This is a genomic window from Micromonospora parastrephiae, assembly GCF_016802865.1.
Taxonomy (GTDB): domain Bacteria; phylum Actinomycetota; class Actinomycetes; order Mycobacteriales; family Micromonosporaceae; genus Micromonospora; species Micromonospora parastrephiae.
The window spans coordinates 1-53,565 of record NZ_JAEVHM010000020.1 but is presented as its reverse complement, the minus strand read 5'-3'; the positions used below and the strand labels follow the sequence as shown (position 1 = coordinate 53,565).

Genomic DNA, 53,565 nt, shown 5'->3' with positions numbered 1-53,565 from the left:
GTAGCCGCCGGGCGCCGGCTCGTCGCCGTAGCCCGTGCCGCCCCAGCCCTGCCCGCCCGCTGCGCCGTACGGCTGCGCGGGCGCGGCGTACGGGTCCGGTGGGACGTCGTCGACCACCGGGCGGTGCATCATCGTCGGCGCCTCGCTCAGCGCCGCACCGCCCACCATGGTCGGGTCCGGTCCGCCGCCGGCCCGGTTGACCACCCGGGTCTGGTCGTCGCCGCCACGGAACGCGCCACGGGCCGCCGGCACCGCGCCGGCGCCCTCCGGGGCGTCCTCGTCGTCGCCGTTCTCCTTGCGCCTCATCCAGAGCAGCACGATCGTGCCGACGCCCGCGGCCACCAGCAGGCCGCCGAGCAGAATGATCAGGTACGAGTTGAAGCCGCCGCCCTCGTCCTCGTTCGCGGCGTTCGCCGCGGCGCCCGGGCTGGCCTCCTCGGACGGCTGCTCCTCGGCGCCTTCCTCGGTGGGCTCCTCGGTGGGAAGTGCCTCGGCGGTGGCGGACGGGGTGGCGCTGGGCGTCACCTCGACCTTGATCTCCAAGCTGATCCGCTGCCCGGTGACGGACTGCCCCGCGTTCGCGTTGAAGCTCTTGGTGGAAGTGATGTTGTCGAAGCTGGCACCGAGGTCGATCCGGCCCGGAGCGATCGGGTTCTGGGTGGAGCCGGCGAAGCGGAAGTCGCCGCTGCCGTTGCTGATGGTGTCGAACCGCTTGCCGGTGCTGTCCTGAAGGATCACGATCGCGTTCGGCACGGCCTTGCCGTCGGCCTTCTTGACCACCTTGCCCGAGACCGACCGCACGGTCTGGTTCTGCGGCGGCGGGGCCGCGGCCTTGCCCGTGAGGTTGACCGTGGTCGAGCCCTGCCCGTTCCCGAGCCCAGCGCTGGCCTTGACGGTGACGCGGGCGGACCCGCTCGAAGCGTCGTCCGCCAACTTGAACTTGGCCGTGTAGGTCTTGGCCTCGGTTACGTTCCCCTGCGAGCAGCCCTCGATGCACTGGAGCTTGGAGTTGTCGGAGCTGACAGTCACGTCGGCGGGAACTACCGAGTCGTCAAAGCTGAGCGTGTAGCTCACCGTCGTCTCGCCGCCCGCTTGGACGGTGCCTGGGGAGGCGGAGACGTTTGTGACCTTGGGAGCGGCCATTGCTGGTGTGGCGGGGACGGCGAGCAGAGCGCCGGCAACCAGCGCTACGACCACACCGGCCCGCTGCTTCCAGGCACGTCGGTGTGTTGACACGTCCACCGCCTTCCGGGCTGACTTCCCTCTGACCGGCGGGGCGCCGGGCCGGGGATCATCACGGTACGAATACGCCGTCGGCAACTATGCCTTGTCTCACTGGATCGGCGCGACCCAGGGCCAGCGTCGAGTGCTCCGCCTGCGGGTCGTATCGTCCCGTCGTGTCCTCTCCGTACAGTAAGTCCGCCGCCGTTGCGGCGGCGTTGTCGGCGCTCGACGAGGGGCGTACGCCCGAACGGCTGGTGTTCCGGAAGGCGGTCCGGACGTTGTTGGCCGTCCTCGCGGAGCGTGCCCCCGGCCGATCGGTCGAGGTACGCGTTCCACCATACGGGGCGATCCAGTGCGTCCCCGGCCCTCGACACACCAGGGGAAACCCGCCAAATGTAGTCGAGATGTCGCCGGAGACCTGGCTCGCGCTGGCTCTCGGCCGGATCGACTGGGCCGAGGCGGTCACCGACGGTCGCGTCCAGGTGAGTGGCGTGCGGGCGGACCTGTCGGCGTTTCTGCCCCTCTAGCTGCTCCGATGTCCGAGTGTCGGTAACTGTGAGCGGGGGAATCGTGACTATCTGTATCGACGGCTATTCGCGTACACTGTCAGGCGACGACAATGGTCCCGGCCGGGGAGTGTGGATCCGCCCCGTGATCCCCGCCAGGCCGGTCCAGACCAGCGTGAGGGAGCGGTAGGTGCCCCGAGGCGACGGCCGGCTGAGCCACGACCTTGACCCCCAACGACCCGGCCCACAGGACGCCTGTGGCGTCTTCGGCGTCTGGGCCCCCGGCGAAGAGGTTGCCAACCTGACCTACTTCGGCCTCTACGCCCTCCAGCACCGTGGCCAGGAGGCGGCGGGCATCGCGGTGAGCGATGGCTCCGGCGTGGTGGTCTACAAGGATCTCGGGCTGGTGGCCCAGGTCTTCGACGAGCCCACCCTGGCCAGCCTGCGCGGCCACCTGGCGATCGGGCACGCCCGCTACTCCACGACCGGCGCGTCGAACTGGGAGAACGCCCAGCCGACGATCCGGTCGACCAGCTCCGGCACGACCATCGCGTTGGCGCACAACGGCAACCTGGTCAACGCCGCCGAGCTGGAGAAGGAGGTCGCCGAGCTCGGCCTCGTCGCGGACGGTTCGACCAACGACACCTCGTTGGTGACGATGCTGCTGGCCGGCCGACCCGACCTGTCGGTCGAGGCGGCCGCCCTGGAGGTGCTGCCGCAGCTGCGGGGCGCGTTCAGCTTCGTCTTCATGGACGAGTCGACGCTCTACGCGGCCCGTGACCCGCACGGCGTACGCCCGCTGGTGCTGGGCCGGCTCGAACGCGGCTGGGTGGTGGCCAGCGAGACGGCCGCGCTGGACATCGTCGGCGCGAGCGTGGTGCGCGAGGTCGAGCCGGGCGAGCTGATCGCCATCGACGAGGACGGGCTGCGCTCCACCCGGTTCGCCGCGCCGGAGCCGAAGGGCTGCCTCTTCGAGTACGTGTACATCGCGCGTCCCGACGCCACGATCGCCGGTCGCAACGTGCACGCGGCGCGGGTGCAGATCGGTCGGCAGCTGGCCAAGGAGCACCCGGTCGAGGCCGACCTGGTGATCCCGGTGCCCGAGTCGGGCACCCCGGCCGCGATCGGTTACGCGGAGGCGTCCGGCATCACCTACGGCGCCGGGCTCATGAAGAACCCGTACGTGGGGCGCACCTTCATCCAGCCGTCGCAGACCCTGCGTCAGCTCGGCATCCGGCTCAAGCTCAACCCACTGCGGGAGAACGTCCGCGGCAAGCGGCTCGTGGTGGTGGACGACTCGATCGTCCGCGGTAACACCCAGCGGGCCATCGTGCGGATGCTGCGCGAGGCGGGCGCGCTGGAGGTGCACGTCCGGATCTCCTCCCCGCCGGTCAGGTGGCCCTGCTTCTACGGCATCGACTTCGCCACCCGGGCGGAGCTGCTGGCCAACGGGTTGGACAACGACGGCATCCGGCGCTCGATCGGCGCCGACACGCTGGGTTACGTTTCACTTCCCGGCCTGATCGCCGCGACCGAGCAGCCGAAGACCCGGCTGTGTCGGGCGTGTTTCGATGGTGAGTACCCGATCGAGCTGCCGGCCGGCAACCTGATCGGCAAGCACCTGCTCGAAGGGGTGGGTCGACGGGTCGCCGGTTCGGCGCCGGAGGCCCCGCACACCAACGGCTCGCTCGTCGCCACTCCGGGTGGCGTGACCGCAAACCGCCCGTAGCACCAACCGGCGCGGCCCGGCCACCGCCGGCGCGGCACCGAGAACCACAAAGGGGAGAACCGTGACGCACGTGTCCGAGCGCAGCGGCGCAGGAAGCAGCCCGACCGGCGCCGGCGGCGACCGCCAGCCCTGGACGGCCGGCGCCGGCCGCCAGGGGCGCAAACGCTCGGTCTCGTACGCCGACGCCGGCGTCTCCATCGACGCGGGCGACCGCGCGGTGGAGCTGCTCAAGTCGAAGGTGCGTCAGACCCGCCGCCCCGAGGTGCTGGGTGACCTGGGTGGCTTCGCCGGCCTGTTCCGGTTGGACACGAAGAAGTACAAGAGCCCGATCCTGGCGTCCTCCACCGACGGGGTGGGCACCAAGCTGGTGATCGCCCAGCAGATGGACATCCACGACACGGTCGGCATCGACCTGGTCGCGATGGTCGTCGACGACCTGGTGGCCTGCGGCGCCGAGCCGCTGTTCCTGCTCGACTACATCGCCACCGGCGAGGTCGTCCCGGACAAGGTCGCCGAGATCGGCGCGGGCATCGCCGACGGCTGCCGGTACGCGGGCTGCGCGCTGCTGGGCGGGGAGACCGCCGAGCACCCCGGTGTCCTGCGTCCGGACGAGTACGACATCTCCGCGACCGGCGTCGGTGTGGTCGAGGAGGCCGACATCCTCAGCCCCGACCGGGTCGAGGTGGGCGACGTGGTGATCGCCATGCGCTCGTCCGGCCTGCACTCGAACGGGTACTCCCTGGTCCGGCACGTACTGCTCGGCGCGGCCCGGATGCGACTGGACATCGTCATCGACGACTTCGGCCGGCAGCGGACCCTCGGTGAGGAGCTGCTCACCCCGACCAAGATCTACGCCAAGGACTGCCTCAAGCTGATCGCCGAGGCCGAGGTGCGGGCGCTGTCCCACATCACCGGCGGCGGCATCCCGGGCAACCTGGTCCGGGTGCTGCCGGAGCACGTCGACGCGGTGGTCAACCGGTCCACGTGGAAGCCGCAGCCGATCTTCGACCTGATCCAGTCGAAGGGCCGGATCGACGACCAGGACATGGAGTCGACCTTCAACATGGGCGTCGGCATGTTCGCGATCGTCTCGGCCGAGGACGCCGACCGTGCGCTTGCCACGCTGACCGGCCGTGGGGTCGAGGCCTGGCAGGCCGGCGAGATCATCGAGGGCACCGGCAACGTGCAGATGGTTGGCCAGCACACCCGCGGATGATCAAGCTCTGGTGATCGTACGGGCACCTGATCAGGGCTTCACCCGAGTGGCCAATGCCGCCTAGCCTGAAGGGCACCCTTCAGAGACGCTTGGGAGGTCGCCTCGCGGCTTCCCGACCGCCTCTCAGGCTAGGCGGAGGAGGGCGATGGCTGCTCGGGGACAGTCGTTCAGCGGGATGCGCGGCCTCGCCGCGGTTCCGTCGTACGTCGTCATGCAGCCCACCACCCTCTGCAACCTGGACTGCGCGTACTGCTATCTGCCGTTCCGGGCCGTCGACCGGCAGATGTCGGTGCCGGTGGCCGAAGCGGTGGCTTCGGCGGTCAATCCGTGGGCGGCGGTGGATCGGTTCTCGGTGGTGTGGCACGGCGGGGAGCCGTTGGCTGCCGGCCGGGAGCATCTGGCGGCCCTGATCGCGCCGTTCGGGCCCCAGGTCGAACACCATGTGCAGACCAACGCCACGCTGATCGACGACGAGTGGTGCGACTTTTTCGCCCGGCACGAGGTGCGGGTCAGCGTGAGCGTGGACGGGCCGCGGGAACGCAACGGCGACCGGGTCAACCGGGGCGGCCAGCCGGCGTACGACCGGATCCTGCGCGGTGTCGCCGCGCTGCGCCGGCACGGGCTGCCCTTCTCCGCGCTGGCCGTGGTGTCCCGCCCGGAGCCGGGGCTCGCCACCGAGCTGTACGCCTACTTCCTCGATCTGGGCTGCGACGTGCTGGGTATCAACATCGAGGAGACCGAGGGCGTCAACACCCGCGACAACCGACATGATCCGACGACGGTGACGGCGTTCTGGGCGGAGTTGGTGTCGGCGTGGCGTCGGGAGCCCCGGATCCACCTGCGCGAGGTGGAGTGGTCGCTGCGGTACGCCGCGGCGGTGCTCGACGACTCGGCGGACGGGGTGCTGCCCCGCCGACTGGACCCGATCCCGACGATCGGGCACGACGGTTCGGTGACGGTGCTCTCCCCGGAGTTGGCCGGCTTCACGGACCCCCGCTACGGCGATTTCAGCAGCGGCAACGTGCTGGCCACCCCGCTGGCCGAGATCCTCGCCGGCGCGTCGGCCACACCCTGGGTGGGCGAGTTCCTGGCGGGTGTGGAGGCGTGCCGGGCGTCCTGCCCGTACTTCGGCTTCTGTGGCGGTGGCCATGCCGCCAACCGTTACTTCGAGCTGGGGCGTTTTGACGGTACGGAGACCGAGCACTGCCGCAACAGCAAGATCCGCCTATTGGAGGGAGTGTTGGAGCATGCCCGAGACCACCAGTCACCGGCGGCCTGAGCGCGAAGCGGACGAGGCTCCGGACGGAGTCACCGAGCGGGTGCGGGAGGCGGCCCCCGGGCTCGTGACGCTCCTCCGAGAGGCCGAGGAGGCGCGGCGGCTCCGGGCGGAGGTGTCGGGCTCCGACGGCGCCAGCGCGGTCTGCGCCTGGAACCACTTCGAGAACATCCCGACCTTCTACAACTGGAACAACCGGCCGCGCTGAGGGTCGCCGCGATCAGGGGCCTGTCGGTCGGCCGGATGAGTTCCCGGCCAGGGCAGGCCCCTGAACGTCGGCACCGGTGCCGTTCCCGACGGGCACATGCGTGAGCACGCGGGGGTCACCGCGTGCTCAGCTGCGTCGAGAGGTCAGCGGGTCGGACGGACCCAGGGATCCGGATCGTCGTCCGCGTGATTCTCATCATCATCGTCGACGAACTCTTTTGAGTCGTCGTCGAAGTGGTGCTCAGACTTACCAGCACCCGCCAGTTCGCGCTGCAAGGCGGTGAGGTCGGTGTTCGGGGAGTGGTACTTCAACTCCCGGGCCACCTTCGTCTGCTTGGCCTTAGCACGGCCGCGCCCCATGGCTCGACCCCCTCGCACAGAATGCGGGGCAGCCCGAAGGCGGGCCCCGATGACGTCAGGCATCTCTCGTGGCTCTTACGGTACATGGGGATGCCATCGTTCGGCACCTCGGGTTACCGTCGCCGGCTCTGCGCGTCGCGTCGATCCGGCCGTCACCCAGTGTACCCGGTAAGGGGTGGAACGGAGAGCACCCGTGACACGGGACAAACCACGCCAAACTTGACCCGGCCTCAGCTTACCCAGACGGGCCGGCAGAGGGGCCCGGAGGCGGATACCGATCGATCCGCCTCCGGGGAACGCTCAGCGCAGGTGGATCGAGCGCAGCCGGCCGACCTCGGCCATCCGCCGCTCCGCCAGCCGGTCCGCGGCCACCGCAGGCGGCACACCCTCGGCGTCGGCCAGGTGCAGGATCTCCCGGGTGGTGTCGAAGATCCGGGTCGCCCGCAGCTTCGCCCGATCGAAGTTGAAGCCCTCGATCTCGTCCGCCACCTGGATCACGCCGCCGGCGTTGACCACGTAGTCCGGGGTGTACAGGATGCCCCGGTCGGCCAGCAGCTTCTCGATGCCCGGGTGGGCGAGCTGGTTGTTCGCCGCACCGGTCACCACCTTGGCCCGCAGAGCCGGCACGGTGTCGTCGTTCAGGGCGCCCCCCAGCGCGCACGGGGCGTACACGTCGATGTCGGCGGCGACCAACGCGGCGGCGTCGTCGACCAGGGTGACCTGCGGGTGGTTGGTGCGCACCCAGGCCAGCGCCTTCGGGTTGACGTCGGTGGCGACCACCTCGGCGCCGTCCTCCAGCAGGTGCCCGGTCAGGTACTTGCCGACCTTGCCCAGACCGGCCACGCCGACCCTGCGGCCCCGCAGGCTCGACACACCCCAGACGTGCTCGGCTGCGGCCCGCATGCCCTGGAAGACGCCCCAGGCGGTGAGGATCGACGAGTCGCCGGCGCCACCGTGCTCCACGCTGCGCCCGGTCACGTAGCGGGTCTCCCGGGCGATGATGTCCATGTCCGCCACGTACGTGCCGACGTCGCAGGCGGTGTAGTACCGGCCGGCCAGCGACTCCACGAAGCGGCCGTACGCGCGCAGCAGCGCCTCGCTCTTGATCTGCTCCGGGTCGCCCCAGATCACGGCCTTGCCGCCGCCCAGGTCGAGTCCGGCGAGCGCGTTCTTGTAGGCCATCCCGCGGGACAGGTCGAGTACGTCGGCGAGCGCGTCGTCCTCGCTGGCGTACGGGTAGAAGCGGGTGCCGCCGAGCGCGGGCCCCAGCGCGGTGGAGTAGATCCCGATGATCGCCTTCAGGCCGCTCTGTTTGTCCTGGCAGAAGACGACCTGTTCGTGACCTGTCGATACCGGGTCGTCGGTGCTCGCGAATACGCCCATGACTGGCTCCTGGAGTGGTGTGCGTCCTTGTGGGACGCGGACCTGGTGGACCCCGGCGGGGATGCTGCCGGTGTGATCGAGCCTAGTATCGGCCGCCGTGCGGGTGCTCGACGCGCCGCCGCCGTCCCACGTTGCGGCGCGCGTGGTCCGGCCGCTGACCGCGCTCGCGTGCGGTTCGTGGGAGGATCGCGCCGTGCCGTCGCTCTTCGCTTCTTACCTGCGCGTGTACGAACCGCTGACCGCCTTCGACCGGGACCGTCAGAGTTACTGGCGTCGCTACGTCTCCGAGGGGCGGGCGGTGGCGCCCGTGGAGGGGCCCGTCCGGCAGCGGACGGCGGTGATCGAGGCGCTGGGCGCGGGCTGGACCCGGTTGCCCGACCTGCCGGAGGAGGCGTACGTCCTGGAGACGGACGACAGCCTGCTGGTCTGCCCGTGGAACCTGCGGATCCGGGTCGCTGAGGCGGCGCTCAGCGCCCGGGACGGGGTGCCCTCGGTACTCGCCGACGCCTTCGTGCCGCCGGTACTCGCCGGACAGGCCAGGGCGGTGGTGGACGACTGGCGCAGTGGCGCCCGGGTGCTGGAGCACGGGGTGCCGCGGGTGCACGAGCAGATCGCGACCTGGGGCGTACCGCTGCGGTGGTTCGTGCTCTTCGACGCGGCGGAACGTGACCTGGTCACGGAGCCGGGCCGGCGGGCGTTGCGCTACCGCACCGAGATCTCCAAGGCTCGGCGGCGCTCGTCGCGGGCGCTGTCGGTGCTGCGCAAGTCGGTGGGCGAGGCCCCGATCACCGACGCGGTGGAGGAGGCGGCCCGCTGGCTGGAGGAGTTCCATCCGCGTTCGGTGGTGGAGCTTGACTACGGCGGCCTGGTCGACCTGCTCTCCGACGAGACTCTCGTCGCGGACGACTCGCCGGAGCTGGTCGCCGGCGGTCTCGCCGGGCTGGCCCGAGGTGAGGCCGAGGAGGCGTCGGCCGCGTACGACACGTTGGTGGCCCGGTGGCGCGCGGTGCAGCTGCTGGAGCGGTGCAACTAACGCAAATCGCCCGCAAATCGCTTCCAAGATGAGGCGCGCTCGTAGTTGACGCATCACGAACCGTGATCATGAGTCCGAATAAGGTAGTTTCTGCCGTGTAAAAGTCGTAAAAATCGGGCATGGTTCATCCGTCCGTCTAGGGACCTTCATCCGTTCGGCCCATGTCGGACATCGGGGACTAGCCGGACCATGGGAGACGCGTCGCCGGCGGGACCCCGGCCGATGTCTATACATGTGGAGGAGTGACCGATGGCATCGCGAACGCACGAACCAGAGCCGCTACTCACACCGGCCGAGGTGGCGTCGATGTTCCGTGTCGACCCGAAGACGGTGACCCGGTGGGCCAAGGCCGGCAAGCTCAGCGCCATCCGCACCCTGGGTGGTCACCGTCGGTACCGCGAGTCGGAGGTCAGGGCGCTTTTGCAGGGCCAGATCCCGCAGCAGCGGCAGGGCGACTGACCCGGTAGGGGTTTTTCCGAAAAGGGGCGGTGGATCTCGATCCGCCGCCCCTTTTCGTGCCCGGCCTCAGCGCCGGTCCTCGGTCAACGTGACCCGGATGCCGACCGTGCCGCCCTCACCGCGACGCAGCCGGCTGCCGAGCAGGCTCAACCGACCGATCAGCCGGTACTTGTGTTTGAGCAGGTCGCGGATGCGACCCGTGTCGCCGCCACCGTAGATCGTCGCGTGGGCGGGCACCTCCGCCCCGTGCGGCCGACCCCGCACGTCGCACGGCGCCAGCGTCACGTCGCCGTTGTGGCGGATCCGCTTCACCTTGCCCGAGTCGGCCCGGGTCCAGATTGCCAACGCCTCGCCGTCGCGTACCGCCCAGACCGGCGTCGGCACCGCCCGGCCGTCCTTGCGGAAGGTCGTGAGCAGGATGTACTTCTCGGCCGACAGCCGGTCCAGCGTGGTCACGCCGCCAGGATACGGCCGCGGTGGGCCACTGGAAGGCCGGATAGCGTGAACGTCGTGACGGGCGAGCCTCAGATCGGTGACGTGATCGGTGAACTGCTGCGGGACACTCTTGCCGTGGCCACCGGGGTGGGCCCTCGACCGCTGGTCGGCGGCCGACTGCCCCGGCCGGTCATCGAGATCATCGAGCGCGACGACGGGTTGATCAATGGCGCGCCGGCCGCGCACTACCTGGACGGGCCGGCGGACTGGCAGCCGTACGACCACCGGGCCGTGGACCGGGTCCGAGGCGAGACGCTGGACATCGGCACCGGCGCCGGCCGGATCGCCCTGCTGCTCCAGGAGCGCGGCGTACCGGTCACCGGGCTGGACACCTCCGCCGGCGCGCTGGAGGTGAGCCGGCGTCGCGGTGTCCGGCGGCTGGTGCACGGCACGGTGGACACCCACGTGGCCGACGGCCAGCGGTACGACACGTTCCTGCTGCTCGGCAACAACCTCGGGCTGTTCGAGGGCCGGCAGCGGGCGCCGGGGTTCCTGGCCGCGCTCGCCGCCCTGGCCCGGCCGGGAGCGCAGATCATCGCCCACGGCACCGACCCGTACGGCACCCGCGACCCGCTGCACACCGCCTACCACGAGCGCAACCGACGGCGCGGTCGACTCGGCGGCCAGTTGAGGCTGCGGCTGCGCTACCGCGAGCTGGGCACCGAGTGGTTCGACTACCTGGTCTGCTCGGCCGACGAATTCGCCGGACTGGTGCACGGCAGCGGCTGGCGGCTGATCGATGTGGACGACCGCGACGCCCCCTACTACCTCGCCACCCTGCGCCTCGCCGACTGAGCGACGGCCCCCGCCCTCCGTCGGGCGGAGGCGGGGGCCGTCGTACGTCTCAGACCTGGACGGTCGGGGGGAGCTGCTCGGGCGGAAGGCCGCCGTCGCCGTCGACCACCTCGTCCGGCTGACCGTCCTCGTCGATGTCGACCATGGTGATGTCCACCTTGCCGTCACCGTCGGTGTCGAACTGGAACAGGTCGGCCTTGCCGTCGCCGTCGGTGTCCACCACCCACACGTCGGTCTTGCCGTCGTTGTTGGTGTCGGCGCGCAGCAACTCCACCCGCTCGTCGCCCCGGGTCTCCACGATCTCGGAGTCGGTGACGCTCTCCGGTGCCTGGCTCATGTCGATGCGGTCCTTCCCTCGGTTGACGGATGGTCAGTACCCGAACCCGCGCTCCCCCACGCATCTCCCAGGCCCGAGCTGTCTAGGGTCGCACCATGAGCGAGCGCAGCGGGCGGATCACCCGGGCCGGCGTGGCGGGGACCCCGCGCGCGCCGGGCGGGACAGGGAGGCGTGATGAGCGAACGTTTCGTGGTCGTCGGTGCCGGAACGATGGGGCTGGGCATCGCGTACGTGGCGGCCGGTTCGGGGCACGCCGTGGAGCTGGTCGAGGTGGATCCCGGCCGGGGCGCGACGGCACTGAACCGACTCGCCGACCTCTGGGAGCGGGCCGTGCAACGCGGGAAGTTGAGCGCCGACGAGGCCGCCGCGAACCGGCTGCGGGTGACCCTGCGTCCGACCCTCGCCGACGTGGTCCCCGCCCCGGAGGTGATCGTCGAGGCGGTGCCGGAGCGGCTCGACCTGAAGCGCGCGGTGCTGCGTGAGGCCGCCGCGCTGGGCCCGGCGCTGCTGGGCAGCAACACGTCCAGCATCGCCATCGGCGAGCTGGCCGCCGGGCTGGACGCGCCCGAGCGCTTCCTCGGCCTGCACTTCTTCAACCCGGTCTGGGCGATGGCGCTGCTGGAGATCGTGGTCGGCCCGGCCACCGCCGAGGAGACCACCGCCGCGGCCGTCGCGCTCGCCGGCCGGTTGGGCAAGGACCCCGTCGTGGTACGCGACATGCCCGGCTTCGCGACCTCCCGGCTCGGCGTCACACTCGGACTCGAGGCGATCCGGATGGTCGCCGACGAGGTGGCCAGCCCGGCCGACATCGACAAGGCCATGGTGCTGGGCTACCGGCACCCGATCGGCCCGCTGGAACTCACCGACCTGGTCGCCTGGACGTGCGGCTGGACATCGCCCGCACCCTCCAGGCCGCGTACGGGGCCCGCTTCGCGCCGCCGCCCCTGCTGGAGGAGATGGTGTCCGCCGGGCGCCTGGGCAAGAAGTCCGGGCACGGCTTCTACCGCTGGAGCGGCGGGGTGAAGCAGTGAGCGCGAGGAGTGAGCTTGCGAGCCCCGCAGTCGTGAACGGAAGGTGGGCACAGTGAGCGCGAGGAGTGAGCTTGCGAGCCCCGCAGTCGCGAACGGAAGGTGGGCACAGTGAGCGGCCTGCGGATCGAGGAACGGTCGGACCGGCTGGTGGTCACCCTGGACCGTCCGGAGAAGCGCAACGCCATCGACGCCGACCTGATCGCCGAGCTGCATGAGGTCTGCGCCGAGTTGGAGGCCCGTCCCCGGCTACTGCTGCTCACCGGTGGGGTGGCCGGCATCTTCGCTGGCGGCGCGGACATCGGCCAGCTCCGGGAGCGGGGCCGCACCGACGCCCTGGCCGCGATCAACTCGGCTGCGTTCGCCCGGATCCGGGCACTGCCGATGCCGACCGTGGCCGCCGTGGACGGCCCGGCGTTGGGCGGCGGCGCCGAGCTGGCGTACGCCTGCGATCTGCGGGTGTGCACGGCGCGCGCGGTCTTCGGTCAGCCTGAGGTGCGGTTGGGCATCCTGGCCGGTGCCGGCGCGACCCACCGGCTGCCCGCCCTCGTCGGCGAGGGCCGGGCGAAGGAGCTGCTCTTCACCGGCCGGCGTGTGGACGCCGACGAGGCGCTGCGGATCGGCCTGGTGAACCGGGTGGTGGACGAGCCCGGTGAGCTGCTGAAGGTGGCGCACGGGCTGCTGGACGAGATGGCCCTCGGCTCGCCGCTGGCGCTGCGCCTGACCAAGCTGGCGGTGGACGCGCCGGCCGCCGCGCACCCGCAACTCGACCTGGTCAGCCAGGCGGTGCTCTTCGAGGACGACGAGAAGCACCGCCGGATGACCGAGTTCCTGGAGCGACGCCGCAACCGGTGACCCGTGAACGGCGACGCCGCACCGGCGAGCTGCCGGTGCGGCCGTCCGTGGTCCGTGGGGACGTGCTCAGTGCCGGATCGGCACCCCGTTGTCGGCGAGCGCCCGGATCACCTGTGCGGACTCACCGAAGCCGATGAGCAGCACGGCGTCCGCGCCGAACTCCTTGATCTCCTTCGCGCCGGCGGTGAAGTCCACCGGTGGGGCCTTCGCGTCGGCCGGCGGCTCGTACGTCATCAGCTTGAGTCGGTCCTCGGCGATGCCGGCCTTCTCCAGCTCGTCGCGGACGGTGGCCTGAAGGCCCTCGCCGTAGGAGTCCTTGCGGGCGACGATGACGATCTTCTGCGATCCGTCGCGGAGGATCACGTCGGCCAGCGCCCGACCCTGCAGGCTGTCCGGCGGGGCGGTACGGAAGTAGAGGCCCTTGTCCTCGACGTCGGTGAGGCTGCTGTCGGTGTTGCACGGCGAAAAGAGGATCTTCCCGGCCTTCACCACGTCCGGCAGCACCTCGCGGGAAATGCCCGAGGCGCCCGCGCCGATGATCAGACTGGCCCCGTCCGTCACGTGCTTGGCCACGGTCGCCCTGGCCACCGTGAGGCTCGTGCCGTCGTCGCCATCGATCCAGGTGACCGGCTTGCCGAGCGCGCCGCCGGCGGCGTTGATCTCCTTGATCGCCAGCGCCGCGCCGGCGGCCATCGGCGGGTAGGCGATCGCCAGGTCACCGGTCTTCGGCAGCAGGCCACCCACGATCAGTGGCTCCTGGTCCGGCTTGGCGCCCGGACGCTCCTTCTTCGGCTTCGGCGGCGTCTTGGTGCTCGCCGCCGACTCGGTGCCGGCCCCGACGAACTCGGTCTTGCCGTCGTTGATCTGCTGCCCGTCGAAGGTCAGCGTCGCGTAGCTCGCGGTGGCCGGCTCACCCTTCTCGGTGAAGCCCGCCCGGGTCAGCGACACGCTGCGGTACTCGATGTCCTGCCCGCTGCGGGCCAACGAGAGGCAACTGGCCGGATCTTCGCAGCGCTGGCCGTTGTTGGTCACGCCGACGATCTGCTTGGCGATGGCCGCCGGGTCGGTGCTCCCGGCCAACTGGGCGGCGAGCACCCCGATCACCACCGCGTCGTACGTCTCGGCGGAGTACAGGTAGTCCGTCAGCGCCGGATTGACGGACCGTAGCCGGCCCTTGAAGTCCTCGGGCAGAGGAGTGAGGGGCGTGGTTCCCTTCATCCCGTCGACCAGGTTGGCCCGTTCCTTCAACTCCGCTGGATAGGAGTTGAGCATGTTGCCGTCCGTGCCGTAGAGGCGCACCTGTTGGGCGCTTCCCTCCTCGGCCTTGTCATCCCCGCAAGCGCTTGTGGCGAGCAGGATCGTCGCGCAGGCGGCCAGTGTGGCAACCCGCGAGCGGCGTGATACGAGCATGGTCGTCCTTCCTCCGGCGAAGGTCCGCTGCGCACATTAGCGTGCCGAGGCCGGCGGCGGGACCGTGGAGGTGGCCTAATGCGCAGGTCGCCCGCCCTGAACACGGAGAGTGACGATCGCTGGCGGCCTTGACCGGCCCTCGTACTGTGCGCTGCGTGACCGACCTACCACAGCAGACGTTCGACGATGCGGCCGCCGTGCTCAGCTCGGCGTTGGACGGGGACCAGGACGCGGTGGTGGGAGCGTTCGACGCGGTCGTCGACCGGGCCGGCCTGAGCGGCGCGTACGGGGTCGCCTGGTGCCTGGCCGCGACGATGATCGGTGATGCACCGCCGGAGAGCGGAGCCGCGCTGGACTTCCCGGGGATCGACCAGGCGGAGTACGACACCCGCTGGGTGGCCCGCTTCGTCAGCGCGTACGCCAACCGGGACGTACCCACCGGGGAGGCGCTGTTCGGCGCGGCCGTCGCCGACGGGCTGCTGCCCGACTGCCTGCTCACGCTCGCCGGCTCGACGATCGCGACCCTGCGCAGCCGCGCGGGGTGACGTGCCGCGGGCGCGGATCGGTCAGAACGCGTGGTACGCCACCAGCGGCTCGTACTCGTAGCGCAGGTTCTCGAAGCGGACCCGGAAATTGACCCCGTCGCGGACGTTCGTCGCGACGGTTGTCCAGCCCGAGTTGGCCGGTAGGTAGGTCCAGTAGTTGCAGGCGCTCGTCTTGTCGACGAAGATCACGCACGCCTCGGTGCCGTACGCGCTGGCGTTCCGTACGTTGATGTCGCGGCAGCGGGTCGTGGTGCGGTAGGTGCCGGCCTGGCCCCCGTAGCCGCCGGTCTGGAAGAACGACCGGACGGCGCCGCCGTAGCAGGTGGCCAGAGGGGCGAAGAGGTTCTCGCCGGGGGCGGCGGGCGTGACCGGGGTGGTCTGCGCGGCCCGCGCCGGCGTGCCGGCGGCGAGGAGCGCGGCGGCCGTGGCGACGGCGAGCAGGCGAGCGGTCGGAGATGACATGCGGGCCTCCGGAAACAGTAGACTGACCGTCCTTATTGGACGGTCGAGCGGACCGTGACGATGATACTGATCGATCAATAGCGGTGCGGCCCGGTCCTGTCCGGCCCGTGTGATAGCTCTGGAACATGTCCGAGGCCATGCTCAGCAAGGTGCGCAAGCTGCTCGCCCAGGCGGAGGACCCGGCCTGCACACCCGCCGAGTCGGCCGCGTTCACCGCCAAGGCCACCGAGCTGATCGCGCGCTACGGGGTGGACCGGGCGCTGCTCGCCGCCCGCGACCCGGCCACCGACCCGGTCGGCGACCGGGTGCTGGACATCGTCGCCCCGTACGCCCGGGACAAGGTGGGGCTGCTCGCCGCGGTCGCCGAGCCGCTGCGCTGTCGATGCGTACGCCGCCGGCAGAGCAACGGGTTCGCGCTGCACCTGTTCGGCTTCGCCAGCGACCTGGAACGCGTCGACCTGCTCTTCACCTCGCTGCTCGTGCAGGCGGCGCACGGCCTGGCCGCCACACCGGTGCCCGCCGACGACCATCCCGCCGCTTTCCGCCGGTCCTGGCTGGCCGGCTTCGCGGAGGTCATCGGCGGTCGGCTCTGGGCGGCGGAGACGGCGGCCGCCAGCGAATCGGGCACCCCGTCGGTGGCGCTGGTGCTCGCCGACCGCTCGGATCGGGTACAGCGACGGCTCGCCGAGCAGTACCCGCGGCTGCGCACCGCACCGCGGCGCCGGCTGGGCGGGACCGGGTTCGGCTCCGGGGCCGAGGCCGGGAGCCGCGCCGACCTGGGTGGCCGGAACCTCAGCGGCAGCTCCGCCGCCGATCGGCGCCTCGGCCGCTGAAACCGTACCGGTCGGTCAGGCGGAAGCGTCGGGGCGGCGGCGCGACACCGTGGCGAGATAGCGGCTCAGCAACTCGTGCCAACCGGCGGTGAGCGCCTTGCGGTACCCCTCGGCGGCCTCCCCGTGCCGGTCGAAGTGCCGGTGCTCCAGTTCGACTCGTGTGCGCTCGGCCCCCTCGGGGAGGAACAGCACCTCGACCTCGCTCGCCCGAGCCGGATCCGGGACGGGCACCCGGTCCGGGCCGATCTGCCAGGCGAAGACCAACCGGCGAGGCGGATCCCAGGTGAGCACCCGGCCCCAGTCGGCGCGGAAGCCGTACGGTCCGATTTCGTAGAGCATGCCGCCGGCCCGTGGCTCCATGCCCAGCTCGGCGAGGGCCTCCGGCCCCGACCAGGTGTACTCGGTGACCCACCAGTCGGTCAGCTCGTCGGTGAAGACGGCGAACGCGTGCTCGGGGCTGCCGGGGACGAGGAGGCTGCACCGTAAGGAGAACCGTTCCGCGTCCTGCCGGATGTCGGCCGGATCAGTCATCTCCTGTCCCATAGGCCCGGACCATACCGGCTGATGCCCGGCTGTGCAGCTGTCCATGTGCCCGGATCTCGACAGTCGGTCGCCGGCCCGTCACTGACGGGATGTCCCGCCGGAAAGCGGGTAACCGCGCCGGACGACCCGGACGACCGGGTGGATGTGCGGCGGGGCGGGAGAGCATGAGCGAGAGCGCGCAGCAGCGGAAGCCTGACCGGCACGCCGACGGGGCGGATCCGGACGTCCTGCTCGACATTCCGAGGGTGTCGGTCGACTCGATCCGGCTGGCGGTGGACGGGCTGGACGCCGACCTCTCACTGCGGGCCCGGCTGGCCAACCTGCTCCAGCTCGACGCGGGCGTACGGGTGCACCTGCGCGGTGTCGAGCTGGACATCAACGGGGTGCATGCCGAGGCGCAACTGCGGGTGCGGTTGGAGCAGTTGGTGGAGGTCCTGGGCCGGGCGCTCGACACGATCGACAACAACCCGCAGATCATCGAGGCGCTCGCCCGGTCGGCCGGCACGGCCATCGACGACGTGAACCGCAGCGCGCAACAGTTGGCCGGGGCCGCCGAGGTCGCCGCGTCGGCCCGGCACAGCCGTTCCGTACTCGACGAACCCGGCCAGCGGGGGCCTGCGGTCGGCGACCAGGCCCGGCCGGCTCCCGGGCGACCAGGGCCGGCTGCCGGTGGCCCCGGCCCGCGCGCAGGCGGCCCCGGACCAGCCGAACAGGCGCAACCGGGGTCCGGTGGTGACCAGGGCTTGCGACCGGGGGCCGGCGGTCCGGAGGGTCGTGGCCCGGGGGCCGGCGGTGAGAAGGCGCCGGGACCAGGGCCTGGCGGTTCGGAGGGTCGTGGCCCGGGGGCCGGGTGGTGACCAGGGGCCGCGACCGGGGGCCGGTGGTGACCAGGGGCCGCGACCGGGGGCTGGCGGTTCGGAGGGTCGTGGCCCGGGACCCGGGGGTGCCCAGGCGCCGCGACCTGAGGGGCGTCATCCCGAGGGCCGACCCGAGGGTGCGGGCCGGGGGAGCGCCGAGGGGTCTGCGGGTCCGCGGACCGGGCAATCGCGCAACCAACCCGGGGGGACGTCCACGCCCGGTACGGGTCCGTCCGGTAGTGGTGACGGTGGTCAGGGCGGTGTGTCCGGCGGGGCGCAGGCGGCTGCCCAGAGCGCGGCGCAGCTCGCCGAGCAGGCGGGCGAGACCCTGTGGCAGGCCGGGCGCAGTGTGTGGGAGGCGATCCAGGGCGGCGTGGCGCAGCACCGCCAGCAGGGGCGCCGCAATCAGTGATCAACTCGGGTTCGGTGATATCGCGGCATCCGGGGCGTACGGACACCCCGATATCCAGGAAGCCGAGTGGATCAAGCTGGGGTCGGCAGGGCGGAGCCGCCCCGGCGGAGTCGGGGAGGCGGCGCGCCAGCGGGGCGTGGATACTCAGGACCCATGGGCAGTCCCAGATATTTGTTCTGTTGGTGTAGCCGACATCTTCCCCCGCCCGGACCGGGGCAGGAACCAAGCGGTCGACGCTACCTGAGGACCGCGGAGTGTCCCCGCTGTGGACGTTTGTGGCAGGTGCCGGAGGACGGGTTCTATTGGCAGCGGGTGAGGGACAGCACGGGCGGTGCCTCCAGTTCGTGAGGTCGCCCCACAGCACTCGCGGACAAAGCAAGATCCCCACCTGCGTTTCCGCTGGTGGGGATCTCTGTAGCCCGGCGAAAGGCTATGTGGCCAGGGGCGGGGTCGAACCGCCGACCTTCCGATTTTCAGTCGGACGCTCGTACCAACTGAGCTACCTGGCCGTGCCGCTCGGCTCATGCTACCCGCCGACCGGACGAACCGTTGGCAGGGTCACACGCTCCGATACGCAGAACGCCGCGCGAGGCGCGGCGTCAGCGCTGCGGTCCTGACGGGACTTGAACCCGCGACCTCCGCCTTGACAGGGCGGCGAGCACTCCAACTGCTCCACAGGACCTAGCTTGTGTTGCTCCGGCTTGCGCCGGTCGTGCCCCCAACGGGATTCGAACCCGTGCTACCGCCTTGAAAGGGCGGCGTCCTGGGCCGCTAGACGATGAGGGCGGCCCCGCCATCATTGCACACTCGCAACTTCAAGCGGACTTGCTCCCATCCGGCCCCGCCGGAGGCTTGGAAAGCATACGTGATGCCCGGTCGGTCGACAAAATCGGTATCGGCAGGGCCTCTGAGCGGCGCATTTGCGCAGCTCAGAGGCGGTTCAGTGGAGTCGGGCGATGCCGAAGCGGTGCTTCAGGTCGGCGATCATGCGCGGGCAGGCGGCCAGCGTCGCAGCCCGGTCGCCACCGCCGTCGTGCAACAGCACGATGGAACCGGGACGTGCGGCGTTGTGGACCCGCTTGGCGATCGTGGCGGCGGTCGGCTTGTCCCAGTCCTGCGGGTCGACGGCCCAGTGCAGCGGGCGCATGCCCAACTCCTTCGCCACGCCCAGCACCTCCGACGTCCACCGGCCGCCCGGCTGGCGGTAGAAGGGCACCGGAGCGCCCGGGGCCGCCGCCTGGATGGCCTTGTTGGTGCGGACCAGGTCGGCCCGGATCTCGGCGACCGGCCGCCGGGCCAGGTCCAGGTCGTGCCGCCAGCTGTGGTTGCAGAGCTGGTGACCCTCCCGGACGATCCGCCGGATCAGCTCCGGGTGACGCTGCGCCTCTCGGCCGACGACGCAGAAGGTGGCCGTGACCCGGGCGGCCCGCAGCTGATCGAGCACCTTCGGCGTCCACGCCGGGTTCGGCCCGTCGTCAAAGGTCAGGGCCACCGGGCGTACGCCGGTGTTGCGTCGCAGCCCGGCGGGGAGCTTGGCCGGCAGCGGACGCAGCTGAGGCTTCGGCGGCTTGGTGTGCGTCGGACGCGGCGACGGCCTCGGTGCGGGTGGGGGCGGCGTGCTCGATTCCACCGGCAGCCGTGCGCCGGCGGGTGCGATGGTGCCGTCCGGCTGGGCGCAGCCGGACAAGACCAGCGCGATGGCGAGGACGGACGCCAGGACAGCGCGGGCTTGCATCTGCTCGCTCCCGGGGGGTGCGGGGTAGGCGGACTCCCCGACGCTAGTGGACGCCGCGCGAGGCGGACAGGGCGGTCAGCCCTCGACTGACTGGTCCAGCGAGTCACGGACCGCCACGGAGAGGGACACCGCCTCGGCCAGGTCGACCGGTCGCACCACCCCGGCGGGCAGGGTGTCGGGTCGCCAGCCGGGTCCGGCGGCGAGCACGAGCAGGGGGCGGCGGGGTGCGGCGAGCAGTGCGCTGAGTTGGGCCGGGTCGGCGGTGGCCCGGGTGTGCGACCAGAGCACCACGGCGGCGGGCCCGGTCCTGGTGACCGCCTCGACGAGGGCGGCGACCGGCACCCGGGCACCGAGCATGCGGTAGCTCACCCCGGCCTCGGCCAGCGCGGCGGCCAACGCTTCGAGCGGAAGGGTGTGCTGCTCCTCGTCCGCGCAGGAGAGCAGGATGCGGGCCGGCCCGGTGGGCACCTTGGCCCGGCTGGCCGCCGCGAACGCCTCCGACACGCAGCGGGAGACCAGGTGTTCCACCTCGATCAGGCCCGCCGTGGCGGCGTGCCGTTCGCCGATGCCGGCGAGCACGGGTCGCAGCAGGCCCTCCCAGGTGGCGACGACCCCGCTGGCGGCCACGGTGTGTGCGATCGTCTCGCTGATCGCCGCCGCGTCCAGCCGCATGGCGGCGCGGGCCAACCCGCGGGCGGCCGGGCCGGCGCGACCCACCGGGATGGTCCCTCCGCCGTCCCGGGAGGGCGGGCGGATCCGGTTGTGTCCGATGGTGTCGGTGGACGCCGGATCGGGTGCCTGTCGGGCCCAGCGGGCCGCCTCGGCGGGGCTGACCCCCTCGGCGGTGAGCCGACGCATGATTTCGAGGCGGGCCAGGTCGGCCGGCGTGTACCGGCGGTGGTGGCCCGGGATGTGCTGGCTGGGCCCGAGCCCGTAGCGCTGGTGCCAGGTGCGCAGCGTGGTGACCGCCACCCCCAGCCGGCGCGCGACGGCGCCCGCGCTCAGAGCCTCATCGGCCACCCGACCGCTCCGCCGCGTCATCCGCCGACGATCCGGACGGGGTCACGGCCGGGCCGGATGCGCCGGACGTCGGCACCGAGGGGCGCAGCAGGCGGCTCACCACCCCGCCCAGCCAGGGCGCGTACGACCGGGGGTCCCGGTCGAGATCGGCCTCCAGGGCGGCGGGATCGGCCCAGCGCAGCTCGGCCACCTCGTCCGGGTCGGGTTGCAGCGGGGCTGCGGGCCGGAACTCGCCGCGCAGCACGTGGTCGTACTCGAACTCGACCCGACCGGTGGCCGGGTCCTCGGCGTAGTAGATGTAGACGCCGACCTCGGTCAGGTCGACCGGGCCCGCGCCCAGCTCCTCGCGTAGCCGTCGGTTGGCCGCCTCGGCGAGTGACTCGCCCGGGCGGGGGTGGCCGCAGCAGGAGTTCGCCCAGCGCAGCGGGAACCGCGTCTTGACGGCGGCCCGCCGCTGGAGGAGCACCTGGCCGTCCGGGTCCACCAGGATCACCGAGAAGGCCCGATGCAGTTGCCCGGGCGGTTGGTGGGCGGCCGCGACGCTTGTCTCGCCGTGGGCCTCGCCCGCCTCGTCGACCAGCTCGACGAGGTGCTCTTCGCGACTGCTCATCGTCCCTCCCCGGTGATTCGGCCGGCCGCCAGCTTGCCGGAGATCAGCACCATCGGCACACCGACCCCGGGCTGGGTGCCGGAGCCGACGAAGACCACGTTCGACAGGTCGCGGTGCAGGTTCGACGGGCGGAACGGGCCGGTCTGGAAGAGGGTGTGCGCGGCGGCGAACGGGGTGCCGGCGGCCATCCCCTGCTCGGCCCACTCGGCGGGGGTGATCGCCCGCAGCACCTCGACCCCGGCGCCGAAGCCGACGTAGCCGCGCTCCTCCAGGGTGTCGATCAGTTGGTCGCCGTAGCGTCGGGTCAGGTCACCGCGCCACTCGAACGGGGCCCGGGCGAGGTTGGGCACCGGGGCGAGCACGTAGTAGGTGTGCCGGTCCGGTGGAGCCACCGACGGGTCGGTGCGACTCGGGTTGGTGACCAGCAGCGACGGGTCGGTCATCAGTTCGCCCCGGCGGATGACCTCATCGAAGGTGCCCTTCCACGCGCGTCCGAAATGGATGTTGTGGTGGGCGATCTTCGCATAACCCTGCCGGGAACCGACGTGCAGGACGACGCAGGACGGCGAGTAGGTGAGGAGACGCTTGGGGGCGGCGGGGAGCAGGTCCCGGTAGGCGACCGGCAGGTCCGGGTTGAGCACCACCACGTCCGCCGGCACCAGTTCGCCGTCGGCGGTGAGGACGCCGGTGGCACGGCCGTTGGCGGTTTCCACCCGGGTCACCGTGGTGTCGTACCGGATCTCTACGCCGTGCTTCTCGGCGGCGCCGGCCATCGCCTTGGAGACCGCGTGGATTCCGCCGCGCGGGAAGTAGACCCCGGCCACCGAGTCGAGGTACGCGATGACCGTGTAGATGGCCAGCGCGTCGTGTGGGGCGAGGCCGGCGTACATCGCCTGGAAGGAGAAGATCCGCTGGGTGCGCGGATCCCGGAAGAACTGGTTGATTTTCGTCTGGAGGCGTCGGAACGCCCCGCCGGTGAGCAGCTTGAGCAGGTTGCCGGTGAGCAGGTCGGTCGGCGCGTCCAGGTTGCGTTCGATGAAGTCGGTCCGCTCCAGCCGCCACAGCTCCCGCGCGTAGTCGACGAAGCGCAGGTAGCCGTCGGCCTCACGAGGACCGCAGACCCGGGAGATCTCGGCCGCCATCCGGGTGGTGTCGGTGAGCACGTCGAGGGTCGACCCGTCCGGGTAGTACGCCCGGTAGGCCGGATCGAGGGGGTTCAGGTCGAGCCAGTCGCGCAGTTCCTCGCCGACCGCGCCGAGCGCCTCGGCGATCAGGTCGGGCATGGTGAGCACGGTGGGTCCGGTGTCGAACTCGTAGCCGTCCACCGCGAGCCGCCCGGCCCGCCCGCCGGGCACCGGCTCACGCTCCAGCACGGTCACCTGCCGGCCGCTGCCCGCCAGGTGCAGCGCGCAGGCGAGGCCGCCCAGCCCGGCGCCGACGACCACCACCCGGTCCGTCCGTCCTGTCACCGTCCGCACGTGACCACCTCCTTGGGAAAGTCGCTCATCAGGCTCGTCGATTGGTGGCGGCGGTGGCCAGCCCGGTCAGTGCGGTTCGCGCGGTCCGGTCCACCGGTGCGGCGTCGAGCGTGGCCAGCGCGTCACCGACCCGTTCGGCGATCATCCGCTCCACCCGGGCCGCCGCACCGGTTTCGGCGACCAGTTCGGCGAGCCTCTCGACCGGCCCCGCGTCCGCCTGTTCCAACGCTCTGAGCTGAGCCGGCGTGGCCAACTGCCGGGCCAGCATGAGCAGCGTCGTCGGCTTGCCGGTGCGCAGGTCGTCGCCGGCCGGCTTGCCGGTGGCGGCCGGATCGCCGTAGACGCCGAGCAGGTCGTCACGGAGCTGGAACGCCTCGCCGACGGCCAGGCCGTACCGGGTGTACGCGGCGGCCAGCGGGGCGTCGGCAGGCACCCCGGCCAGGCAGGCCCCGAAGAGCAGCGGTCGTTGGACGGTGTAGCTGGCGGTCTTGTAGCGCGCCACCCGCAGGGCCCGGTCGACGGACCAGTTGGCCGGGTCGTTCTCACCGAGCACGTCGAGATACTGCCCGGCGACGGTGTCCACCCGCATCTGGTCGTAGCAGCGGCGGACCTCGAACAGCTGGGCCGGCGCAACGGTGGCCTGGGCCAGCAGCCGGTCGGCCCAGACCATGCAGAGGTCGCCGATGAGCACCGCGACCGCCTCGCCGAACCGTCCGGGGTCGCCCCGGTGACCGGCGGCGATGTGCTGCTCGGCGAGCGCGACGTGTGCGGCGGGTCGGCCGCGGCGGGTGGTGGAGGCGTCCATCACGTCGTCGTGCACCAGCGCGAACGTGTGCAGCAGTTCGAGAGCGGCCAGCGCGGGCAGCACCGGCGCCAGCGGTTGACCGTTGCCGACCGCTCCGCGCCAGCCCCAGTAGGCGAAGGTGGACCGGATCCGCTTGCCGCGGGCCAGCACGGCTTCGCGGGCGGCGGCCGCGAAGCCGCCCATCCCTGCGTCGATCTCGCCGAGGGCGTCGACCTCGGCGGTGAGGAACGTGGTGAGGGTGTCGTCCACCGCCGTGATCAGGTCATGGGTGTACGCGGCCAGCACGACGCGGACCGGATCGTCCCGGTCGCCCGACCGGGTTGGCGCCACGCGGATCGCGTTGCCCGCAACTGCGTCGTTGGCCATGTGGCCGAGCGTACCCTAGGGTGATGAGTTGCGTCGATTGGTGCGTCGATATTTGAGGAGGGCCGGTGGACACTTATCTCACCGCTGCCTACGACCGGTGCCGTGAGCTGCACAAACGCCACGGTCGCACCTACTATCTCGCCACCCGACTGCTTCCCGCGTGGAAACGACGGCATGTTCACGCCCTCTACGGCTTCACCCGGTACGCCGACGAGATCGTCGACCGCACCGAGGACCTGCCGCCGGCCGAGCGGGCCGCCCTGCTCGACGACTGGGCCAGCCGTTTCGTGGCCGGCCTGCACGGCGCGCCGGTCGACGACCCGCTGCTGCCCGCCGTGCTGCACACCATCGCCGTCTTCCATCTCGACCGGGACGACTTCGCGTTGTTCCTGAAGAGCATGGCGATGGACCTGACCGTCACCGCGTACCCGACCTACGACCACCTGCTCGACTACATGGAGGGCTCGGCGGCGGTCATCGGCACCATGATGCTGCCCATCCTGGGCAGCTCCGACCCGGCGGCGGCCCGCGAGCCGGCCCGGCAGCTCGGCTTCGCCTTCCAGCTCACCAACTTCATCCGAGACGTCGCCGAGGACCTCGACCGGGGCCGCACCTACCTGCCGGACGAGGACCTGGCGAAGTTCGGTGTCACCCGCGACGAGCTGGTCCAGGCCCGCGACCGGGGGCGGGGCACACCCCGGATCCGCGAGCTGATCGAGTACGAGGTGACCCGCGCGCAGGCGCACTACGCCGCCGCCGCACCCGGGATCACCATGCTCGCGCCCGCCTCGCAGGCGTGTATGCGCACCGCGTACGCGCTCTACGGCGGCATCCTCGACGAGGTGGCCGCGCAGGACTACGACGTCTTCGCCCGGCGGGCCCTGGTGCCGCAGCGGCGTCGCATGGCGGTGGCCGCCCGCGCCCTGCTCACGTCGACCGGTACGCCGGTCTCCATCCCCGGGCCGACGATCCACCCGGCGGTCCGATGACCGCGGGCACCGCGATCGTGCTCCTCACCCGCGACCTGCGGGTGCACGACCACCCGGCGCTGGCCACCACCTGCGCGGCCTTCGACCGGGTGGTTCCGCTGTACGTGCTCGACCCGGCGCTGGCGGGCCGGTCGGCCAACCGCACCCGGTTCCTGCACCAGGCGCTCGCCGAGCTGCGCACCGAACTGCGCGAGCGTGGTGGCGACCTGGTGGTGCGGCACGGTGACCCGGTGGCCGAGACGATCCGGCTGGCCGGCGAGGTCGGTGCGACCGCCGTCGCTCTCTCGGCCGACGTCAGCCGCCACGCCCGCCGGCGGGAGCGACTGCTGCGCGCCGAGTGCGAGCGGCACCGGCTGCACCTGCGGTTGTTTCCCGGGCTGACCGTGGTCGAGCCGGGCGCCCTGCGGCCGGGCGGCGGCGACCACTACCGGGTGTTCAGCCCGTACCACCGGGCCTGGGCGGCCTCCCGCTGGCGCGCGGAGCTGGCCGCGCCGCACCGGATCGCACTGCCCGACGGGGTACGGGTGGGCCGACTGCCGGCGCCGCCGCCCGGCGGGTCGCCCGAGGCGGCCGCCGGCGGCGAGCGCCTGGCCCGGCAGCGGCTCACCGACTGGCTGCCCGACCTCGACCGGTACGGCGACCAGCACGACGACATGGCCGGCGACGACACCTCCCGGCTCAGCCCGTACCTGCGCTTCGGCTGCGTGTCGCCGCTGGCGGTGGCCAACCGTGCCGGCGACCGGTCCGGCCCGTTCGTCCGGCAGCTCTGTTGGCGGGACTTCTACTACCAGGTCACCGCCGCCTTTCCGGAGATCTCCACCACGGCGTACCGCGGCGGCGCCACCGAGCGGTGGCGCTACGACGACGACGCGTTGGCGGCGTGGACCGAGGGGCGCACCGGCATGCCGATCGTGGACGCCGGGATGCGGCAACTGCGGACTCAGGGCTGGATGCACAACCGGGCCCGGCTGATCACGGCCGGCTACCTGACCAAGCACCTCGGGCAGGACTGGCGGGCCGGGGTGGCGGTCTTCTTCCAGTGGTTGCTGGACGGCGACGTGGCCAACAACTCCGGTAACTGGCAGTGGGTCGCCGGCACCGGCAACGACACCAAGCCGTACCGGGGGTTCAACCCCGTCCGGCAGGCCGAACGGTACGACCCGGCCGGCGACTACGTACGTCGCTGGGTGCCGGAGTTGGCGGGGGCGCCGGGCAAGGCCGTGCACCAGCCGTGGCGGCTGCCCGACGAGCTGCGCCGCACCCTGGACTACCCACCGCCGCTCGCGGTGCCCGGCACCGATCCGGTCTGGCTGCGCTGAACGGGCGGGGCGTCACAGCACCGAGTGCAGCACCTCGGCCAGCTCGTCGACCCGGTCGTGTTCGGCGAGCAGGGCCGTGGCGTACGCGAAGGCGTAGCCCCGCTCCGGGTCGGCCCACGCGCTGCTGCCGCCGATGCCGCCCATGCCCCAGCTGCCGTCCGGCTCCCACTGCATACCGAGAGTCCACCGGACCTGGCGGTCCAGCACCAGGTCCGGCCCGTCGTACTGGACCCGGGCCGCCTCGGCGACCAGCTCGGGGCTGACCAGCCGGACCCCGTCCAGCACGCCGCCGGCCAGCAGACCGGCGTAGAGCCGGGCCAGGCCGGACGCGGTGGCGTGCAGGTTGACCGCGGGCATCTCGGCCCCCCGCCAGAGCGGGCTGTTCAGTACCGCCAGGTCCAGCCCACCGGCCGGGTTGCCCATCGCCCGTGCGCGCGGTGACCCCGGCTCGCCGAGCTTCCGGGTCGGCCACCGCGGGTCGCCGTAGCGCAGGTCCGCGCAGCGCCGCTGGTCCGACTCGGCCAACCCGAGGCCGAAGTCGAGCTGCCAATGACCGGTGATCTCCTCGGCCAGGAACCGGCTCAGCGGCCGGCCGTCGACCCGTCGGACCAGCTCGCCCGTCAGGTGCCCGTACGTCCACGCGTGCTCCCCGGCGATCGTGCCCGGCGTCCACTCGGGGTCCGCGGCGGCCAGGTCGCCGGCGAGCAACGCCCAGTCGGCGATCGCGGCAGCCGGCCGGGGCACCGGGAAGGCCGGCAGCCCGGCCGTGTGCGACAGCAGGTGCCGTATGGTGGCCGGGGTGCGGAACTCGGGCCAGTACCGGTCGACGGGGGCGTCGAGATCGACCTGACCCCGATCGACGAGTATCAGCAGGCAGAGTGCGGCCACCGGCTTGCCCACCGAGTAGACGTTGACAAGCGTGTCCGCTCGCCATGGCTCGCCGTCGGGCCCGTCGCTGCTGCGGGAGCCGCCGACCAGGTCGACCACCGGCTGCCCGTCGTACCAGACGGCCAGGCTCGCGCCGCTTTCGCGCCCGGATGCGAGCAGGTCGTGGAAGCAGTCCCGGACCGGGTTGAAGCGTGCGTGCATGCGGTAACCGTAGGCTGCCCGGCCCGGTGAGGGAGTCGACTTTCCGCCCACCCTCGGCGGTTGGGGTGCTGCCGCTGGGGGATGCTGTGCAGGTGGCGGAACCGGAGCTGGTGGATGTGGTCGTGATCGGGCTCGGGGTCGGCGGCGAGGAGGTGGCCGGGCGACTCGCCGAGGCCGGCCTGAGCGTCGTCGGTGTCGAACGGGACCTGGTCGGCGGGGAGTGCCCGTACTGGGGCTGCATCCCGAGCAAGATGATGATCAGGGCGGCCAACGCGCTCGCCGAGGCGCGTCGGGTCGACGGCCTGGCCGGGGCGGCGCAGGTCCAGGCGGACTGGGCGCCGGTGGCGAAGCGCATCCGCGAGGAGGCGACCGACACCTGGGACGACACGGTGGCCGTGCGTCGGTTCACCGACCGGGGCGGCCGGTTCGTCCGGGGCAGTGGTCGGATCGACGGCCCGGGCCGGGTCCGCGTCGGCGACCAGGTGTTCCAGGCGCGCCACGGAATCGTGCTGGGCACCGGGACCCGTCCCTCGGTGCCGCCGATCGACGGGCTGGCCGACACCCCGTACTGGACCAACCACCAGGCGATCGAGGTCGAGGAGCTGCCGGCGTCGCTGCTGGTGCTCGGCGGTGGCGCCATCGGGCTGGAACTGGCCCAGGTCTTCGCCCGCTTCGGCGTGCGGGTGACGGTGGTGGAGGCGCTGGAGCGGGTGCTGGCCGTCGAGGAGCCGGAGGCGTCCGAGGTCGCGGCCGCGGCGCTGCGCGCCGACGGCGTGGAGATCCACACCGGGGTACGGGCCGAGCGCGTCGAGCATGACGGGAGCCGGTTCACCCTGCGGGGCGCCGGCGGGGCGGAGTTCACCGCCGACCGACTGCTGGTGGTGACCGGACGCCGCGCCCACCTGGACGAGCTGGGCTTGGACACGGTCGGGGTGGACGCCGCCCAGCGCTACCTGGCGGTGGACGACCGGCTGCACGTGACCGACGGCATCTGGGCGGTCGGTGACGTGACCGGCGAGGGGGCCTTCACCCACATCGCCATGTACCAGGCGGCGATCGTGATCGCCGATGTGCTGGCGCGCGCCCGGCTCGCGGGCGCTGGACCGGACGCCAGTGGGACCGCCAGCGTGGTGGGCGGCGCGATGGGCGCGTCCAGTTCGCTGGCCGCCAGCGGATCGAGCGGATCGGCGGGCAGCGTGCCGCGCGCCGACTACCGTGCCCTGCCCCGGGTGACGTTCACCGATCCGGAGGTCGGCGCGGTGGGGCTGACCGAGCGGCAGGCCCGCGAGCGCGGCATCAACGTGCAGGTCGGATTCACCAAGCTGAGCAGCTCGACCCGGGGCTGGATCCATCAGGTCGGCGACGAGGGCTTCATCAAGCTGATCGCGGACGCCGACCAGGGCGTGCTGATCGGCGCGACCTCGGTCGGCCCGGCCGGCGGTGAGGTGCTCTCCGCGCTGGTGGTGGCGGTGCACGCGGCGGTGCCGCTGAGCCAGCTCCGCCACATGATCTACGCGTACCCGACGTTCCACCGGGCCATCGAGGACGCGCTGCGCAACCTGTCCTGACGGGCTCCACTTCCGTCCCGTCGATCATGGAGTTGTGGTGGGCGGTAGAGCCTAGAATGTTCCTTTTGTGGGGCACCACAACTCATGATGACGCGAGGGGTCGGGTGGCGTGTGATGGCAGATTGCAGCAGCTTGACAGCAAACTCTGCGCATTTTGCTGTTCATTTCTTTCATTGGGGTGACGTAGCATTGCTGCCGTGACCAAGCGGTTGACTGAAGTTGCCAAGAAGGCGGGCGTCAGCGAGGCCACTGTCAGCCGGGTGCTCAACGGCCGCGACGGTGTTTCCGAGGCGACCCGGACCGCCGTGCTGACCGCACTCGACGTACTCGGCTACGAGCGGCCGACCAAGCTGCGCGGCGAACGTGCCCGGCTGGTCGGGCTGGTGCTGCCCGAGTTGCAGAACCCGATCTTCCCGGCGCTGGCCGAGGTCGTCACCGGGACCCTCGCCCAGCGCGGCTACACCCCGGCTCTCTGTGCCCGGACCATCGGCGGCGTCTCCGAAATGGACTACGTGGAGATGCTCCTCGACCACCAGGTCTCCGGGGTGATCTTCGCCGGTGGTTCGTACGCGCTCGCCGACGCCCGGCACGACCACTACCGGCGGCTGACCGACCGGGGTCTGCCGGTGGTGTTGGTCAACGCGGGTGTGGACGAGTTGGGTTTCCCCCGGGTCTCCACGGACGACGCGGTGGCCGTGGAGCAGGCGTACGGGCATCTGCGCTCGCTCGGGCACGAACGGATCGGGATGGTGCTCGGCCCGGAGGGGCATGTGCCCTCCCGGCGCAAGCTGAACGCGATGGTCCAGGCTGCGGGCTGGGGCGAGGCCGACGCCGAGTGCGTCGAACGCTCCAGCTTCTCGATGGAGGGCGCGCGGGTCGCCGCGACGAAGTTGGTCGAGCGGGGCGTGACCGGCATCATCTGCGCCAGCGACGTCCTGGCGTTGGGCACGATCCGGGCGGCCCGGCGGCTGGGTCGCACGGTGCCGAGCGACATCTCGGTTGTGGGCTTCGACGACTCCGCGTTCATGACCTGCACCGACCCGCCGTTGACCACGGTGCGGCAGCCGATCGAGACGATGGGGCAGGCTGCCGTGGATCTGCTGGTTACCCAGATCGAGGGTGCCGGCGTGCTGCACGACGAGTTGCTGTTCGAGCCGGAGTTGGTCGTGCGTGGCTCCACCGCGCCCGCCCCCGGTCGCTGACCATCGCCCTGCCCCACTGACCGACCGCCCTTCCGGCCGTCGACCGCGTCTCGCGGTCGGCGGCCGTTTTCCATGGCCGCCCGGCAGATGGGTCCATAAGCCACCTTATCCGGCGCATAACGGCCTCCTGTCGGCCTCTGTCGTCAAGATGTCGCGTCCTTTCAGAACACCGTCGACACCTTGCTGAAATGAGTCGGCCTCGTTACAGTGACTCCACTCACACCTGGCTCCGGCGCAGCTACAGGGCGTCAGGTCGCTTCACCGCAGATCAGCGAACGTCTTGGAGACACCCGTTCCCGAAGGGATGGACAGATGTCCGTACCGCAATACCGAAAGGCTGCGGCGCTGGCGCTCGTGGCCGGCCTGGGGTTCAGCCTCACGGCGTGCTCCACGAAGAGCGGCGACAAGGACACCAACGCCGGCGGCAAGGTCACCATCACGGTCGACTGTCAGCCGGTCGGCGCCCAGAAAGAGCTGTTGAAGAACTGGAACGACGACGTCTCCGAGTTCCAGCGGCTGAACCCGGACATCGTCATCAGGAGCGTGAGCGTCGGCGAGCAGTGCAACAACCCGCCGGACTTCACCGCCCGCCTCGCCGGCGGCACCGTGACCGACGTCTTCTACGGGTACATGACCGATCTCCAGCAGGTGCTCGACTCCGGTCAGGCGATGGACATCAGTCAGCACGTCAACAAGGACGCGATCCCGACCTGGGACAGCGTCGACCCGGCGCTCAAGGAGGTCTTCACCGACGGCGGCAAGCTCTACGCCGTTCCGGTGGATAACTACTCGATGGGCCTGGTCTACAACAAGGTCCTGTTCCAGCAGGCCGGGCTGGACGTGAACAACCCGCCCAAGACCTGGGCCGACGTCCGGGCGGCAGCCAAAAAGATCTCCGCGCTCGGCAACGGCATCGCCGGCTACTCGGAGTACAGCGCCGGCAACACCGGCGGCTGGCACTTCACCTCCCTGCTCTACTCGCAGGGCGGCCGGGTGCTGACCGAGGACGGCAAGAAGGCCGACTTCAACAACGCGATGGGCAAGCAGGTCCTGCAGAACCTCAAGGACATGCGGTACGGCGACAACAGCATGGGCGCCCGCCAGCTGCTCCAGTGGGGTGACCTGCTGACCAACGCCGGCGCGGGCAAGGTCGGCATGTTCATCGGCGCACCGGACTCCACCCAGGCGATCGTCAGCCAGTTCCAGGGCAAGTTCCAGGACTGGGCGATGAGCCCGCTGCCTGGCCAGGACGGCCCGGCGAAGGGGACGCTCGGTGGCGGCGAGGGCTACTTCTTCAAGAAGGACCTCACCCCCGAGCAGGTCAAGGCCGGCATGAAGTGGATCGCGTACCAGAAGCTGACCCCGGGCAAGGGCCAGTTCGACTACGTCCGGGCCAAGCCGCAGAACTACCCGGTGGGTCTGCCCCAGCCGCTGCTCTTCGCCAACGGCAGCGAGGCGCAGAAGCAGGAGCTGGAGCTGCGCAAGGCGAACGCGAACGTCGACACGGCGAACTTCGCGCTCTTCGAGGCGACCCCGGTTCCGATCAAGGGTGAGCCGCGCAACGCCCAGGCCGTCTACGCGGTGCTCGACGCCGCGATGTCCGGGGTCCTGACGAACCCGAACGCGAACATCGACGCGCTGCTCAAGACCGCCGAGGAAAAGGTCAACCAGCTCCTCGCCGCGGAGAGCTGACCGATCGTGTGGGGGGCCGGGACGCCGACCCGGCCCCCACGCCGTCCGCGGCATCGACGACGTCACCGACTCACCCAGGAGTTGCCTTGGCGATCACCACCGTCCCGCAGATCCCTCGGAAAGCGGGCCGCCCGCCGTCGCCGTACTCGGCGAGGCCGCAGCGTACGAGCCTCGGCCGCAAGCTACGGGACAACCTGACCGGTCACGCGTTCCTGATCGGTGCGGTGCTCTGCTTCGTCGTCTTCTCCTGGTACCCGATGGTGCGCGGCATCGTCATGAGCTTCCAGCGCACCCGGCGCGGCGAGACCACCTGGGTGGGTTGGGACAACTACTCCCGCATCATCGCCGACCCCAGCTTCTGGACGGCCTGGCAGAACACCTTCTACTTCACCGTCCTGGCGCTGGCCCTCGGCTACGTGGTGCCGTTCTTCGTGGCGATCCTGCTCAACGAGTTCCGCCACGCCAAGGGGTACCTGCGGATCCTGGTCTACCTACCGGTGATGCTGCCGCCGGCCTCCGCGCTCTTCCTCTTCAAGTTCTACGCGTACGACCCCAGCGAGGCGGGGCTGTTCAACGCGATCCTCAAGGCACTGCACCTGCCCACGTCGCAGTGGATGCAGTCGCCGGAGATGACGATGCCGGCGATGGTGGTCGCGTCCACCTGGATGAACATGGGCGGCGCCGTACTGATCTACCTGGCGTCGTTGCAGAACATCCCCGGCGAGCTCTACGAGGCGGCGGAGCTCGACGCGCCGGGATCTGGCGTCGGATCGTCCACGTGACGATCCCGCAGACCCGGTTGATCCTCGCGCTCCTGGCGATGTTGCAGATCGTCGCCACCATGCAACTCTTCATCGAACCCCTGATCCTCGCCAACGGCGCGGGCGCGGAGGACTCGGCGACCTCGGTGGCGTACCTCATCTACCAGCACGGGTTCTTCCAGAACGACCTCAACGGCGCCGCCGCCCTGGGCGTGATCATGCTCGTGGTGCTGGCCGGCTTCTCCGCCGTGTACGTGCGGCTGACTGCGAAACAGGACTAGGACGGCGAGGAATGGCACAGGATTCCGGAACCCGGACCCTCATCTCCCAATCCCAGCTCAGCCGGGGGCGCGGCCGGGTCATCTACTGGACGCTGCTGGTCGTGGTCGTGGCGGGGTTCACGCTCGTCTTCCTCGGACCGCTCTACTGGATGGTCACCGGCGCGCTCAAGTCCGGCCAGGAGATCGCGCAGACCCCACCCTCGCTGTTCCCGAAGGACCCGCAGCCGCAGAACTACATCGACGCGTGGAACAACCTGGCCCTCGCCAAGCTGCTCTTCAACACCTTCTACTACGCGATCGGCGCGGTGCTGTTCCAACTCGTCTTCGACACCGCCGCCGCGTACTCCCTGTCCAAGCTTCGACCGATGTTCGGCAACGTGATCCTCGCCCTGATGCTGGGGACGCTGATGATCCCGGCGATGGTCCTCATCGTTCCGCAGTACGTGACCGTGCTCGACCTGCCGATTCTGCACATCAACCTGCTCGACTCGCCGTTCGCGATCTGGCTGCCGATGGTTGCGAACGCGTTCAACATCTTCCTGTTGAAGCGGTTCTTCGACTCGATTCCCGAGGAGCTGATGGCGGCGGCCCTGATGGACGGGGCGACGTCGATGCGTACCCTCTGGTCGATCATCCTGCCGCTCTCGCGCCCCATTCTCGGCGTCGTCTCGATCTTCGCGGTGACGGCGGTCTGGAAGGACTTCCTCTGGCCGAAGCTGGTCATGCCGTCGCCGGAGACCAGGACGGTCAGCGTCGGCATCTACACCTTCGCGGGTGGTACGCCGATGAACGTGGTGATCGCCGCGTCGGTCATCGCCGCGATTCCGACCGTCATCATCTTCCTGATCTTCCAGCGGAACATCATGTCCGGCCTGACCACAGGCAGCCTCAAGGGATAACCACCAGCGCGCCTCCCTGCGGCGAACGACGACCGTTCGCCCGACACATATCCAGGTCCGGCGAACCCGCCGACGTACTGATCCAGAAAGCAGGTGCTCGTGTCCACAGCAGACAGTGGTCCGTGGTGGCGTGGAGCCGTTATCTACCAGGTGTATCCGCGTAGCTTCGCCGACGGCAACGGCGACGGAATCGGCGACATCGCCGGGATCCGGTCCCGGCTGGATCACCTGGCCGCGCTTGGCGTCGACGCCATCTGGTTCAGTCCCTGGTATCCGTCGCCGATGGCCGACGCCGGCTACGACGTGTCCGACTACCGCGACATCGACCCGGTCTTCGGCTCCCTGGCCGAGGCGGAGGCCCTGATCTCGGAGGCCCACGCGCTCGGCATCCGGACCATCGTCGACGTCGTGCCCAACCACTGCTCCGACGCGCATCCGTGGTTCCAGGCCGCGCTCGCCGGCGGGCCCGGGGCGCCCGAGCGGGACCTGTTCTGGTTCCGACCCGGCCGAGGGCCGAACGGTGACCAGCGGCCCACCGACTGGGTCGGCGAGTTCGGCGGCGAGACCTGGACGCGGACCACCAACCCGGACGGCACCCCCGGCGACTGGTACCTGCACCTGTTCGCGCCGCAGCAGCCGGACTTCAACTGGGATCACCCCCGGGTACGCGCCGAATTCGAGGACATCCTGCGGTTCTGGTTCGACCGGGGCGTCGACGGCATCCGGATCGACTCGGCCGGTCTGCTGGTCAAGGACGGGACGCTGCCCGAGGTGCGACCGGACCAGCCGCACCCGTTCCACGACCTCGACGGGGTGCACGACATCTACCGGGGCTGGCGCCGGGTCGCCGACTCGTACCCCGACCGGGCCCTGATCGGTGAGGTGTGGCTGCCGGACCGGCAGCGGTTCGCCAACTACCTGCGCCCGGACGAGCTGCACGCGGCGTTCAACTTCGACTTTCTCGGCTGCGCCTGGGACGCGTCGGCGCTGCGCGAGAGCATCGACGGGACGCTGAGCGCGCACGCGCCGGTCGGCGCGCCGGCCACCTGGGTGCTCTCCAACCACGACGTGACCCGGCACGTCACCCGCTACGGCCGGGCCGACACCACGTTCAGCTTCGCCGCGAAGCGCGAGGGCATCCCCACCGACCTGGAGTTGGGCACCCGTCGCGCTCGCGCCGCCGCGCTGCTCTCGCTGTCGCTGCCCGGCGCCGCCTACGTCTACCAGGGCGAGGAGCTGGGCCTCTACGAGGTCGAGGACATCCCGTACGCGTTGCGCCAGGACCCGATGTGGGAACGTTCCGGCCGCGTCGACCCCGGTCGCGACGGCTGCCGCGTGCCGTTGCCGTGGACCGGCGACGAGCCGCCGTTCGGGTTCAGCCCCGACGGCTCGGCCGCGCCGTGGCTGCCGCAGCCGGCCGACTGGAAGGACCGTACGGCCCGGGCGCAGACCGGCGACGCGGCCTCGATGCTGGAGCTGTACCGGGCGGCGATCGCGATCCGACGGGCCGATCCGGCGCTCGGCGACGGCGAGCTGACCTGGCTGCCCGCCCCGGACGGGGTGCTCGCGTTCAGCCGGGGCGGTGGCTTCCGCTGCCTGGTCAACCTCTCCGACACGCCGGTGGCGATGCCCGCCGACGGGGAGTTGCTGCTGGCCAGTGGGCCGCTCGACGACGGTCTGCTGCCGTCGGACACGGCCGTCTGGCTGCGTACCGCCGGTTCGCCCGCGGCGGACGGGGCCGTCCGGACCTGACCCACCGTCGTGGTGCCGGCGGTCCCGTCCCGGCCGCCGGCACCACCACCCACCAGGCCCGCGCACCGCGGGAGGAAGGAGGACCGAGGGGGAACGCGCCACGCCGCACCGACAACGGGGGGATCTGGCCTGCCTGACGAAACGGAGAGCGCAGCTCATGGCCAACCACACCACCGGCACCCCGCACCACCTTCGACACCCGACCCGCGCAGGGTTGGCCGCCATCGCCGCCACCCTGCTCGCCGCGACATCGGTGACCGCGCTCGCGGTCACCGGCACCGCAACCCCGGCCTCGGCGGCCGGGTTGTCCCCCTTCGACATTCCCGGCCGCGGCGCGACCGTCCCGTTCGTCGAGCAGGAGGCGGAGAAGGCCGCCCACAACGGCACGAAGATCGGTCCGGACCGCCGCTACGGCACGCTGCCGTCGGAGGCGTCCGGCCGGGAGGCGGTCACCCTCGACGCCGTCGGCGAGTACGTCGAGTTCACCCTCACCGCCCCGGCCAACGCGGTCACCTTCCGGCACAGCCTGCCGGACAGCCCGGCCGGCACGGGTCGGGACGCCGCCATCGACCTGCGCGCCAACGGAACGTTGCTCAGGTCGGTCCCGGTGACGTCGAAGTACGGCTGGTACTACGGCGGTTATCCGTTCAACAACAATCCCGGCGACACCAACCCGCACCACTTCTACGACGAGACCCGGGCGTTGTTCGGCAGCACCTACCCGGCCGGCGCCAAGATCCGCCTCCAGGTGTCGTCGACCGCCCAGTCGCCGACCTTCACCATCGACCTGGCCGACTTCGAGCTGGTCGCGCCGATCGCCAAGCCCACCGGCGTGCTCGACGTGGTCGCCGACTTCGGCGCCGACCCGAGCGGCGCGACGACTCGACCGCGAAGTTCCAGGCCGCGGTCGACGCCGGAAAAGCCCAGGGCAGGGCCGTCTGGATCCCGGCCGGCACCTTCACCCTCTGGGACCACGTGGTGGTGACGGGGTGACCCTGCGCGGTGCCGGCCCGTGGTATTCGGTGCTCGGCGGCCGGCACCCCACCGACCGTAAGCGGGCCGCCGGCGTCTACGGCAAGTACGTCCCGGGCGGCGGTTACACCGGCGGGATCCGTTCGCACGAGGCCGGCGGGCCGAGCCGCAACGTCACGCTGCGGGACTTCGCCATCATCGGTGACATCCGGGAACGGATGGACGACGACCAGGTCAACGCCCTCGGTGGCGCGATGTCCAACTCGGTGGTGGACAACCTTTGGCTGGAGAACACCAAGGTCGGGGCGTGGATGGACGGCCCGATGGACAACTTCACCATCCGCAACAGCCGGATCCTGGACCAGACCGCGGACGGGGTGAACTTCCACACCGGCGTGACCAACTCGACGGTGACCAACACCTTCGTCCGCAACACCGGTGACGACGCGTTGGCGATGTGGGCGCAGAACGTGCCGAACGTCAACAACTCCTTCACCCACAACACCATCGGTGTGACGCTGCTGGCGAACCACCTGGTCAGCTACGGCGGCCGGGACATCAAGATCACCGATAACGTCACGGCCGACTCGCTGACCAACGGTGGCGGCATCCACGTCGCCAACCGCTACCCCGGGGTGCAGGGCGCCACCGGGGTCCAGGGCACCTGGACGATCGCCCGGAACACCCTGATCCGCAACGGCAACTCGGACTACAACTGGAACTTCGGCGTCGGCGCGATCTGGTTCTCCGCCCTCAACGAGGCGTTCCAGAACCCCACCATCAACATCACCGACACCGACATCCTGGACAGCTCGTACGCTGCCCTGCACTGGATCGAGGGCCAGACCACCGGGATCAACCTCAACAACGTACGGATCGACGGCGCCGGCACGTACGCGCTCCAGGTGCAGGCGCCCAGCCAGGTGTCGTTCACCAACGTACGGGCCAGCAACATCGCGCAGAGCAACCCGATCCACAACTGCGTGGGCGCTGGCTTCCAGATCACCCAGGGCGCCGGCAACTCCGGCTGGTACACCCCGACCCCGTACTGCGGCCCGTGGCCTGCACCGCAGTGGGGCGGCGGACCCACCTCGCCGCCACCGACGACCCCGCCGCCCACCACCCCGCCTCCGACCACGCCGCCGCCCACCGGCAACCTCGCGGCCGGGCGGCCGGTCACCGAGACAAGCCACACCGACGTGTACGCCGCACCCAACGCGGTGGACGGCAACCCGAACACCTACTGGGAGAGCGCCAACAACGCGTTCCCACAGTCGGTGACGGTCGACCTGGGCGCGAGCCGAACGGTGTCCCGGGTCGTGCTGAAACTGCCACCGGCATCGGCCTGGCAGACCCGCACCCAGACGCTGTCGGTGCTCGGCTCGACCACCGGCTCGTCGTTCACCACCCTGAAGGCGTCCGCCGGCTACACCTTCAACCCGGCCAGCGGCAACACCGTCACCGTGACCTTCACGGCGAGCAGCCAGCGATACCTGCGGCTGACCGTCACCGGCAACAGCGGCTGGCCGGCCGGCCAGCTCAGCGAGTTCGAGGTCTATTCCAGCTAGACCGGGTGGCCCCCCGCCCATCCAGGGCGGGGGCACCCCGGTCCGGGCGACCCGGGCGCAGCGCGGCCCCGGGCCGGCCAGAAATTCCGTCCCCCAACCCGTCCCCCACCTGTCGCGGCACGACGGGCGTACCCCTGCGCCCGTCACCGGGCAACGCACCACACCCCACCCCCGAAAGAGGTGTAGCGACCCCATGTCCAGAACTTTCACCAGACGAGGCACCCCGCCGAGCGGCGCGCCCCGAACCACCCGCACCGGCGGCCAGCGAATGCTCGCCGGCGCGCTCGCCGGCCTGCTCCTCGCCGCCGCCCCGGTCGTCACCCCGGCGGCCAGCGCCGCACCCGCGGTCGACGCGTCGGCATCGGCCGCCCGTATGGCCCTGCTCGCCGGGCTCTCCGCCACCATGACCGCCAGCAGCTACAACCAGAACTACGTGGCGGGCAACGCCAACGACGGGAACGCGTCGACCTACTGGGAGAGCACCAACAATGCCTTCCCGCAGTGGATCCAGGCCGACCTCGGCGCCACGGTCAGCGTGGACCGGGTGGTGCTCAAGCTGCCGCCCGCGTCGGACTGGCAGACCCGCACGCAGACGCTGTCGGTGCTCGGCTCCACCAACGGCTCGTCCTTCACCACCCTGAAGGCGTCCGCCGGCTACACCTTCAACCCGGCCAGCGGCAACACCGCGACGGTCAGCTTCACGGCCGCCAGCACCCGCTACGTACGGGTGCAGGTCACCGGCAACACCGGCTGGCCGGCCGCGCAGCTCTCCGAGGTGGAGGTGTACGGCGCCAGCGGCAGCACGGACACCCAGGCCCCCAGCGTCCCGGGCAACCTGGCGTACACCCAGCCCGCCAGCGGGCAGGTCCGGCTCACCTGGTCCGCGTCCACCGACAACGTCGGCGTGACCGGATACGACGTGTACGCCAACGGTGGGCTGCGCGGCAGCGTCAGCGGCTCGACGCTGACGTACACCGACAGCCAGCCGGACAGCGCCACGGTCTCGTACCACGTGCGGGCCAAGGACGCGGCCGGCAACCAGTCGGCGAACAGCAACACCGTGACCCGGACCGGCACCGGCAACCCGCCGACCGGCACCAACCTGGCGGTCGGCAAGCCGATCACCGCCTCCGGGTACGTGCACACGTTCGTGGCGACCAACGCCAACGACAACAACGTGGCCACCTACTGGGAGGGCAACGGCAACCCGAGCACGCTGACCGTGCAGCTCGGTGCCAACGCCAGCCTCAGCCAGGTCGTGCTGAAGCTCAACCCGGACTCGGCCTGGGGCGCGCGTACCCAGAACATCACCGTCCAGGGCCGGGACCAGGGCTCGTCGACGTTCACCACCCTGGTCGGCGCGGCGAACTACACCTTCAACCCGGGCAGCGGTAACACGGTGACCATCCCGGTCTCCGGTGCGGCGGCCGACGTGCGGCTCTCGATCGCCTCGAACACCGGCGCACCGGCCGGGCAGGTGGCCGAGTTCCAGGTCTTCGGCACTCCGGCGCCGAACCCGGACCTGACCGTGACCGGAATGTCGTTCAGCCCGTCCGCGCCGGTGGAGACCAGCACCATCACGCTCTCCGCGACGGTCCGTAACGCGGGCTCGGCGGCGTCCGGCGCGACCAACGTCAACTTCTACCTGGGCTCCACCCGGGTCGGCACCGCGTCCGTCGGTGGCCTCGCGGCCGGCGCCTCGACCACGGTCAGCGCCAACATCGGCACCCGGGACGCGGGCAGCTACCCGCTCAGCGCGAAGGTCGACGAGTCGAACACCGTCGTCGAGCAGGACGACACCAACAACAGCTACACGAACCCCAGCCCGCTGGTGGTCAGCGCGGTCGCCAGCTCCGACCTGGTCGCCTCCGCGGTGGCCTGGTCACCGGGCAACCCGTCGGCCGGCAACACGGTCACCTTCTCGGTGTCGATCCGCAACGCCGGCAACCAGGCGTCCGCGTCCGGCGCGCACGGCATCACCCTGACCGTGCTCAACGAGTCCGGCACCGCGGTCCGTACGCTGACCGGCTCGTACTCCGGCGTCATCAACGCCGGCGCGACCGTCGGCCCGATCAACCTGGGCACCTGGACCGCCGCGAACGGCAAGTACACCGTCCGCGTGGTGCTCGCCACCGACGCCAACGAGCTGCCGGTCAAGCAGACCAACAACACCAGCGACCGTCCGCTCTTCGTCGGGCGCGGCGCCAACATGCCGTACGACATGTACGAGGCCGAGGACGGCGCGATCGGCGGCGGCGCCGCTGTCGTCGGGCCGAACCGGGAGGTCGGCGACCTGGCCGGCGAGGCGTCCGGTCGTCGGGCCGTGACCCTCAACTCGACCGGCAGCTACGTCGAGTTCACCACCCGGGCCAGCACCAACACGCTGGTCACCCGCTTCTCCATCCCGGACGCCCCGGGCGGCGGCGGGATCAACTCGACGCTGAACGTCTACGTCAACGGCACGTTCCACAAGGCCATCGACCTGACGTCCCGGTACGCGTGGCTGTACGGCAACGAAACCAGCCCGGGCAACTCGCCGAGCGCGGGCGGACCGCGGCACATCTACGACGAAGCCAACGTCATGCTCAACTCGACGGTTCCGGCCGGCAGCAAGATCCGCCTCCAGAAGGACCCGGCCAACACCACCACGTACGCCATCGACTTCATCAACACCGAGCAGGTGGCGCCGATCGCCAACCCGGACCCGGCGCGCTACACCACGCCGGCCGGCTTCACCCACCAGGACGTGCAGAACGCCCTGGACCGGGTGCGGATGGACACCACCGGCAACCTCATCGGGGTGTACCTGCCGGCCGGTAACTACTCCACCTCGTCGAAGTTCCAGGTGTACGGCAAGGCGGTCCAGGTGACCGGTGCCGGCCCCTGGTACACCCGGTTCAACGCCCCGTCGGGCCAGGACAACACCGACATCGGCTTCCGGGCCGAGAACTCGGCGGCCAACTCGTCCTTCAAGAACTTCGCGTACTTCGGCAACTACACCTCGCGGATCGACGGTCCGGGCAAGGTGTTCGACTTCTCCAACGTGTCGAACATCGTGATCGACAACATCTGGAACGAGCACATGGTGTGCCTCTACTGGGGCGCGAACACCGACTACATGACGATCAAGAACTCCCGGATCCGGAACATGTTCGCCGACGGCATCAACATGACCAACGGGAGCACCAACAACCTGGTCAGCAACAACGACGCCCGGGCCACCGGCGACGACAGCTTCGCGCTGTTCTCGGCGATCGACGCGGGCGGCGCCGACATGAAGGACAACGTCTACGAGAACCTGACCTCGACCCTGACCTGGCGGGCCGCCGGGGTCGCCGTCTACGGCGGCTACGGCAACACGTTCCGCAACATCTACATCGCGGACACGCTTGTCTACTCCGGCATCACCATCAGCTCGCTCGACTTCGGCTACCCGATGAACGGCTTCGGCGCCAGCCCGCCGACCCGTTTCGAGAACATCTCGATCGTCCGGGCCGGTGGGCACTTCTGGGGCTCACAGACCTTCCCGGCGATCTGGGTCTTCTCCGCCTCGAAGGTGTTCCAGGGCATCCGGGTCAGCGATGTCGACATCATCGATCCGACCTACAGCGGCATCATGTTCCAGACCAACTACGTCGGCGGGCAGCCGCAGAACCCGATCACCGACACGGTCTTCACCAACATCTCCATCAGCGGCGCCCGCAAGAGCGGGGACGCCTACGACGCGAAGTCCGGCTTCGCTATCTGGGCCAACCCGATGCCGGAGGCCGGGCAGGGACCGGCCGTTGGCTCGGTCACCTTCAACAACCTCCGGCTGAGCAACAACGCGGTGGACATCCAGAACCCCACGACAACCTTCACCATCAACCGCAACTGAGCTAGCCGGTAGCCGACGCCGTCGGGAGGTTCACCCCTCCCGGCGGCGTCGTTCCGTGCCGGCCCTCGCCGGCGGCGAACCGGGCCGCGCCGGCCGCCGCGTCGGCGGCCAGCGAGTCCATCCCGTACGCCAGCTCGGTCGCCATGGCCTCCGGCTCCGGCCGGCCCGCTCCGGCCAGGACCGCCCCCCGGTCGTTGCGCAGGCAGGTCTGCGGATGCCGCGCGATCGCCGCCGCCAACTCCTCGGCTGCGGCCCGCGCCTGCCCGGGCGGCACCACCCGGTTGACCAACCCCATCGAGTACGCCTCCTCCGCCGGCACCGGGCGGCCGGTGAGGATCAGATCCATCGCGCGACTCTCGCCGATCAGCCGGGGCAGCCGGACCGTGCCTCCGTCGATCAGGGGTACGCCCCAGCGGCGGCAGAACACCCCGAGCGTCGCGTCGGACTCGGCGACCCGCAGGTCGCACCAGAGCGCCAGCTCCAGCCCGCCGGCCACCGCGTATCCGGAGATCGCCGCGATCACGGGTTTGCTCAACGTCATCCGGGTCGGACCCATCGGTCCGTCGCCCTCGGGCTCGACGCGGTTTCCGCTCGGCGTGCCGATCGCCTTGAGGTCGGCGCCGGAGCAGAACGTGCCGCCCGCTCCCCAGAGCACGGCCACCGCCGCGTCCGGGTCGGCGTCGAAGGCCCGAAAGGCGTCGGCCAGGGCCCGGGCCGTCGGCCCGTCGACGGCGTTCCGGGCCGCCGCCCGGTCGAGAACGATGGTGCTGACCGCTCCGGCCCGTTCCACCCACACACCCATCACGTCAGCATGCCCGCCGCGCCCGACCCGCCACAATCCTCGTCGATCTGGCACGTCCGCGGCGCTGATCACGGTGCGCCGCAGGTTTGTCACCCATGGTCGGTTTGCGACCTCGTATGCCGGGAAGTCGGTAGCCGTGAGAGCACTTCTGACGAGAGTTGAGCAGTCATCCGGGATGGACCCGGCCGGTGACCGGTTGCAGCGGGTGGTCCTGGGCACGCTGCGTCCGCGGCGGCTGCGGGACCTGCTGCACGGGGTGACGCTGGGTCATCCGCTGCACCCGGCCATGGTGCAGGTGCCGGTGGGCGCCTGGATCAGCGCCGCGGTGCTGGACCTCATGTCCGGACAGCGCCGAGCCGCCACCGTGCTGGTCGGTCTCGGCACCGCCAGCGCGGTGCCGGCGGCCGTCGCCGGGCTGAACGACTGGGCGGCCCTGGCCCGCGACCAGCGCCGGGTCGGCCTGGTGCACGCTGCCGCGAACACCGTCGGCCTCGGCCTCTACGCGGGCTCGCTGGCCGCGCGGCTGTCCGGGCGGCACGGCATCGGCCGTACCCTCGGCTTTCTCGGGCTCTCCGCCGTGAGCCTCGGGGCCTACATCGGTGGTCATCTGGCGTACAAGCAGGGGGCGCAGGTCAACCAGAGCATCTCCGAGCTGCATCGGATGAGCGACGGCTGGCACTCGCTGGCCGAGATGGCCACCCTGCCGCAACGCACGCTGATCACCCGTGAGGTGGACGACAACGTCTCGGTGATCCTCTACCGCCACGGTGACGAGGTCACCGTGATGTTGGAGCGCTGCCCGCACCAGAGCGGGCCGCTCGGTGAGGGCGAGGTGCGGGAGATCGACGGTCACGCCTGCGTGGTGTGCCCGTGGCACGGCAGCGCGTTCCGGCTCAACGGAGGCGAGGTCGTGCAGGGTCCGTCCGGCAACGACCAGCAGATCCTGCCCACCCGGGTCCAGAACGGCGTGCTCCAGACCCGCGTGCCCTGACCGCCGACCGTCCTCGTCGTCGGGTCAGCTGCGTCGGTGCCGGCCGACCGACGGGCCGTCCGGCACGGAGTCCAGACCGTGCCCACCAGCGAGCAGCCCGCCAGGGGCGTCGCCGTCGCCGGTCCGGCTCTCGTCGCCAGCCCAGGCCGGCGCGCCGGCGGGTGCCGTTCCGTTGTCCGGCGAACCCGTGGCCCCGATGGCCGCTGCGCCCGGCTGGCGGCCCACGTGGCGCCGCTGCTCCGAGCCGGGCGGTCCACGGTGGCGCGGGGGGACGCCGTCAGCCGGGGCGCCGCACCGGCGGTTGCCGGGCGGCGGCGCAATCCGAGCACCGCGCCGATCTGCGCGCCGACGATGCTCGCCACGGCCAGGACGGCAGAGACGGCGAGGGGTCGATTCACCCGATCGGTGGTTCCGGCCCGTGCCGCGCCGACGGTCATCGCCGGCGGTTGCGCCCCCGACTCCGTACCGCTGGGTGGTGCCGGGTCCCCCCGCTCCGGTGCGGTCCGCTCGGGCGCCGGCCGGGGTGCCGGCGGTTTCGGCGGAGTGGGCCGGCTCACCAGCCGACCGGTGGCGTGCGGCCGGGCGCCCTGGTCCGCGGCCTCGGTGGGCAGGCGGAGCAGTTGGCCGGGGCGGATCCGGTCCGGGTCGTCCAGTCGGTTCAGTTCGGCCAGTCGTCGATAGTCGCCGAACTCGTCCAGATAACGATCGGCCACCTCGCCCAGATAGTCGCCCCGCGCCACCCGGTACACCGGTGCCGCCGTGTCGGCCGGCGCGGCCACACGGGCCGGCGCGGCCAGGGTGCTGACGGCCGGCGTGCCCGCCTGGGCGTACACCGGGCCGGCGTGGACCGCGGCGGCGCTGGCGGCGGCCGGGCTGGCGGCGAGAATCAGCGCGACCGAGCCGACCAGCGCGGCGGCGGCCTTCTGCTGACGGCTCATCCCGGGCAGTTTCGGGGCCGGCCGGCGCAGAGTCTGCGCCCCCAGCTCGACGAGGACGGAGAAGGCGAACGTGGCCCAACCGAACCAGCCGGCGAGAGCCAGTGCCCGCAGGAAGAGCTGACCGTCGTCCCGGCTGGTCAACGCGGTGCCCACCTCGCTGATGGTGGGCAGATGGTCGGGCAGAGGGTTGCCGGCGAAGGCGACCAGCGCGATCGGCGCGCCGACCAGCAGCGCGCAGAGCACGGCCAGCGCGCCGATGCCGGTGAGGATGCGTCCGGTCCGCCGTACGACGGACCCACCCGATACGGGCATGGCTGCCTCTCCCTTCCTACGGTCCTGCGGTGATGGCCCGCGCGGTCGCCTCACCGGTGACGGTCACCGTCTTGGCGAGGCCGAGCGCCCCGAGCATCGAGCGCTGGTAGGTGATCGTGACGGTCACCCGGATCAGGATTTCCCCGCCGATCTCGGGGAAGCTCACGGTGTGGCCGGTGGTGCCTCCGGCGGCAGCCAGGTACTTGGCCACCGCCACGGTCGCCCCCGGCTTGTCGATGCGCTTCGGCCCGCCCTCGATCGCGGTGGCCCGGTCGATGACCTGGCCGCCGGACCGGGCCGCCTCGGCGGCCAGGTTGTCGGCGCGTTGCAGGGTGCGCAGTTGCCCCGCGCCGTCGAAGGAGAGGCCCACGATGGCCAGTACGCCGACCATCGCCACCGCCAGGAAGATGCTCACCCGGCCGTGCTCACCCCCGCGGAGGCGGCGGCGCACCGCAGCGAGCGTCGACGAACCGTCGGGATTCCTGACTCGGCGTCGCCGATCGGTATGTTCGATCATCCCGACCTGACGGCGGCCCCTCCTTGACGGGTCGTACGGCATAATCGCCGTGGCCGCGACCAGTGAACGTTCTGCCGGACGGTGCCACGGCCAGACTCCAGCCGGCCGAATGTTGATCTGGTCTCCGGGAGGAGGCAGCTGTCGATGAGACGACCCACCACCTGGCTCGCCGGGCTCCTTCTCGCAGTCGCCGTCCTCCTCGCGATCGGCGCCCTGATGTTCGTCCCGCTGGTGCTGCATCCGAACCTGTCGAACGCTGACCTTCGAGGCGTACCGGACGCAGAAACGCGCATCACCTTGCAACAGGCGCAGGCCCAGCTGCAGAACAACGCCCGATCGACCCTCCTGCAGGGTCTCGCCGGTCTCATCCTGGTCGCAGGCGCCATCGCGACGTGGCGGCAGGTCCAGATCAGTCGCCATGGCCAGATCACCGACCGCACGACCCGAGCCATCGAACAACTGGCCAGTGACAGCATCCACGTACGGATAGGTGGCCTCTACGCGCTCGAACGCGTCGCCAAGGACTCGTCCGAGGACCGGCCGACGATCACCAAGATCCTCACGGCGTTCATCCGGAACCGGTCGCCCTGGACGACCCCGCCGCAGCCCGATCACCAGCACACCACGCCGGCACTCGACGACGGCATGCAGCGGCTCGGCTTGCGGGCCGAGGATGTCCAGATGGCGTTGTACATCCTCGGGGACCGGCCCCGCCCCGGTGACGAACGACCGCTCTACCTGTCCTTCGCGGACCTGCGGATCGCCAGCCTGGCCGGTCGCGACCTGCGCCGACTCATCTGCCGAGACGCCAACCTTGCCGGCGCGTGGCTGCAACGAGCGCAACTCGACGATGCCTACCTGACGGCAACCGACCTGCGGCGGGCTCACCTCGGCGGTGCCCGGCTGGTCAACGCCAGACTCACCGGTGCTCACCTCCAAGGCGCCGATCTCCAGCGCGCGGATCTCCGCGGCGCCGATCTCACCGGAGCTTGCCTCGACGGCGCCGACCTGACGGGCGTCCACTTCGACCAGCGGACCAGATGGCCGATGGGCTTCAACCCGGACCAGCTTCACGAGCCACCGGCGAGCAGCTAGACCAGCCGACGTGCCGCCGACCCGTACGCCCCTCATCACACGCCACCCGCACTGGATTTGGCCGCGGAACCCGTCTCAGCAGTCCCGAATCCGAGAGCTCTGCTCCGGTAGCGGTCCAGCGGGGAGGTGAACTCCGCGCTGACCTCGTTCTCGGTCGGCATCCCGGGTGCCACGTCGAGGAAGATGTCCTTGAAGGACACCAGGCAGCTGATTCGCACCGTCACCGTGGCGTCCGCGCCGACCGAGCTGCTGAAAGCCTTGTCGAAGCTGACGTCTTCGCCGGCCACCGAGCCGCTGAGCGTCGGTGCGAGCTCGTTGGCGCAGGCCAGCCCGTGCCAGTCCAGTTGCTTCCGGGCGGCCTCCAGCGCTGCGTCCTCGGCGGCGTCGGAGGTCCGGGAGATGGAGGCGGCGCGGGCCGCGTCGTGCGCGGCGGCCTCGACCGCCTCCGTCGCCACCGCGCTGCGCCCGGCCACGCCGGCCAGCACCATCAACGCGATGAACGCCGGCGCGAGCACCGCCACCTCGATGGAGACCGAGCCCCGCTCGGCGGCCCGGCTCACGGCTGGGTCACCCTCTCCACCGTCCCGTGCGCGGTCTGCCGCACCGCGAAGTCCACGCCCGGTACGACCGACAGGGACCGGCCGCTCACCGTGCAGGTCACCTCGGTGTCCGCGTTGGTGATCGCGCAGGTCGGTCCGGTCGTTTCCCAGCCCAACAGCCACCCTCCGGTGGCCCTCAGGAACCGGGTGGCGCTGGCCACCCCGGCACCGTCCTCGGCCTGGTAGACCCGTTGGGCGTTGACGCCGCTCTGCGCGGCGTTCAACGCCGTGGAGCGGGCCAGGAAGACGGCCGACACCTGAAGCGAGGCGAAGAGCAGCACCAGGATCAGCGGCATCACCACGGCGAGTTCCACCGGATTGGCTCCCCGCTCCCGATCGCCGGCCGCGAGGCGGCGCCGGGCGGCGCTGACCGCCCGGCGCCACCCCGGGAACGCGGCTCGGCGCATGGCGACTACTTGGTGGGGTTCGAGTGGTTCGGAATGGAACTCATCCAATCGTCGGCCTTGGTCAGAGCCAGGCCCGTGACGACCGTTGCGACGAAGACCAGACCGAAGATGATCACGGCGGTCGGTACGGGACTGTCGCCGCGCTCGCCGTCGTGGCGCAGCTCGGCCAGGCGCGTCGTCACCACGACGTGCAGATAGCTGAGGATGGACATGGCGTACTCCTTCACGAAGGTGGGTCAGATACGGGCGATGAACGGATAGACGACGAAGCCGAGCAGCACGAAGACGAGCAGTGCCCCCGGAATGTCGAGTCGACTGGTCACCCCCTCGGCCCGGGCCAGGTTGTCGGTGCGGATCTGGTCGCGCAGTGAGTCGGCGCGGCTGCGCAGGGTCTCGTGCACCTGCGCGCCCTCACTGCCGGAGGAGCGCATGATCGCGCCGACGTCGCCCAACTCCGGGATCCCGATCTTGTCGGCGAGGTCACGCAGTTCGTCCCAGGGCGCGTGCATCTGCATCTGGGCGATCCGCAGCGACTCCTGGAGTCGGTCGAACACCCAGCCGTCACAGACCGCCGCCGCCCGCTCCAGCGACTGCACCGGTCCGTGCGCGGCGGACAGCTGCAGCGCCACCAGATCCAGGTACGTGCACACGGCCTGGCGGAATTCGTCGCGGGCCGCGTCGGCCTTGGTCAGGACCGACCGGTGCGCCAGCAGGCCACCCATCAGCGCCAGGCCGAGGCTGCCCAGCACCGGCACCGCCAGCGGAAACGAGATGCCGAACGCCAGCAGCGCCACCCCGAGCAGGGTCGGCGTGGCCAGTCCGAACAGCGCGGAGAGCAGCACCGACAGCGCGTACTGCTCGGAGGTCTGGCCGATCAGGGCGAGTTGCCGGTGCGGCGGTCGCAGCCAGCGCGACAACCCGCTCAACCAGTCCAGCCGGCGGGAGGCGGGAGTCGGGACCCGCCCGGTGCCCGGCGGCTGGTGCAGGCGGCGTAGCGCCGGCCCGAGCGCCGGGGTTGCCGGCACCAGCTCCCGGACCACCAGGAACAGGCCCAGTCCGATCCCCGCCCCGCCGCACACCGCGAGGACCAGCGGCCAGTTGACGATCATCGGAGCCGCCCTTCGCTCGCGACCACGGGGCTCCGCCGCGCCGCACTCCTCGCGCTCACGCGATCACCTCGTCCGGGTCCGGTGCCGGTAGGAACCGGGCCGGCCGCCGCGGCTGACTCATCGACCGCACCCAGGCCAGCAGGCCGATGAAGGCGGCACCGAGGACGGCCATCACCACCTGACCGACCGGCGTGCCGTACGGCTTGATGTACTCGGTGTTGATCAGCCCGTACGCCAGGGTGGCCAGCGTCATCCCGGTGAGGAAGCGGACCGCGAACCGCGGCTGGGTCCGTTTGGCCTCGATCTCCCGACGGGTCGCCACCTCCGCCGCGGCCGCGCCGGCGATCGAACCGAGCACGTCACCCAGCCGCTCGCCCCGGTCGGTGAGGTGCAGGATCAGCGCCGCGACCACCTGGTCGCAGACGGGATCGCCGATCTCGTCGGCGAACGCCAGCAGCGCGGAGCGCGCCATCCAGCCGGCCTGCAGCCGGGCGGCGAGCAGCCGGACCTCGTCCTCGATGCCGGGCGGAACGCTGCCGATCGTCCCGATGATCGACTGTTGGAGGCCCTGACCGGTGCCGGAGACGTCCTTGAGTCGGCGGGTCCACTCGCCGACCGCCTCGATCCGCGCGATCGCCCGCTGCTCGGCCTTGCCCACCCCGAACAGCCACGGGGTGCCGGGCACCGCCACGGCCACCAGCAGGCCCACCACCGGCAGTCCGGTCAGCAGGAAGGCCAACGCCCCGGCGCCCACCGCGGCGAGCAGGAGCGCCTGGTAGGCCCGCCGCTCGGCCGGTGTGGTGCCGGGGCCCCGCCACAGCCGACTCAGACCCGGCCCGGCACCCGGAGCCGGTCCGGCGGGCCGGCGGGTACCGACCAACGCCACCACGGCCAGCAGCAGACCGGCCACACACGCGGCCCCGGAGACCACCGCGATCAGCTCCAGGCTGTTCGCCATCACGTCACCGCCGGGCCAGTCGGGTCTGCCGGGCGCGGCGCCAGGCGCCCGTGCCGGCATCGATCCATCTGGTCAGCAGCCGGGCGTCGTAGCCCACCCGCAGCAACTGGTCGCGAACGCGCTCAGGCAGGTGTCGGGGGACCGCGCGGCCGTCCGGGCCGGGTCCGAAGACGGTGGTGGTGGTGATCCGACCGCCCTCGCCGGCACCGATCACCTCCTCGACGTGCGAGACGAACCGGTGTTTACGCCCACCGATGGCGGTCTCGTCCTCGACGGTGACGTAGACGATCAGGTCGAGGGCGTTGCCGGCCATCCGGCGGGCCTGGTCGACGGTCATCTCGCGGCCGTGCGCCAACGCCAGCTCCACGATCCGTTCACCCACACCGGCGGCCGTGCGGGCGTGGATGGTGCACATCGAGCCCCGGCTGGTGGTCATCGCCTGGAGCATCGGCACGATCTCCCGGGACCGCACCTCACCGACGATGATCCGCAGCACGCCCATCCGCAGCGACAGCGGAATCAGGTCGGCGATGGTCACCTCACCGGCCGGGCGGCCGTCGAAACCGCGCTCGCCGTGCCCCTCCCGGGCCTCGAAGCTCATCACCGCCCGGTGCCGCTCGCGGCGGCGTGCCGGCAGCAGCTCCCGGCTCTCCTCCAGCAGCACGTACGGCTCGTCGGGCGGGATCTCGTTCATCAACGCCCGGATGATCGTGGTCTTACCGGCGCCGGCCAGCCCGGCGACCATGATGTTCAGCCCGGCGCGCATCGCCGCGCGGAGGAAGTCGCGCAGCAGCGGGTCGATCATCTCGTCCAGGTCACCCCGGGCCCCGGCCACGTCGTCCAGGCTCACGTCCAGCGTGTTGTGCTTGCGGATCACCGCGTACGGACGGTGGCTGACCAGGAACACCGCGGCCAGTCGACTGCCGTCGGGCAGTTGCAGGTCGAGGGTGGGCTTCACGGTGGACAGGGACCGCTCGGTCGCGCCCGCCCGGCGGGCCGCCGCCTGGAGGATCTCGACCAGCTCGGCGTCGCTGTCGGCGATCGGCTCGGCCCAGTCCACCCCGCCGCCGTGCCGGGTGATGCGCACCTGGTCGCAGCCGAGGATGTGCACCTCCTCGATCGTGTCGTCGACCAGCAGGGTCTGTAGCCGGCCGAGGCCGACCAGCTCGGCGGTCACCTGGTCGAGCAGCAGCCGTTCCTCATCTGCGGCCATCGGCGTGCCGGCCCGGCGGACGGAGTCCGCGTACGCGGCGACCACCGTGACGGCGAGCCGCGCCCGCTCGGTGTCCTCCTCGTCGGCGGTGAACTCCCGACCGCGCTGCCACAGGGTGAGCCGTTCGGTGAGTTCCCGGCGTAGCTCCCGGACGACCTGGAAGTCCATTCGCGGGCGCAGCGGAGGCTCCGGCGTCGGCGGGCCGGCCGTGGGCGCGGCCGGTGGCGCGGACCGGGACTGGTGCTGGTGGCGGCCGTTCGGTGCGGGCAGCGGAGGCGCGATGGAGGTGACGTCCGGTGGCTGCTGGCGCGGATCGGTGGAGACCGGCTCAAACCGCATCCGGCACCCCCTGCTGCACGGGCCAGGCAAGGCGGGCCTGCCGCCGTTCGAGCAGGGCGCCGATCGGCACCTCCAGCGCCGCCGCCGCGCGCAGCAGCGGCCGACCGGACCGCACGGTCCCACCCAGGCCGAGCACCCCGGCGGTACGCGGGTCGTGCGGCAGCCGGGCGATCACCGGCAGTTTCAACGCGCGGCTGATCTCGGCTCGGCTGTGCCCGCCGCCGACCAGCAGCAGCCGCAGGGTGCCCGGCGGCACCCGGTGCTCGGCGAAGTCCCGTTCGATCGCGGTGACCACCGCCCGCGTCCCGGAGAGGTCGGGCAGGTGGGCCCGGGTGACCAGCAGCACCACCGAGGCGGCGCGCAGCAGCGGCCACGGCGGGCCGGCGACGTGCAGCCGCCCGCAGTCGACGAGTACGTCGTAGCCGGGGGTGCCGCGGTCCAGGGCGTTGAAGTAGTCGGCGAAGCGCTGCCAGAGCGGCGTGACGCTGCCCGCCTGCGCCGGGTCGACGAGCCCGGGCAGCAGCAGCCGTTCGCGGCGGGGCGCGTCCAGGTCGACCAGCTGGGACCAGAACGCGGTCTCCAGGTTGCCGTCGCGCAGCTCCCCGACGGCCAGCTCGCCGATGCCACGCGGCCCGTCCAACTGGCCCCCCAGGTAGCCGGCGAGGATAGAGCCGCCGGACGGGTCGCACTCGGCGAGCACCAGCCGCCGATGCCAGGCCAGCGCGCAGGCCAACGCCGACGTGGTGACGCCCGGCGAACCCTTCGCGGACACCAGCGCGACGATCGCCATGCTCAGGCCGCCTCGGTCAGCACGACGGCGATCCGCTCCTGCGCGGCGAGCGCCACCACCGCGGGCACGTCCCGAACGGGCAGCGCCAGGTAGAGAACCTTGTCATCGTTGGCCGGGCTGACCATGTCGATCACGATGGCCGAGAACCGGGTTCCCGGCGCCGCCGCGTTTCCGTCCGCGTTGTCGTCCGGGGTGCTGACCAGCAGGACCTTGTCCCCGGGGTGCAGCTGTCGGGCCGGCACCTGCGCGGTTTTCAGGCCGAGCGCGATCTGCTGCTGGCCGGGGCCGAGCAGCGGATCATCGGTGATCTGCGCCAGGGTGAGCAGGGTACCCGGCACCAGCGCAACGGCGGCCCGCCTGCCGACCACCTCGTCGAGGCGGCCGGCGGGCACCGGCCGCAGCCCCTGGCCCCCGGCGACCTGCACGGTGACCAGGTCCGCGGCGCTGATCTGCCGGCCCACCTCCACCGGCCGGGCCACCGCCAGGTAGCTGCCGGTGGCGCGGACCGAGGTGACCGCGAACGCCGCGCCCAACCCGCCCAGGGCGATCAGGAGTACGGCCAGACCCAGCAGCCCCGGGCGGACCCGGCGCTGCCGGACCACCTTGGGCGGTGTGACGGGCGCGTCCACCGAACCGGTCCCGTTGCGCGTCGCGAGGCTCATCTGGTGACCACCTGGAGTTCGTTGATCTGGATCGGTACGGTGCCGCTGGTCCGGGTCTGCGGGATTACCCCACTCGCATCGCCGTTCGTGGTCCACCAGCGCACCTTCCAATGCGTGGTGGCGCCGACGCGGTAGGTGCCGGCCTTCGGGTAGCCCGTGTCGAAGCCGCAGTCCGGGGAGGGAAGGCCGGCGTGACTGCCCTTCGCGTCGTACGGGGTACCCGGGCCGGTGCAGGTGACCGTGTCCTCCCCGTTGCCCATGTCCCAGACGATCCGGTCGACCTTCGCCTCGATGGAGACGGTCAACCCACGGTCGGACGCGGACGCGCGCAGCGGCCCGAAGTAGCTGGGACTCGGGGTCGCCCACATCCACACCGGCAGACCGACGAGACCCGGGCCGACGCTCTTGCGGGGTGCGACCCGGAGCCGTGCCGGCAACAGCTTGATCGACGCCAGGGCGCGGCGGGCCAGCTCCTCCGGGTTGGGCGGCGCGCCGAAGCCGGGTGGCGGGCCGTCCAGCAGCACGTTGTCCTGGAATCCGAGGTCGCCGCCGTTGCAGGTCTGCACGTACCACTGCTGACCCTCGGGTGCCTCCTCCTGCGGCTCGGCCACCTTGTAGTAGCAGCCGTCGCCGTTGTTGAACCAGCCCAGGTCCTCGTCGTAGCAGGCGATGACCCGACCGCCCCACTGGCAGACGCCGCCACCCCCACCACCGCTGTCGTCTCCGCCGTCGCCGTCGCCGCCGTCTCCGCCACCGCCGGGATCGCCCGGGTTGCCGGGTTCGTCGTCCCAGACGCTGCAGTCGGGCTGGTCCGGCGGCAGCCGGCTCCCGGGTCGGCACGTCGGGCGGCCGCGGCCGGCACGGTGGCGCCGACCACCAGCAGCA

The 53,565-nt window shown here is 71.3% G+C and carries 48 protein-coding genes, 3 tRNA genes and 6 pseudogenes; 28 read left to right on the top strand and 29 right to left on the bottom strand.

Going from position 1 to position 53,565, the window contains the following annotated elements:
* Nucleotides 1–1,236 (bottom strand): annotated as a pseudogene (locus JNW91_RS07205) (carboxypeptidase-like regulatory domain-containing protein); the annotation flags it as partial.
* A gap of 161 nt (nucleotides 1,237–1,397) precedes the next feature.
* Between JNW91_RS07205 and JNW91_RS07200 the strand changes: the two are divergent.
* The 5 genes from JNW91_RS07200 (at nucleotide 1,398) to amcA (ending at nucleotide 6,159) form a co-directional block, all read left to right on the top strand.
* On the top strand, nucleotides 1,398–1,751 hold the full coding sequence (locus tag JNW91_RS07200) for a sterol carrier family protein (protein ID WP_309244266.1): 354 nt from the start codon (nucleotides 1,398–1,400) through the stop codon (nucleotides 1,749–1,751).
* Nucleotides 1,752–1,920: 169 nt separating this feature from the next.
* Nucleotides 1,921–3,459 carry an amidophosphoribosyltransferase gene (gene purF, locus JNW91_RS07195; protein ID WP_203174121.1) on the top strand — a complete coding sequence of 513 codons (1,539 nt, stop codon included), beginning with the start codon at nucleotides 1,921–1,923 and terminating at the stop codon, nucleotides 3,457–3,459.
* A 61-nt stretch (nucleotides 3,460–3,520) separates the two neighbouring features.
* Complete coding sequence (gene purM, locus JNW91_RS07190; RefSeq protein WP_203174120.1) at nucleotides 3,521–4,675, top strand: phosphoribosylformylglycinamidine cyclo-ligase; 1,155 nt, start codon at nucleotides 3,521–3,523, stop codon at nucleotides 4,673–4,675.
* A gap of 175 nt (nucleotides 4,676–4,850) precedes the next feature.
* Nucleotides 4,851–5,954: a cyclophane-forming radical SAM peptide maturase AmcB gene (amcB, locus tag JNW91_RS07185; protein ID WP_305070399.1), complete on the top strand. Its 1,104-nt coding sequence runs from the start codon at nucleotides 4,851–4,853 to the stop codon at nucleotides 5,952–5,954.
* Nucleotides 5,923–6,159, top strand: a complete 237-nt coding sequence (gene amcA / locus JNW91_RS07180) for a multiple cyclophane-containing RiPP AmcA (protein ID WP_203174118.1) — start codon at nucleotides 5,923–5,925, stop codon at nucleotides 6,157–6,159. The genes amcB and amcA overlap by 32 nt, the downstream gene beginning before the upstream one ends.
* Before the next feature lie 143 nt (nucleotides 6,160–6,302).
* On the opposite strand, the gene JNW91_RS07175 is transcribed toward amcA, so the two are convergent.
* On the bottom strand, nucleotides 6,303–6,518 hold the full coding sequence (locus tag JNW91_RS07175; RefSeq protein ID WP_007454329.1) for a DUF3073 domain-containing protein: 216 nt from the start codon (nucleotides 6,516–6,518) through the stop codon (nucleotides 6,303–6,305).
* Nucleotides 6,519–6,818: 300 nt separating this feature from the next.
* On the bottom strand, nucleotides 6,819–7,901 hold the full coding sequence (locus JNW91_RS07170) for a Glu/Leu/Phe/Val family dehydrogenase (RefSeq protein WP_203174117.1): 1,083 nt from the start codon (nucleotides 7,899–7,901) through the stop codon (nucleotides 6,819–6,821).
* 193 nt (nucleotides 7,902–8,094) lie between these two features.
* Between JNW91_RS07170 and JNW91_RS07165 the strand changes: the two genes are divergently transcribed.
* Both JNW91_RS07165 and JNW91_RS07160 read left to right on the top strand, forming a co-directional pair.
* The gene (locus tag JNW91_RS07165; RefSeq protein WP_203174116.1) at nucleotides 8,095–8,934 is read left to right on the top strand and encodes a CBS domain-containing protein; all 840 of its coding nucleotides are present in this window, start codon (nucleotides 8,095–8,097) and stop codon (nucleotides 8,932–8,934) included.
* Between the two features lie 249 nt (nucleotides 8,935–9,183).
* Nucleotides 9,184–9,393 (top strand): BldC family transcriptional regulator, encoded by a 210-nt coding sequence (locus JNW91_RS07160; protein WP_007073996.1) that lies wholly within the window; start codon nucleotides 9,184–9,186, stop codon nucleotides 9,391–9,393.
* Nucleotides 9,394–9,459: 66 nt separating this feature from the next.
* Here JNW91_RS07160 and JNW91_RS07155 read toward each other — a convergent pair whose 3' ends face one another.
* The gene (locus tag JNW91_RS07155) at nucleotides 9,460–9,849 is read right to left on the bottom strand and encodes a PPOX class F420-dependent oxidoreductase (protein ID WP_203174115.1); all 390 of its coding nucleotides are present in this window, start codon (nucleotides 9,847–9,849) and stop codon (nucleotides 9,460–9,462) included.
* A 54-nt stretch (nucleotides 9,850–9,903) separates the two neighbouring features.
* Here JNW91_RS07155 and JNW91_RS07150 point away from each other — a divergent pair, with 54 nt between their 5' ends.
* Nucleotides 9,904–10,683, top strand: coding sequence for a class I SAM-dependent methyltransferase (locus JNW91_RS07150; RefSeq protein ID WP_203174114.1), 780 nt, complete (start codon nucleotides 9,904–9,906; stop codon nucleotides 10,681–10,683).
* Nucleotides 10,684–10,732: 49 nt separating this feature from the next.
* Here the strand turns inward: JNW91_RS07150 and JNW91_RS07145 are convergent, their stop codons facing one another.
* Nucleotides 10,733–11,020, bottom strand: coding sequence for a hypothetical protein (locus JNW91_RS07145; protein WP_030491406.1), 288 nt, complete (start codon nucleotides 11,018–11,020; stop codon nucleotides 10,733–10,735).
* 174 nt (nucleotides 11,021–11,194) lie between these two features.
* Between JNW91_RS07145 and JNW91_RS33865 the strand changes: the two are divergent.
* From JNW91_RS33865 to JNW91_RS07135, 3 genes and pseudogenes are all read left to right on the top strand, one after another.
* Nucleotides 11,195–11,677, top strand: a pseudogene (locus tag JNW91_RS33865) (3-hydroxyacyl-CoA dehydrogenase family protein); the annotation flags it as partial.
* Between the two features lie 60 nt (nucleotides 11,678–11,737).
* Nucleotides 11,738–12,051: pseudogene (locus JNW91_RS33860) on the top strand (3-hydroxyacyl-CoA dehydrogenase family protein).
* A gap of 108 nt (nucleotides 12,052–12,159) precedes the next feature.
* Nucleotides 12,160–12,903 (top strand): enoyl-CoA hydratase/isomerase family protein, encoded by a 744-nt coding sequence (locus JNW91_RS07135; protein WP_203174113.1) that lies wholly within the window; start codon nucleotides 12,160–12,162, stop codon nucleotides 12,901–12,903.
* 66 nt (nucleotides 12,904–12,969) lie between these two features.
* On the opposite strand, the gene JNW91_RS07130 is transcribed toward JNW91_RS07135, so the two are convergent.
* Nucleotides 12,970–14,313: an ABC transporter substrate-binding protein gene (locus tag JNW91_RS07130; protein ID WP_203174112.1), complete on the bottom strand. Its 1,344-nt coding sequence runs from the start codon at nucleotides 14,311–14,313 to the stop codon at nucleotides 12,970–12,972.
* A 155-nt stretch (nucleotides 14,314–14,468) separates the two neighbouring features.
* On the opposite strand from JNW91_RS07130, the gene JNW91_RS07125 reads away from it, so the two are divergent.
* Nucleotides 14,469–14,858, top strand: coding sequence for a hypothetical protein (locus JNW91_RS07125; protein ID WP_203174111.1), 390 nt, complete (start codon nucleotides 14,469–14,471; stop codon nucleotides 14,856–14,858).
* A 21-nt stretch (nucleotides 14,859–14,879) separates the two neighbouring features.
* Here JNW91_RS07125 and JNW91_RS07120 read toward each other — a convergent pair whose 3' ends face one another.
* Nucleotides 14,880–15,320 (bottom strand): hypothetical protein, encoded by a 441-nt coding sequence (locus JNW91_RS07120; RefSeq protein WP_203174110.1) that lies wholly within the window; start codon nucleotides 15,318–15,320, stop codon nucleotides 14,880–14,882.
* A gap of 125 nt (nucleotides 15,321–15,445) precedes the next feature.
* On the opposite strand from JNW91_RS07120, the gene JNW91_RS07115 reads away from it, so the two are divergent.
* A complete protein-coding gene (locus tag JNW91_RS07115) occupies nucleotides 15,446–16,153 on the top strand; it encodes a DUF2786 domain-containing protein (protein ID WP_203174109.1) in 708 nt (235 codons plus the stop codon).
* A gap of 15 nt (nucleotides 16,154–16,168) precedes the next feature.
* Here JNW91_RS07115 and JNW91_RS07110 read toward each other — a convergent pair whose 3' ends face one another.
* Nucleotides 16,169–16,696 (bottom strand): SRPBCC family protein, encoded by a 528-nt coding sequence (locus JNW91_RS07110; protein WP_203174108.1) that lies wholly within the window; start codon nucleotides 16,694–16,696, stop codon nucleotides 16,169–16,171.
* A 164-nt stretch (nucleotides 16,697–16,860) separates the two neighbouring features.
* On the opposite strand from JNW91_RS07110, the gene JNW91_RS32015 reads away from it, so the two are divergent.
* Nucleotides 16,861–17,553 (top strand): hypothetical protein, encoded by a 693-nt coding sequence (locus JNW91_RS32015; protein WP_238424518.1) that lies wholly within the window; start codon nucleotides 16,861–16,863, stop codon nucleotides 17,551–17,553.
* A gap of 262 nt (nucleotides 17,554–17,815) precedes the next feature.
* Nucleotides 17,816–17,965 carry a hypothetical protein gene (locus JNW91_RS07100; protein ID WP_203174107.1) on the top strand — a complete coding sequence of 50 codons (150 nt, stop codon included), beginning with the start codon at nucleotides 17,816–17,818 and terminating at the stop codon, nucleotides 17,963–17,965.
* A gap of 435 nt (nucleotides 17,966–18,400) precedes the next feature.
* Here the strand turns inward: JNW91_RS07100 and JNW91_RS07095 are convergent.
* The 8 genes from JNW91_RS07095 to JNW91_RS07060 form a co-directional block, all read right to left on the bottom strand.
* Nucleotides 18,401–18,474, bottom strand: a tRNA-Phe gene (locus JNW91_RS07095).
* Nucleotides 18,475–18,573: 99 nt separating this feature from the next.
* A tRNA-Asp gene (locus JNW91_RS07090) sits at nucleotides 18,574–18,647 on the bottom strand.
* Nucleotides 18,648–18,678: 31 nt separating this feature from the next.
* Nucleotides 18,679–18,751 (bottom strand) — tRNA-Glu (locus JNW91_RS07085).
* A gap of 154 nt (nucleotides 18,752–18,905) precedes the next feature.
* On the bottom strand, nucleotides 18,906–19,700 hold the full coding sequence (locus JNW91_RS07080) for a polysaccharide deacetylase family protein (protein WP_203174106.1): 795 nt from the start codon (nucleotides 19,698–19,700) through the stop codon (nucleotides 18,906–18,908).
* A 75-nt stretch (nucleotides 19,701–19,775) separates the two neighbouring features.
* Nucleotides 19,776–20,720: a MerR family transcriptional regulator gene (locus JNW91_RS07075; protein ID WP_203174105.1), complete on the bottom strand. Its 945-nt coding sequence runs from the start codon at nucleotides 20,718–20,720 to the stop codon at nucleotides 19,776–19,778.
* Nucleotides 20,710–21,330 carry an isopentenyl-diphosphate Delta-isomerase gene (idi, locus tag JNW91_RS07070; protein ID WP_203174104.1) on the bottom strand — a complete coding sequence of 207 codons (621 nt, stop codon included), beginning with the start codon at nucleotides 21,328–21,330 and terminating at the stop codon, nucleotides 20,710–20,712. Before idi ends, JNW91_RS07075 begins: the two co-directional genes overlap by 11 nt.
* Entirely contained in the window at nucleotides 21,327–22,808 is a 1,482-nt protein-coding gene (gene crtI, locus JNW91_RS07065) for a phytoene desaturase family protein (protein ID WP_203174103.1), read from the bottom strand. Before crtI ends, idi begins: the two co-directional genes overlap by 4 nt.
* A gap of 28 nt (nucleotides 22,809–22,836) precedes the next feature.
* Complete coding sequence (locus JNW91_RS07060; protein ID WP_203174102.1) at nucleotides 22,837–23,979, bottom strand: polyprenyl synthetase family protein; 1,143 nt, start codon at nucleotides 23,977–23,979, stop codon at nucleotides 22,837–22,839.
* 65 nt (nucleotides 23,980–24,044) lie between these two features.
* Here JNW91_RS07060 and JNW91_RS07055 point away from each other — a divergent pair, with 65 nt between their 5' ends.
* Both JNW91_RS07055 and JNW91_RS07050 read left to right on the top strand, forming a co-directional pair.
* Nucleotides 24,045–24,968, top strand: coding sequence for a phytoene/squalene synthase family protein (locus tag JNW91_RS07055; protein ID WP_203174101.1), 924 nt, complete (start codon nucleotides 24,045–24,047; stop codon nucleotides 24,966–24,968).
* On the top strand, nucleotides 24,965–26,287 hold the full coding sequence (locus JNW91_RS07050) for a cryptochrome/photolyase family protein (protein WP_203174100.1): 1,323 nt from the start codon (nucleotides 24,965–24,967) through the stop codon (nucleotides 26,285–26,287). The genes JNW91_RS07055 and JNW91_RS07050 overlap by 4 nt, the downstream gene beginning before the upstream one ends.
* Before the next feature lie 12 nt (nucleotides 26,288–26,299).
* Here the strand turns inward: JNW91_RS07050 and JNW91_RS07045 are convergent, their stop codons facing one another.
* Complete coding sequence (locus JNW91_RS07045) at nucleotides 26,300–27,376, bottom strand: serine hydrolase domain-containing protein (RefSeq protein ID WP_203174099.1); 1,077 nt, start codon at nucleotides 27,374–27,376, stop codon at nucleotides 26,300–26,302.
* 92 nt (nucleotides 27,377–27,468) lie between these two features.
* On the opposite strand from JNW91_RS07045, the gene JNW91_RS07040 reads away from it, so the two are divergent.
* The 9 genes and pseudogenes from JNW91_RS07040 to JNW91_RS07005 all read left to right on the top strand — a co-directional run bounded on the left by JNW91_RS07040 (nucleotide 27,469) and on the right by JNW91_RS07005 (nucleotide 41,948).
* Nucleotides 27,469–28,944 (top strand): dihydrolipoyl dehydrogenase family protein, encoded by a 1,476-nt coding sequence (locus JNW91_RS07040; RefSeq protein ID WP_203174098.1) that lies wholly within the window; start codon nucleotides 27,469–27,471, stop codon nucleotides 28,942–28,944.
* A gap of 197 nt (nucleotides 28,945–29,141) precedes the next feature.
* Nucleotides 29,142–30,146 carry a LacI family DNA-binding transcriptional regulator gene (locus tag JNW91_RS07035; protein ID WP_203174097.1) on the top strand — a complete coding sequence of 335 codons (1,005 nt, stop codon included), beginning with the start codon at nucleotides 29,142–29,144 and terminating at the stop codon, nucleotides 30,144–30,146.
* Nucleotides 30,147–30,458: 312 nt separating this feature from the next.
* Nucleotides 30,459–31,838, top strand: a complete 1,380-nt coding sequence (locus JNW91_RS07030) for an ABC transporter substrate-binding protein (RefSeq protein WP_203174096.1) — start codon at nucleotides 30,459–30,461, stop codon at nucleotides 31,836–31,838.
* Between the two features lie 86 nt (nucleotides 31,839–31,924).
* Nucleotides 31,925–32,880 (top strand): annotated as a pseudogene (locus JNW91_RS07025) (carbohydrate ABC transporter permease).
* Between the two features lie 11 nt (nucleotides 32,881–32,891).
* Entirely contained in the window at nucleotides 32,892–33,779 is an 888-nt protein-coding gene (locus JNW91_RS07020) for a carbohydrate ABC transporter permease (protein ID WP_203174095.1), read from the top strand.
* A gap of 99 nt (nucleotides 33,780–33,878) precedes the next feature.
* Nucleotides 33,879–35,531, top strand: coding sequence for a glycoside hydrolase family 13 protein (locus tag JNW91_RS07015; protein ID WP_203174094.1), 1,653 nt, complete (start codon nucleotides 33,879–33,881; stop codon nucleotides 35,529–35,531).
* A gap of 157 nt (nucleotides 35,532–35,688) precedes the next feature.
* Nucleotides 35,689–36,516: a carbohydrate-binding protein gene (locus JNW91_RS32010; protein ID WP_238424516.1), complete on the top strand. Its 828-nt coding sequence runs from the start codon at nucleotides 35,689–35,691 to the stop codon at nucleotides 36,514–36,516.
* Between the two features lie 4 nt (nucleotides 36,517–36,520).
* Nucleotides 36,521–38,071, top strand: a complete 1,551-nt coding sequence (locus JNW91_RS32005; RefSeq protein WP_309244265.1) for a galactose-binding domain-containing protein — start codon at nucleotides 36,521–36,523, stop codon at nucleotides 38,069–38,071.
* A gap of 193 nt (nucleotides 38,072–38,264) precedes the next feature.
* Entirely contained in the window at nucleotides 38,265–41,948 is a 3,684-nt protein-coding gene (locus JNW91_RS07005) for a discoidin domain-containing protein (protein WP_203174093.1), read from the top strand.
* Nucleotide 41,949: 1 nt separating this feature from the next.
* Here the strand turns inward: JNW91_RS07005 and JNW91_RS07000 are convergent, their stop codons facing one another.
* Complete coding sequence (locus JNW91_RS07000; protein ID WP_203174092.1) at nucleotides 41,950–42,750, bottom strand: crotonase/enoyl-CoA hydratase family protein; 801 nt, start codon at nucleotides 42,748–42,750, stop codon at nucleotides 41,950–41,952.
* Nucleotides 42,751–42,886: 136 nt separating this feature from the next.
* Here JNW91_RS07000 and JNW91_RS06995 point away from each other — a divergent pair, with 136 nt between their 5' ends.
* A complete protein-coding gene (locus JNW91_RS06995) occupies nucleotides 42,887–43,741 on the top strand; it encodes a DUF2231 domain-containing protein (RefSeq protein WP_203174091.1) in 855 nt (284 codons plus the stop codon).
* A 233-nt stretch (nucleotides 43,742–43,974) separates the two neighbouring features.
* On the opposite strand, the pseudogene JNW91_RS06990 reads toward JNW91_RS06995, so the two are convergent.
* Nucleotides 43,975–44,991, bottom strand: a pseudogene (locus tag JNW91_RS06990) (LysM peptidoglycan-binding domain-containing protein); the annotation flags it as partial.
* 16 nt (nucleotides 44,992–45,007) lie between these two features.
* Nucleotides 45,008–45,382: a hypothetical protein gene (locus JNW91_RS06985; RefSeq protein WP_238424520.1), complete on the bottom strand. Its 375-nt coding sequence runs from the start codon at nucleotides 45,380–45,382 to the stop codon at nucleotides 45,008–45,010.
* A gap of 270 nt (nucleotides 45,383–45,652) precedes the next feature.
* Here JNW91_RS06985 and JNW91_RS06980 point away from each other — a divergent pair, with 270 nt between their 5' ends.
* Complete coding sequence (locus tag JNW91_RS06980) at nucleotides 45,653–46,603, top strand: pentapeptide repeat-containing protein (protein WP_238424515.1); 951 nt, start codon at nucleotides 45,653–45,655, stop codon at nucleotides 46,601–46,603.
* Nucleotides 46,604–46,638: 35 nt separating this feature from the next.
* Here JNW91_RS06980 and JNW91_RS06975 read toward each other — a convergent pair whose 3' ends face one another.
* From JNW91_RS06975 to JNW91_RS06935, 9 genes and pseudogenes are all read right to left on the bottom strand, one after another.
* A complete protein-coding gene (locus JNW91_RS06975) occupies nucleotides 46,639–47,163 on the bottom strand; it encodes a TadE/TadG family type IV pilus assembly protein (protein ID WP_203174089.1) in 525 nt (174 codons plus the stop codon).
* On the bottom strand, nucleotides 47,160–47,609 hold the full coding sequence (locus tag JNW91_RS06970) for a TadE/TadG family type IV pilus assembly protein (RefSeq protein WP_203174088.1): 450 nt from the start codon (nucleotides 47,607–47,609) through the stop codon (nucleotides 47,160–47,162). Before JNW91_RS06970 ends, JNW91_RS06975 begins: the two co-directional genes overlap by 4 nt.
* A 5-nt stretch (nucleotides 47,610–47,614) precedes the next feature.
* Nucleotides 47,615–47,821 (bottom strand): hypothetical protein, encoded by a 207-nt coding sequence (locus tag JNW91_RS06965; protein ID WP_203174087.1) that lies wholly within the window; start codon nucleotides 47,819–47,821, stop codon nucleotides 47,615–47,617.
* 24 nt (nucleotides 47,822–47,845) lie between these two features.
* Nucleotides 47,846–48,715, bottom strand: coding sequence for a type II secretion system F family protein (locus JNW91_RS06960; protein WP_203174124.1), 870 nt, complete (start codon nucleotides 48,713–48,715; stop codon nucleotides 47,846–47,848).
* 58 nt (nucleotides 48,716–48,773) lie between these two features.
* Nucleotides 48,774–49,720: pseudogene (locus JNW91_RS06955) on the bottom strand (type II secretion system F family protein).
* A complete protein-coding gene (locus tag JNW91_RS06950) occupies nucleotides 49,681–51,228 on the bottom strand; it encodes a CpaF family protein (protein WP_203174085.1) in 1,548 nt (515 codons plus the stop codon). The pseudogene JNW91_RS06955 and the gene JNW91_RS06950 overlap by 40 nt, the downstream one beginning before the upstream one ends.
* Nucleotides 51,218–52,018 (bottom strand): P-loop NTPase family protein, encoded by an 801-nt coding sequence (locus tag JNW91_RS06945; protein ID WP_203174084.1) that lies wholly within the window; start codon nucleotides 52,016–52,018, stop codon nucleotides 51,218–51,220. The genes JNW91_RS06950 and JNW91_RS06945 overlap by 11 nt, the downstream gene beginning before the upstream one ends.
* Nucleotides 52,019–52,020: 2 nt before the next feature.
* A complete protein-coding gene (locus JNW91_RS06940) occupies nucleotides 52,021–52,680 on the bottom strand; it encodes an SAF domain-containing protein (RefSeq protein WP_203174083.1) in 660 nt (219 codons plus the stop codon).
* The coding region (locus JNW91_RS06935; RefSeq protein WP_238424513.1) for a hypothetical protein at nucleotides 52,677–53,565 on the bottom strand (889 nt) is incomplete at its 5' end. The genes JNW91_RS06935 and JNW91_RS06940, both read right to left, overlap by 4 nt.

Coding starts and splice junctions, on each gene's coding strand:
- JNW91_RS07110 (WP_203174108.1), bottom strand. CDS start 16,696: ATGGGACAGGAGATGACTGATCCGGCCGACATCCGGCAGGACGCGGAA.
- idi (WP_203174104.1), bottom strand. CDS start 21,330: ATGAGCAGTCGCGAAGAGCACCTCGTCGAGCTGGTCGACGAGGCGGGC.
- JNW91_RS07050 (WP_203174100.1), top strand. CDS start 24,965: ATGACCGCGGGCACCGCGATCGTGCTCCTCACCCGCGACCTGCGGGTG.
- JNW91_RS07175 (WP_007454329.1), bottom strand. CDS start 6,518: ATGGGGCGCGGCCGTGCTAAGGCCAAGCAGACGAAGGTGGCCCGGGAG.
- JNW91_RS07160 (WP_007073996.1), top strand. CDS start 9,184: ATGGCATCGCGAACGCACGAACCAGAGCCGCTACTCACACCGGCCGAG.
- JNW91_RS07030 (WP_203174096.1), top strand. CDS start 30,459: ATGTCCGTACCGCAATACCGAAAGGCTGCGGCGCTGGCGCTCGTGGCC.
- JNW91_RS07020 (WP_203174095.1), top strand. CDS start 32,892: ATGGCACAGGATTCCGGAACCCGGACCCTCATCTCCCAATCCCAGCTC.
- JNW91_RS06940 (WP_203174083.1), bottom strand. CDS start 52,680: ATGAGCCTCGCGACGCGCAACGGGACCGGTTCGGTGGACGCGCCCGTC.
- JNW91_RS06950 (WP_203174085.1), bottom strand. CDS start 51,228: ATGCGGTTTGAGCCGGTCTCCACCGATCCGCGCCAGCAGCCACCGGAC.
- JNW91_RS07005 (WP_203174093.1), top strand. CDS start 38,265: ATGTCCAGAACTTTCACCAGACGAGGCACCCCGCCGAGCGGCGCGCCC.
- JNW91_RS07170 (WP_203174117.1), bottom strand. CDS start 7,901: ATGGGCGTATTCGCGAGCACCGACGACCCGGTATCGACAGGTCACGAA.
- JNW91_RS07080 (WP_203174106.1), bottom strand. CDS start 19,700: ATGCAAGCCCGCGCTGTCCTGGCGTCCGTCCTCGCCATCGCGCTGGTC.
- JNW91_RS06980 (WP_238424515.1), top strand. CDS start 45,653: ATGAGACGACCCACCACCTGGCTCGCCGGGCTCCTTCTCGCAGTCGCC.
- JNW91_RS07000 (WP_203174092.1), bottom strand. CDS start 42,750: ATGGGTGTGTGGGTGGAACGGGCCGGAGCGGTCAGCACCATCGTTCTC.
- JNW91_RS32010 (WP_238424516.1), top strand. CDS start 35,689: ATGGCCAACCACACCACCGGCACCCCGCACCACCTTCGACACCCGACC.
- JNW91_RS07045 (WP_203174099.1), bottom strand. CDS start 27,376: ATGCACGCACGCTTCAACCCGGTCCGGGACTGCTTCCACGACCTGCTC.
- JNW91_RS06945 (WP_203174084.1), bottom strand. CDS start 52,018: ATGGCGATCGTCGCGCTGGTGTCCGCGAAGGGTTCGCCGGGCGTCACC.
- JNW91_RS07120 (WP_203174110.1), bottom strand. CDS start 15,320: ATGTCATCTCCGACCGCTCGCCTGCTCGCCGTCGCCACGGCCGCCGCG.
- JNW91_RS07115 (WP_203174109.1), top strand. CDS start 15,446: ATGTCCGAGGCCATGCTCAGCAAGGTGCGCAAGCTGCTCGCCCAGGCG.
- JNW91_RS06970 (WP_203174088.1), bottom strand. CDS start 47,609: ATGCGCCGAGCCGCGTTCCCGGGGTGGCGCCGGGCGGTCAGCGCCGCC.
- JNW91_RS07145 (WP_030491406.1), bottom strand. CDS start 11,020: ATGAGCCAGGCACCGGAGAGCGTCACCGACTCCGAGATCGTGGAGACC.
- JNW91_RS32015 (WP_238424518.1), top strand. CDS start 16,861: ATGAGCGAGAGCGCGCAGCAGCGGAAGCCTGACCGGCACGCCGACGGG.
- JNW91_RS07130 (WP_203174112.1), bottom strand. CDS start 14,313: ATGCTCGTATCACGCCGCTCGCGGGTTGCCACACTGGCCGCCTGCGCG.
- JNW91_RS06965 (WP_203174087.1), bottom strand. CDS start 47,821: ATGTCCATCCTCAGCTATCTGCACGTCGTGGTGACGACGCGCCTGGCC.
- amcA (WP_203174118.1), top strand. CDS start 5,923: ATGCCCGAGACCACCAGTCACCGGCGGCCTGAGCGCGAAGCGGACGAG.
- JNW91_RS06985 (WP_238424520.1), bottom strand. CDS start 45,382: ATGGTCGGCGTACTGGCCATCGTGGGCCTCTCCTTCGACGGCGCGGGG.
- JNW91_RS07060 (WP_203174102.1), bottom strand. CDS start 23,979: ATGGCCAACGACGCAGTTGCGGGCAACGCGATCCGCGTGGCGCCAACC.
- amcB (WP_305070399.1), top strand. CDS start 4,851: ATGCGCGGCCTCGCCGCGGTTCCGTCGTACGTCGTCATGCAGCCCACC.